The sequence below is a fragment of the Clostridium sp. LXY-7 genome, assembly GCF_056172015.1.
Window position 1 is genome coordinate 1,384,114 of the sequence record NZ_JBLLJL010000001.1, and the last position, 57,671, is coordinate 1,441,784.

Below are 57,671 nucleotides of genomic sequence, written 5' to 3' on the forward strand. Positions count from 1 at the left end.
TAGATTTAATTAAAATAGGAATAAATATATTGAAAAATAGGAGGATTTAGTATGTTAAATTCAATGTACTCAGGAATATCAGGATTAGGTGCTAATCAAAAAAAGTTAGATGTAATAGGTAATAATATAGCAAACTCAGGAACTACAGCTTTTAAGAGCTCAAGTGTAACATTCCAAGATAGCATGTACCAGGCATATAAATCATCATCTAGTCCAAGTTCTAATTTAGGAGGAATAAATCCATCTAAGGTTGGTATGGGAGTTGCTGTTCAAAGTATTATTGCAAACATGGCACAGGGAAGTTTACAACCTACAGGAAGACCTTATGATGTAGCAATGGACGGAAATGGATATTTTGTAGTAGCAAAAGGACCATTTAATGGACAAGTAGATGTAGCTGGAGATTATACTACAAGTTCAGATTCTATGGAAGTTTATTATACTAGAGATGGTAGCTTTAAGGTTGATAGCACTGGAAAGTTAGTAAATTCTAATGGATATAGAATCATGGGATATCCAGTGACAGGAACTGGTGGTGGAGTTGGTACAAATGTTAAAGAGACAATTTCAGGAAGTGGAGGAACAACACCTGGAACAATTTCAATTGAAGGTAGATATAACGGAGCTGATGATATAACCTTAACATCAATACAGAGAACTGATAAAGGTGATTACACAATAGAATATACTACTAAAGGGACACCAACCACTACGTGTAGAGAATTAATATCTAAAGAAAGTATAAAGAGTAATAAATTTGAATTTAAAGGATTAAAAATAGATATTTCTAAGGTTACACCACAAACGGATACAACAAAGATATCATTTACTCCAACAACTAAAGATTTAATTGGTATTGGTGCTGAAATAAAAGATCCAGTTGGGATGCATCCAAATCCATTGCCAACTGCTCCAGATGTATATGATAAAGGAACACCAACTATAAAAGGAAAGTATACAGGAGATAAGTCAGAGCAGATAAAATTAACATATTCAACATCAACAGCGCCAGGACAATGGCAAATTAATGGTAAATCATTAGATACTGTTGGTGCTAAAATAGATGGTGGTAAAATATCTTATAAAGGTATGATTATTGATACGAAAGATGTAGACAAAACTAAAGTAAGTAGTGATTCTTTTACTTTTGACCTGAAACCACTTACTTCAAAAGAGTCACCTTTAAATGGAATTGATTCAACAACTTGTGAATTTATAGATGCCAATTCAATAGATATTAAATCTGATGAAAGTAAGCTTGTACCATTGGTAATTCCAGAAACGGTAATGAAAAATGGTGAGGAGATAAAAGTACAAGGATTCTCTATTGAGAAGGATGGTCTAGTAAAAGCAGTTCTAGCTGATGGTAGTACTACAGTGCTTGGTCAAGTTGCAGTGGCTGGATTTGCCAACACTTCAGGTCTTGATCAAATAGGGCAAAATATGTATTCACCATCTACTAACTCAGGAGCAGCTATTTTAAGATCTGGAAAAGGAACAGATAGAATTGACAACAGTGGAGCTTATGGAAGCATGATGCAGGGATTCCTTGAAATGTCTAACGTAGATCTATCACTTCAATTTACTGATATGATAGTAGCTAGTCGTTCTTTCCAAGCATGTAGTAAGGTTATAACTACAGGAGATGAAATACTACAAGAACTTGTTAATTTGAAGAGATAATATTTAGAAAGTAATTACTTTTAGTAGCAGAGAATGGTCACTAAGGTTATAGCTTGCTTGATTTTAATAAGTAAAAGAACTAAGTTTTATTTGCTAAAATCAAGACTTGCTGTAACACTATCACAATTCGCTGCGAACACATTAAACAATTCTTAGCACATATGGTGCGGTTAACTGTGGCATTGCTACAAGTTTTAGGAGGAATTATGATTAGAGTTACAGCATTAAATGGGACTTCCTTTATATTAAATTGCGATCATATAGAGAAGGTAGAGGAAATTCCAGAAACAGTAATAACTTTAGGTAATGGTAAAAAATACCTTGTAAAAGAAGATAGTGATAAACTAGTTGAAGAAGTTATTAACTTTAAATTAAAGTGTGTAGCTGATGTTATTAGGGGGAAGAACTGTGAAGAAGAATGATATGCTAACCGTAATTGGTTTTATTACGGCAATGGTATTAATAATTTATGGTATGGCAACAGGGAGTAGTTTGAAGCTATTTTGGGATGTGCCATCACTGGCTATTACTTGTGGAGGATCCTTCGGTGCATTACTGATGGCCTATCCTGTAAATGAAATAAAGAGATTTATGAAGGTTTTCTTGCAGGCTTTAAAATTAGAGGAAGCATCTAAAACTGATACTATTAAAATGTTTGTGAATCTTTCTAAAAAAGCGAGAAGAGAAGGTCTACTGTCTTTAGAGGAAGAGATTTCTCAGATTGACAATGAATTTGTAAAAAAGGCTTTAAACATGGTAGTAGATGGAATAGAACCTGATTCTATTAAAGAAATCATGACTCTAGAAATCCAGGAATTAGAAAATAGACATGAGGATGCAGCATCTATGTTTACTACATGGGGTACTTATGCACCTGCTATGGGAATGATAGGTACACTAATAGGATTAATACAAATGCTTGGTGATTTATCTGATGCAGACAATTTAGCTGCTGGTATGGGAAAAGCCTTAATTACAACTTTCTATGGTAGTATGCTTGCTAATGTATTTTTAATTCCTATAGCTAACAAGCTGAATTATAAAACAGCTCAAGAGGTTGGTAATATGGAGATGATGATTGAAGGTGTTCTAGCTATTCAATCTGGAGTTAATCCAAGAATAATAGAGGATAAAATGATAGCTTATTTATCACCAGTAGAGAAAAAGGCATATCTAGCATCAAACTCAGAACAAGAGGTGTAGTATAAAATGGCGAGAAAAAAGCAACAATCATCTGAAGGCGGATGGATAGTTACATATTCGGATACGGTTACGTTACTTCTTACCTTTTTCGTACTTCTATATTCTATGTCTAACGTGGATTCAACAAAGTTTAAACAAATTTCTCAATCCTTTCAGAGTATGTTTAATGGAAAAAATGGACAATCAATTTTAGAGTTTAATACATCCACAGGAGAGGTTCCATTAGTGGGAAAACCTCAGTTGACGACAGACTCAAATAATAACGAAGGACAAGCATTACTTGAAGATATAATAAGCTATGTAGAAGAAAATAATCTTCAAAGTGATGTTCAAATATTTCAGAATGAGAAGGGGTTTAACATTCAGATGAAGGATTCAGTGCTTTTTGACACTGGAAAATCTCAACTTAAGCCTGAAAGTCTAAATGTATTAGAGAAAGTTTATAACTTACTATCAAAACTTAATAATAAAATAATAATTCAAGGGCATACAGATAATATGCCAATTAGTACACCACAATTTCCAAGTAACTGGTATTTATCTTCCTCAAGGGCACTTAGTGTTCTTGATTACTTTTTAGTTACTAAGAAGCATCCAAATCCAGATATATTTTTGATGGAGGCTTGTGGTGAGTTTTATCCTATAGCCCCAAATGATACACCAGAGAATAGGGCTAAAAATAGAAGAGTTAATATTTTAATAGTAACAGATAAGAAGGAGTAATGAAATGGCGAAGGAGAAGAAGAATGGTAAAGGTTCCAAGGTAATATTAATTATTGTTGGAACAGTATTAGTATTTAGTTTGATTAGTGGAGCAGTATTTTTAGGATACTATTTTGCTACAAAAAATAAACAGGCACCAGCTAGTGGGGATAATATACAAATAGTGAAAGAAGTTAGGACTGAGGCTACATTAGCATTAGAAGAATTTTTAGTTAATTTGGCAGATGAAGATAAACCTAGATATATGCAAGTTGTAATTCATTTAGCCTATGATGGAGAAAATAAAACTATGCCTACTGAATTGGAAGGAAAAGTTCCAGCTATTAAAGACACAGTAAATAATATTTTAAGAACTAAAAAGGCAGCAGATATAACTCCCCAGGGAGAAGCAGCTATTAAAGAAGAAATAATTGATAGAGTTAATGACCTTTTAAATGGCGGAAAAATATCTAATGTTTACTTCTCAAAACTCATTGTACAATAGGTTATAACATGGATAGTGAATTTTTAATTACACTTATGAAAATATTAGTATTTTTTCCTCTAGTGATCGGACTTATTTTCTTAGTAGGTAAGATATATGGGGGAGTAGGGTATGGCAATAGAGGAAAAAATATGCGTGCAATTGAGAGAGTGCATCTTTCAAAGGATAATTTACTAACTATCATGGAGATATGTGGTAAATTCTATTTAATTAGTTCCTCAACAAAGGATATTAAAATATTGAAAGAGCTAGATGGGGAAGAGGTTAATAAGGGAGTGAATCCACAGACAGGAGTTTATAAAAATGAATTACTCACTTTAAATGGTGATGTAAATTCATTTTTAAAACTCAAATTTTGCAGAAAAAATAAATCTCACGATAAAAAGGACGATAATTATGAAAAATAAAAAGATAAAGCCAATAATTTTTATAGTTACTCTTATGGCTATGTTTGTCTTTTATAATAAGGTGGTTTTGGCAGCTAATACCATACAAATACCAGATATAAATATATCCGTTGACAAGAGTTCTACGCCATCAGAATATGTTAATAACATACAATTATTGATAGTGCTAACAATTCTTACTATACTACCTTCCATTTTAATAATGTGCACAGGATTTGTAAGAATTGCAACAGTATTGTCATTTTTCAAAAGTGCAGTAGGTGCTCAACAATCAATTCCTAGGCAGGTAATAGTTGGACTAGCACTATTCTTAACTTTTTTTGTTATGGCTCCTACGTTCAACAAAATAAATCAAGAGGCAGTGACTCCTTATGTAAAAGAAGAGATTACTTTGGAAGTCGCCATGGATAAGGGAGTAAAGCCCCTTAGAGATTTTATGTTGAAACAGACTAGGGTAAAGGATTTAGGACTGTTCATAGAGGTTGGTAAATTTGAGGATAAAGTCACCTTAGAAAAAGATGATAATGGGGCGGAATATTATAATTATGATAAGGTACCCTTAACAGCTATACTTCCAGCCTTTGTTATTAGTGAATTAAGAACGGCTTTCGAAATAGGTTTCTTAATTTTTATACCATTTATAGTTATAGATATAGTAGCTTCCAGTGTACTTATGTCAATGGGAATGTTTATGCTCCCACCAGCCATGATTTCACTGCCCTTTAAGCTATTATTATTTGTACTTGTGGATGGATGGAATTTATTAAGCAAATCTTTAATATTAGGCTTTTAAAGAGGTGATTTAAATGACTGACTCCATGGTTATTGCAATTCTTGAAGACATGGTAAAAACTTCATTGCTAATGGCAGCACCAATTTTATTAACTGCTACGGTTGTAGGACTTTTAATAAGTATATTTCAAGCAACTACTCAAATTCAAGAGCAAACTTTGACCTTTGTTCCTAAGGTATTAGCTGTAGCTGTAGTTGGAATACTTACTGCTAGTTTTATGGGAAATACTATAGTGGGTTTTACTGAAAAAATTTTTTCTATAATTGCTAATATAGGCGCTTAGGTGGGATAACATTGATAAATACTTTAACTTTTATAGGGTTTCTATTAATATTTCTAAGATTAACTTCAATGATGTTAGCAGCACCAGTATTTTTCCCATCTGGAACACCTAATACAATGAAGGTGGGAGTTTCAGCAGTTATAGCTATGATATTATCTCCAATAATATCTGTTGAGAATTTACCAGAAATAACATCATTCATAGGATTGATACCATTAATTTCCAAGGAAATAATTTTAGGATTATGCCTCGGATATATAGTAAGTTTAATTTTTGGTGTGGTACAAATGGCAGGTCAAATGCTAGATTTCTCTATGGGATTTTCAATGATGACTATGTTTGATCCTATGGCGGGAGAAACCCTATCTATCATGGGAAGATTATTTTATTGGATATGTGCAATAGTGTTTTTATTAGTAGATGGACATCTTCTATTGATTAAAGCTATTATTGAAAGCTTTACAGTAGTTCCAATTGGAACCTTTATATTATCTCAGAATCATATTAGTTACATAATCCATATTATATTTAAATTTTTTACTATAGGACTTAAAATTGCTATTCCTATAATGTTAGTAATTTTAATAATAGAAATAGTAATTGGGTTAGTGGCCAGAGTTATGCCGCAACTTAATGCTATGATACTTTCTATGCCAATAAAAATATTTGTTGGATTATTAACTTTTATAATAACTATACCTATAATAATAGAAGCAATAGTAGCAAATTTTGATAATTTGGCAGATATATTTGATGGATTTTTGAATATGGCTCCTATGATTATTATCTTCGCTTCCAGTGATAGTGGAGATAAGACTGAGGAAGCTACACCTAAAAAGAAGCAAGATGCGAAGAAAAAAGGACAAGTAGCTAAGAGTAAAGAATTAAATTCTGCATTAACCTTAGGTGTGTCTGCATTAGCATTAATAGTATTAAGTGAATATATAACAGATAACCTTAGAGAGGTTATGGCAACTTATTTGTCATCTTATCCTAATTTCGTAATAAATGGTGAAAGCTTTATAGGAATTATAATAAATGTACTAATTAAAATTGCAATGATATTTTTACCAATAGCACTACCAATTATGCTGATGGGAATCATAGGAAATTTTGCTCAAACAGGCAGAGTTAATACTATGGAACCCCTCAAACCTAAATTGAGCAAACTTAATCCAATAAATGGATTTAAAAGAATGTTTTCTATTAGGGCGGTAGTAGATTTAATTAAAAATCTATTAATTGTAAGTGTAGTAGGTTATATAGGTTATGTGTTTATAAGAGATAATTATTTCTCTATACTAGAGCTAGGCAACTATAGAACTGAGATGATTTTAGTACAATTATCAAGTTTCATTAATAAGATTTTAAAAAAGGTTGCACTAGTGCTTTTAATTGTTGGTATAGGAGATTTTGCATATCAAAAATATCAACATAAAAAAGATTTAAAGATGACTAAACAGGAAATTAAAGAAGAGTTTAAACAACAAGAGGGAGATCCTCAGATAAAGGGAAAGATTAGACAGAAACAAAGAGAGATGTCAATGAAGAGAATGATGCAAGCAGTTCCGGATGCTACAGTGGTTATTACTAACCCAACCCATCTTGCCATAGCAATAAAATATGAAAAAGATAGTGGGAAAGCTCCCATGGTTGTAGCAAAGGGAAGTGACCATATGGCACTTAAAATAAAAGAAATAGCTATAGATAATAAGGTTCCAGTCATAGAGAATAAACCGCTGGCGAGACTTATGTATAGTCAGGTGGAACTAGATGAAGAAATTCCTTATGATATGTATCAAGCTGTAGCTGAGATTTTAGTGCTAGTATTAAAATTAAAGAAATAACATATAAAGGATGGTAAATGTGTGGAAAAATAAAAAATTCAACATGAAAAATAACTTAGATATAATAGTAGCCTTTGGAGTAATTCTTATTGTACTTATGATAATTATTCCACTACCAACATGGCTATTAGATTTTTGTTTTGCTATAAATATATCCATATCTGTGGTTATTATGCTAATAACTATGTTTACCACCAGTGTATTACAGTTATCTGTATTTCCAACATTACTATTGGTTACAACGCTGTTTAGATTAGCATTAAATGCATCCTCAACTAGGCTGATTTTAGGTCAAGCTGATGCAGGAAAAATCATAGAAGCTTTCGGAGAGTTCGTAATAGGTGGAGACTACTTTGTAGGAATTATAATGTTTTTAATAATTGTAATTATTCAATTTATGGTTATTACCAACGGAGCTGGCAGAGTTTCTGAGGTTTCTGCAAGATTTACTCTTGATGCTATGCCAGGAAAGCAAATGAGTATAGATGCAGACTTAAATGCTGGTATGATAACGGAAGAAGATGCAAGAGAAAGAAGAAAAAATCTTCAAAGGGAAGCAGATTTTTATGGATCCATGGATGGAGCATCTAAGTTTGTTAAGGGAGATGCTATAGCAGGTATTATAATTACTATAATAAATATACTAGGTGGAATTATAATCGGAGTCTTAGTGAAAAAGATGGAGATAGGTGACGCTGCTGCTATATATACTAAACTGACCATAGGAGATGGTTTGGTTAGCCAAATACCAGCATTACTTATATCTACATCATCAGGTATACTGGTAACTCGTTCGGGCAGTGATGAAAACTTCGGTACTCAGGTAACTTCGCAGCTTAGCGCATTTCCAGTGGTTATTGCTATTGCTTCATTAGTGTTATTTATTTTAGGGATTATTCCTGGAATGCCAACAGGTATATTCCTGATGTTATCAGCGGCTACTGGATATAGTTCGTATTTACTATTTAAGGATGAGAAAACTAAGGCTGAAAATGAGATAGCTATACAGGAGAAAGAAATTGTAGAAATTGAAAGTAAAGAACCAGAGAATGTAATGAATCTAATTGCTGTGGAACCTCTAGAAATAGAAATAGGTTATGGATTAATACCAATGGCAGATGAAGCTTCAGGAGGAGACTTACTTCAGAGAATATCTTCAGTAAGACGGCAATGTGCCATTGAAATGGGGATAGTTGTACAACCTATAAGAATTAGAGATAATTTGCAGCTGAAGACTAATGAATATGCTATTAAAATCAGAGGTACTGTAATAGCAAGGGCAGAGGTTATGCCAAATATGTTCTTATGTATGGATGGTTCAGGTGAGGAGGTTACACTACCAGGTATAAAAACCATAGAACCAACCTTTGGAATAGAGGCTCTTTGGATTAATAAAGACCAAAGAGAGGAAGCAGAAATAAAAGGTTTTACAGTGGTAGATCCTACTACAGTTATGGTAACTCATCTTACAGAGACTATAAAATCAAGCTGTCATAAATTATTAGGTAGACAGGAAACAAAGTTAATTATAGATTCAGTGAAGGAAAAATATAGCGCAGTAGTTGAAGAGTTAATTCCTGACCTAATGACTATAGGAGAGATTCAAAAGGTTTTACAAAATTTATTAAAGGAAAAAGTATCTATAAAAGACATGGTAACTATCTTGGAGTGTTTAGCAGATAACTCAAGAAATACTAAGGATTTAGAAATATTAACTGAATATGTTAGACATGCACTCAGTAGGAATATTTGTAATAATTTAATAGATGAAGATGGAAGAATTGTAGTTATGACCTTATCTCAAGATATAGAAAACCTAATTGCATCTAATATTCAAAAATCCATGCAGGGATCATTCCCAGCGCTTAATCCAGATATTACTACGGAAATATTTAATAATATAAAGGCTCAAATGGATGCTACCTATTTCTCTAATAATATTCCTGTAGTATTAGTTTCACCGAGGATTAGACCAGCTTTTAGAAAACTTATAGAAATGGTGTTTCCTAATATTAACGTATTATCTTTAAATGAGATACCTAATGATATAGAGATAAGAACTGAAGGAGTTGTATCTATATAATGATTATTAAAAGATATGTGGCTTCTACTATGAAGGAGGCACTAAATAAAATAGGGGAAGATTTAGGTAGAGATGCTGTAATAATAAGCCAAAGAACGATTAAAAAACCAGGATTTAAAGGCTGGTTTGCTAGTAAAGTGGTGGAGGTTACAGCAGCAGTTGAATCAACAAATATTAGTACTAGAGAAGAAGTAGATAATATAGTAGAGCCAAAATATTCTGTAGATAGAGAATTAAAAAAAGAAGTAGAGGATATGAAAGAACTTTTAAGTAATATCATTAATGAAAATAAAAATTCACATAAAGCAAGCAACTCTTCAGATAAAATAAAGGACACTAGAAATGATCAGAAGGATAAAGGGGATATATTGAAGTTTTTATTAGACTTAGACATTGAGCAAGAAATTGCTGAGAAAATTCTTAATAATATTCCAGATAATTTAACTTCTATAAATAATAAAGAAGAAATTATAGAATATCTTAAAGAAGTTCTAGGTGAAATAGTTAAGGTGAAGTATGAGGAAATGAAAGGAACTGTAGCCCTAATTGGACCCACAGGGGTAGGGAAAACTACTACCATAGCAAAAATTGCAGGAAACCTTGCCCTTGTACATAAGAAAAAAGTAGGACTTATAACTGTTGATACCTACAGAATTGGAGCAGTTGAGCAGTTACGAACTTATGCAGATATAATGAATATACCTTTTAAAGTAGTATTTTCCTTAAATGAGATGGAAGATGCTATAAAATCCATGGATGGCTGTGATGTAATACTTGTAGATACTACAGGAAGAAGTAGTAAAAACACTATGCAACTATCAGAATTGCGAGCTTTTTTAAATAAAGCTAAGGCCGACTCTACATATTTAGTAGTCAGTGCCACTACAAAAAATAAAGATATAGACATTATAGTACAAGGATTCTCATTTATAGAGTATAATAACATTATAATAACTAAATTGGATGAAACGTGTACATATGGTTCAATAGTAAATATATGTTATAAAGCAAAGGCACCAATAGGATTTTTTACCACAGGACAAAATGTACCTGATGATATAAAAGTGTATGAACTAGAGGAAATCACATCATTAATAATAGGAGAGAAAAATCTATGTTAGATCAAGCGAGTAAGTTAAGGCAAATGGCTATTGATAGTGATTTTAATAGAAACTTAAATCTTAATAATACTAGAGTATTTACTATTACTTCAGGAAAAGGTGGAGTTGGTAAAAGTAATATAGTAGTTAATTTAGCAATATCCTTAAGAAAACTTGGGAAAAAGGTATTGATTTTAGATGCTGATTTAGGAATGGGAAATGATGATGTGCTTCTTGGAACAATACCTAAACATAATATTTTTGATGCTATATTTTCTGGTAAGGATATAGAAGAGATTATGATAGAAGGTCCTATGGGAATCAAGTTAGTTTCAGGTGGTTCTGCTCTTTCTAAAATCGATGACCTAACAGAGGTTCAAAGACAGATATTTTTAAAGAAGTTGGAAAATATTAAAGGTTTCGATTATATTTTAATTGATACTGGTGCTGGAGTTAATAGAACGGTAATGGCTTTTATAGCATGTAGCGATGAATTAATTATTGTGACAACTCCAGAACCCACAGCACTGACCGATGGATATAGTTTATTAAAAACTGTTAACCATTATAATATTAAAAAATCCGCCAAGATTATTATTAATAAGGTTCTTGATAAACATGAGGGGACTAATACCTTTAATAAATTTGATAATGCTGCACAGAAATTTTTAGGAATTAGACTAAATTTTTTAGGGGAAGTTTCGGAAGATAGAAAGCTTGTTCAAGCGGTTAGAATGCAAAAGCCAGTTTCTATAGCTTTTCCAAGTAGTGAAAGTTCAAAGGATATAGATAGAATTGCTAAAAACTTAGATGGAGTAAGCTATAGAACTTCAGGAGAAGGAATGCAATCACTATTTAAAAAAATATTTAACATTTTTTCATAGGGGGATAATATGGGAAGTATTACTTTAGAAGTGAATAAAAAAGTAGAAATAGTTTTTGAAGATAATAATATGGGAAGATCTATTGTACAAGAGGTTAGGGAAAAGTATTTTTCTATTGCTATTCCAGTGAGTCGTGGTGTTTACTATCCCTTAAATAAGGGAGATGTCATTAGGGTAAATTATAATGACGGAAAGGGCAATATATACGGATTTACTTCTGAGGTTATAGGAAGAAAGTTTGACATGGTTCCTTTAATTATGGTTAATAATCCTGGCGAAGTTAAGAAAATTCAGAGGAGAAACTTTGTAAGGGTCGATCACTTAGTTGAGATTAATTATATACCACTAGATGAATATCCAAAAAATGACATTAAAGAAATTAGTGACATAAATTTTAAAAATGGATATTCTTTAGACATAAGTGGTGGTGGAATGAGGATTAAGATTTTAGAAGAGCTGCAATTAAACCAATTTCTTTTAATATGTGCACCCATAGGAGATGAAGATATTTTATCACTATGTAGGATAATTAGAAAAGAAAAGAGTGAAGATAAAAGTTTTATTTATGGCGTTAGCTTTGATGAAATAGATATAAGAGTTAGAGAAAAATTAATTCAGTTTATTTTTAGGAGCATGAGAAAAAACATTAAAGTAAAATAGGAGGGTTAACTATGTCTATAGCTTATAATGTAGATGTGCGAGAAGAAATTGTGAAAAAGTATATACCATTAGTTAAGTATATTGCATCTAAAATTATTATTGGTAAGACGAAGTATGTAGAGTATGAAGATTTAATAAGCTATGGAATGATAGGGCTTATGGATGCCATAAATAAGTTTGATGAAAGTAAGGGAATGAAATTTTCTAGTTATGCATCTATAAGAATAAGAGGGGCTATAATTGATGAAATCCGTAAAAATAGTCCCATATCTAAAAGGTCTATGGACAAGCTTAATAGATACAACGAGGCTGTTGAAACTTTACAGGGTAAGCTATTAAGGAGTCCAGATAGCTTAGAGATAGCTAGTGAACTAAATATATCTTTAAAGGAATTAGGAGAAGTTGAAAACTATGTCAACTATATTTCCATAGTATCATTAGAGACCTTATTATTTAATGATGAAGATGAAGTATTGTTGCTGAATTCTATTGAGGATGTTAATAGTCCAAGTCCGCAAAATACATTAGAAGAAAAAGAAATGTATGATTATTTATATAAGGGATTAGAGTCTTTGAGAGAAAAGGATAAGATAATCTTAAATCTTTACTATTATGAAGGTCTTACTCTTAAGCAAATAGGAGAGGTGCTTCAGGTATCAGAATCGAGAGTTTGTCAATTACATAGTAAGGCAATTTTAAATTTAAAAAATGAAATTAAAAAGCTGAAATATGATATATAAATAGAAGAATAGGTGAAATGATGTATAGTTTATTAATAATCATAGGACTTACCTTGATTTTACTAAATATTAGAGCCATTATGAAGGAAAAAAATAAAAAAATAGATTTTAGTCATAGTATGAACATGGCTGAAGAAAGTACTGGAGAAGTAGACTTAAAAATACTAGAAGCGAGAAGTGAGTTTGCAAAAACCATTACGGAGTTACAAAGAGAAATAGAAGAATTGAAAGAGAGTATTCATTATAAGGACTTAGATGAAAAAAGAGAATTAACTATGACTTCGAATAAGGAACATGAAGTCGTATTGCCTATAAATAAAGATGAGAAAGAGGAAGAGAGTTTAGTACAAAGAAACCCAATTTTAGCAGTAGAAAGTAATAGCGGTAAGGTGGAAAGTAATAGTGGTAAGGTGGAAAAAATTAAAACCCTATTAAATAATGGTCATACTGAAGAAGAGGTTGCAAGAGAATTAAATATTGGGAAGGGTGAGGTGCTATTAATAAGAGAATTATACAAAATATAAATAGATACATAGATATATTTAGTGATAGAAAACTTTTATTTGGAATAGGAATAGGAATTTTAATAGCTGTAGTATTCACCTTTGCTGGTAAGTTAAATTATGAACTCAGTGATGGACAAATAGAAATAAAGGCTAGACAATTAGGAATGGAGTACCCAAAGGATATAAAAATAAATATAAAGGATGGGGATAAAAAGTGATAAGAGGAATGTATAGTGCAGCATCAGGACTTATTACTAGCGAAGCAAAGCAAAATGTAATAATGAACAATATGGCAAATGTAAATACAATTGGTTATAAATCTGAAATCATATCTTTAAAAAGCTTTGATGAAGTATATATATCTAATAGAGATAAAATTTCTGGAGGAAAAAATGTTAAAAATACCATTGGTTCAATAAGTAATGGGGTAGAACTCAATAAAAGAGTTACTAATTTCTCTCAAGGTTTATTAAATCAGACAGGACTATCTACAGATTTTGGTATACAGGGAGATGGATTCTTTACAGTACAAAGAGTAGAAGGTAATACAACGAAAAACTATTACACTAGAGATGGTCATTTTGCTGTAGACAATGGTGGGTACTTAGTAACCGCTAGTGGAGATAGAGTAATTGGCAATAATGGACAGCCTATTTCTATCGGTAATGGAGAAATATCTTGCAATAGTAATGGAGAGATTTTTGTTAATGGAGAATATAAAGGTACTCTAAGAGTAGTAGATTTTCCTCGAAATGATAATGGTGAGTATGTAAATTTAACTAAAGCTGGATTTAATCTTTATGAGGGAAATAACCCCACACAAGCTACAGGAACTTTTATCCAACATAAATATTTAGAGGGTTCCAATGTAAAAACTATTGAAGAAATGGCTGATATGATGACGGTAATGAGAAATTTCGAAAGTAATACTAAGGTTTTAAAAATATTAGATGAAACCTTAGGTAAGGCAGTAAACGAAATAGGAAATGTAAAATAGGAGGATAAGTTATGTACACTCTTTTATATACAAATAGAAGTGCTATGGTAGCACAACAGGACAAGTTAGACGTGATCTCAAATAATCTAGCTAATATAACTACGGTGGGGTATAAAAAAATGGATACCTCGTTCACAGATTTATATTCTCGTTCACTAGATAGATTAGGATATCCAGTGTCTGATGAAGCAAAAAACTTATTTACTGGAACAGGGGTAAAAAGTACTGAAGATAAGAGACAATTTACGCAAGGGAGCTTAAATAACACAGAAGTCACTACGGATTTAGCTATTGATGGAGAAGGATTATTTAAAGTATATAGAGCTGATAATACAGCTGCATATACTAGAAATGGAAGCTTTAAGGTTGATGCTTCAGGAATGTTAGTAGATAATAATGGATATAAAGTATCTGTTGTGGATAATAATGGAAACGAGGTAGATTACTCGAGGGGAGAATTTAATCTTAGAGATGGATTTACTATGGATAAAGATGGTGGCATATATGTAGAGGCAGATGGTAAAGATCAAAAAATAGGAAATATTAAAACCTATACAGCAGTTGGCAATGCAAGTTTTATATCTGTAGGAGAAAGTTTATTTATACCTAAAGATGGAGTAAATGTATTTGAAACTACAGGAAGAAATATACTTCAAGGGCATTTAGAAAACTCTAATGTAGATTCAGGTGTAGAGATGACGAATATGATTATAACTCAAAGAGCCTTTCAGCTAAATTCATCAGCATTAAAGACAGCTGATGATATGTGGGGAATGATAAATAATTTAAGGTAAAATATGTAATGACCCCTGGGGTGATTCCATTTTATGGAACTACCCCAGGGGTTTTATTCTAAAGATAATATAGCTCTCATATAATATATAGAGAATAAAATCATGGAGGTTTTTTATGGGAGTTGGATATTTATTTGGATGTTTAATGAGTATATTGTTATGGAAGATAGATAAACATCAAATATTTTTTACAATAAACATTTTTTTGAAAAATAAAATAAAGAATATATATATGATACAATTATTATATTTAGTAATTATAGTTATAGTGGGTTTAATAATAGATATATATTCACATTTAGAGATAATTAAAGCCATAGTAGGGTTTATAGTAATAGAGATAAGTAGTAGTGAAAGGAAAAATCTAAGCAGGAAGGGTGTAGAAAAAAAGTATTTTTATGATACATTATCTATAATCGCTAAGGCATTAGTTTGTGGGTTTATAGCTCCTGTTATATATATATTAATTTTCGGTAGTATAGGAGGAATAGTTTATACCATTATTTACTATGTAAGCGATGATAATAGCTATACAATATTTAGCAATATATTGAGTATATTAAATATATTACCATGTATGATTACCAGTCTATTGCTATATTTAATATATATTCCTCGAAATAAAACCTTTATAATAGATTTTAAAGGAGATTTTTTTAATAATATGATATTTGATCCCTTATTAAATATTTATATAATGTCTGCTTATATAGAGTCGGTTAATTTTTATTATCATATAGGAAAGAAAAATGTATATTACCTTAAAAGCTATGGGGTATATAATAGTAAAATTGATGATATCTGCGTAAAAGATTTCTTAAGTGTTATTTATGCTATGTGCTTTGTAATATATATGTGCTTTTGGATGTATATAGAGACATATGGAAGCATATTGAGGTGATATAGGGTTCTTTATAGGTATTTATATAGTAAAAAGTAGTAAGCTACAAAGTGATAAATTAATGTAAAGCTTGTGAGTAAAGTTCACAAACTAGGGATTTAAATTTATTACACCTGTAGCATACTATATAAATTTTATTTTATTTGGTTTATCATTTCTGTAAGAGGTGGTATAACTTGTTTCTTTCTAGATACAACGCCTTCTACATATGCACTATCGTCCTTTGGTTTAACATCAAAGGCTCTATAGAATACTTCTTTATGTTCACCAGCAACGATAAATAGGGTTGCCTTTTTAAATATATCTGTAGCCATAAGGGTAATTATATCAAAATTATCCTGTTTAGCTTTTTCGTTCATAAGAGCTTTTAGATCATCTATTAATGGCTTAAAACCTTCCATATCAGTGGTCATTATTTGAGATACTCCAACCTTAAAGTTACCTATATTAAAGGCTTTAAAATCTTGATATAGTAGTTGTTTAGCAGTTTTACCTTCTATTGAAGTACCAGCTTTAAACATATCTTCTGCAAATTTATCAATGTCTAAGTTAGCAATCTCAGACAACCTTTTTAGAATTATTTCGTCTATAAAGGTGGCAGTTGGAGATTTTAATAGTAGGGTATCAGAAATTATTGCGGCACATAAGATTCCAGCAATTTTTTTAGAAGGTCTGATACCATTTTCAAAGAATATTGATGCTACTATAGTTGAACTACTTCCCACTGGTTCATTTCTAAAATATATAGGAAGTCCAGTCTGAATATCTCCTATTCTATGGTGGTCGATGATTTCTAATACATTGGCGTCTTCTAATCCATCTACTGATTGAGCTTTTTCATTATGATCTACTAGAATTATTTTCTTTTTTTCTTGAGAAATTAAGTGATATCTTGAAATACTTCCTACAACTTTTCCACTTTCATCTAATACAGGATAACTTCTGTATCTAGTTTCCAGCATAATATCTTTAATATCCTCTATAAAGTCTGCAGTAGAAAAAGTTACAACATTATTATTAGTCATTACATACTCTATAGGAACACTTTGATTTATCAATCTAGCTGTGGTAAAGGAATCAAAAGGAGTATTGATAATTGTACATTCCTTTTCTTTAGCTAATTCAATGATTTTTTCAGAAGGGGTAGCGTTGTTTGTAATAATCATTAATCTAGCATTATTTTTTAATACAAATTCCTGAACGATCTCCCTATCTCCACATATGGCTATATCTTCCTCATCTATAATAGAATCCTCTGTAGGCTCCATCATAGCTACTACTACTTTTCCTTTTAGATTTAATTCATCTTGAGCTTTATAAATAATTTTACCTGATAGGGTTTCAAGAATATTAGTTAAACTTGTATTACTTTTAGAAAGCACGTAGTTATCCCATATATCTAAATAGCTAGCAGCTAGGTTAGATACAGATACAATACCCGCAAGTCTTTCATTGGCATGAATTACAGGAAGGGTTTTTATATTTTTTCTCTTCATAATAGACCAAGCCATTTTTAATGATATATCAGGAGAAACGGGAGCTACATTATCAATTTCTAAATCTGCAATTTGGGGTTTTACTGTTTGAATAAGTTGTGGAGGTTCAACACCAAAGTAGTTTAGTACAAATTGAGTTTCTCTGTTAAGTTCTCCCAGTCTAATTGGTACAGCTTTAAGCTTTTGAGTTTTATTTTTGAATTCAGCATAGGCTAGCGCTGCACATATAGAATCTGAATCTGGGTTACGATGCCCTGTTATGTATACTGTATTTTTCACAACATAACCTCCTTATTATAATTTAAACTTTTGTTACATTTAGTATTGTATAGGTTTATTTAAAGTATGTAAAGCTAATTTTTTCATATAGAGAATAAATGTGACATATATTTAGAGTAAAAGTAATTTAAATATTTTATAAATAAAGGGGGAGACAGTGTGAATGCCAAAGAATATAGAGGACTAACAGATGAAGAAGTTAAAAGAAGGCTCAAAGATCATGGACTTAACGAGTTAGCTAATAAGAATCCTATATCACCAATAAAAATATTCTTATCACAATTCAATGATGTAATTATATGGATATTAATTGCAGCTACCATAATCTCAGGGATAATGGGAGATAGGGCAGATGCTATAACCATAGTAATTATTGTAATCATGAATGCAGTTCTTGGTTTTATACAGGAATATAAAACAGAAAAATCATTAGAGCAATTGAAAAAACTAGCTGCACCTACAGCAAAAGTTATTAGAAATAATAAGATAGAGGTTATTAACTCGATATATTTAGTTCCTGGTGATATAACAATACTAGATACTGGTGATAGAATTCCAGCAGATAGTATTTTAGTGGAAGGAAGCAATTTAATGGTAGATGAATCCTTATTAACAGGAGAATCTGCAGGAGTTTATAAAAATCATAATGATGATAGTACTTTATATATGGGAACAGTAATCTTGACAGGAAAGGGAAAGGCAAAAATTTACGCCACAGGAATGGAAACAGAAATGGGAAAGATTGCACATATGTTACATTCCATAGAAGAGGAAACATCTCCACTTAAGGAGAGATTAAATTCTTTAGGAAAGGTATTAGTAGGACTTTGTCTTTTGATTTGTGCATTAGTAACGATATTAGGAGTATATAGGGGAGAAAATATATATGATATGTTTTTGTCAGGGGTCACATTAGCAGTAGCGGCTATTCCTGAAGGACTATCAGCTATAGTTACAGTGGCACTAGCATTAGGAGTTTCTAGAATGCTTAAGAGAAATGCACTAGTGAGAAAGCTACCTGCTGTTGAGACACTAGGATGTACTTCTGTTATATGTAGTGACAAGACAGGGACTCTTACAGAAAATAGAATGACATTAACGGCACTTTTATATGATGGAAATATACATGAATTATCAGAAGAAAAAGATTTTAATCACAATATGCTAAAAGAGATATTTGTATATTGTAATGATTGCAATTATGATTATAGAGCACAGTATTTAGATAAGGGTGTACTAGGAGATCCAACAGAGGCAGCATTAATCAAAGGATTCTTTAAGGATATAAGTAATGTTGAAAAGTTTAACAGCAAAATAGAGAGAGTTTTTGATATACCTTTTGATTCCACAAGAAAGATGATGACGGTAATTGTAAAGGATAATTCCACTAAAGAAGAAACTTGTTATGTTAAAGGTGCACCAGAGAGAATATTAGATAAATGCTCATATATTTTAGTCAATGGAAGAGTTGAGCCTATGTCTATTCCATATAAAAAAAGCATAGAGAAGCTTATTGATGATATGTCTTTTAGGGCCCTAAGGTGTATAGCAGGAGCATATAAAAAGGAAGGATTAATAAAAGGTGATAAAGTAGAGAATAATCTAATATTTGTTGGTGTTGGAGGAATAATAGATCCACCAAGAAAAGAAGTAAAGGATGCAGTATTAAAGTGTAAGGTAGCTGGAATTAAGCCAGTAATGATTACTGGAGATCATAAAAATACGGCCTTTGCCATAGGTAAAGAACTTGGTATATGTAAAGAAGGAAAAGAAGTAATAACAGGAGCAGAGTTAGATAATTTAGATGATAAACAATTAGTAAACAATATTGATACTTATAGGATATTTGCTAGAGTTAGTCCAAAGCATAAACTAAGGATTGTAAAAGCATTTAAGGGGAAAAACAAAATAGTTGCAATGACAGGAGATGGAGTTAATGATGCTCCTGCCATAAAAGAAGCTGATATAGGGATTGCTATGGGAATATCAGGCACAGATGTAACTAAGGAAGCTGCATCTATGATACTTCTTGATGATAATTTTGCTACCATTGTTACTGCTGTGGAGGAAGGTAGAGTTATCTATGACAACATTAGAAAATTTATAAGGTATTTACTATCCTGTAATTTAGGTGAAGTGTTAACTATGTTTTTAGCATCTCTATTTTATTTAGAAGTACCGCTATTACCAATACAAATACTATTTGTAAATTTAGTTACTGATGGTCTTCCAGCAATAGCATTAGGTGTGGATCCACCAAATAAAAATATTATGTATGAAAAACCAAGAGGAAAGAATGAAAGTATATTTGCAAGAGGTTTAAAGGAAAAGATTTTAATTCGTGGATCCCTTATAGGAGTTTGTACTGTGCTAGCATTTTTAGTTGGAAAATACTATGGATATAGTTTAGAGATTTGTAGAACTATGGCACTAGGAACACTAATAACATCTCAACTAATACATGTATTTGAATGTAGAAGTGAAAAGTTTTCATTATTTGAGATGAATCCATTTACAAATATGTATTTATTAGGAGCTGTAGGTTTATCAATAACTGCACTAATTGGCATAATATATCTACCAGTATTTCAAATGATATTTCATACTACATCACTAGATTTTGGACAATGGCTAGTGATTGTATTCTTCTCAGGTATAATATCCTTCATTAATAGCATTGCTATATTTGTGGGAAACAAATTTCAATAATTTATTGTATTATTTTAAAGTGACATATAAAAGACTATGGCATGCCATAGTCTTATTTATATTTTCTATTTTGTTTAGTCCTTTGCATCTTAACGCCACCTTCTACAGGGACTAAGTCCTTTTTAGTAGTAAGGTTTAGAACATTCATAATAGAGATAACGTCCTTAAATTTTTTCTTTTTCTTCTTTTTGCTGTAATCAGGTTTAAGTCCTTGAATTATTAGTGAATGACCTTGTGATATAGTTATAAATGTAGGTTTCTTAAACCATCTTTTTTTCTTATATACACAAGTGGCTACAGTTCTAAGACTATCTTGTTTAAGCACAAGGGTTACAGTAATCCAATTTAAAATTCCTAAAAATGATTTCTCCTCAGTTTTTACAGATAATGCTCTACCTTGTAATTGAGTTAATCTGTCTCCGTATCTGTTTAAAAATGCGTTAGTATAGCCCTGTGATAATTTGTCTTTAAATCCCATATGAATAACTCCTTTTCATGAAGAATTGATAATCTACATAATAATATGAATATTTAATATGTAATCAATAGTATAATATGTTTATTATATAGTAACTAGGTTATTATAACAAGTTTATGTTAGTTTTTCAAATAATATATTTATTCTGCCCAAATTATAATTTTTCATTTATATTAAGGCAAAAGGATACAGTTATATTTCTATATGTTTATATGTTAAAATTTCATATTTATGTTCCAAAACATTGTCCAAAAGAATATTAATATATTAGATTATTTTTTAGGAGGACAGTATGGAGAGAGCATTATCACCAGAAGAGGTTATATATAAATTTAAAACTAATAATATAGTAAGAAATTATGGAGAATTTACATTGCCACAGTATATAGATGTATATAGTAAGATTAAGACATCTATAGAAGTAGACAGGGATGGGTATAACATGTATTTAATAGGAGAATTTCCTAAGGAGAGAGTAAAACATATTATAAGTTATGTTAAAAACATATTGAAAAATGAAGAAGCTCCAAAGGACATTTGTTATGTTATAAAAGACAATTCTAAGGAGCCTATTCCTATAATATTGAATAGTGGTATGGGAATAAAATTAAAGGAAGAGCTATTATCTCTTCAGAAATTGTATGACGATTTGAGTTTTGAGTTTTATAATAATTTAGATAATGAAGAGAAGGATAGTCTTATTAATAATATACAACAAAATAGAAATAAGTTAGTTAGTGATTTAATTGAAGTATCAAAAAAATATGGGTTTGATATTAAGAACAGTGATAATGGATTTGCCTTTATTCCATTAAATAATGAAATGGAAATGACAGAAGAAGAGTATGAAAATCTAGAGGAAGAGGAGAGAAATAGATTAAATATTAAGGTAAGTGAATTAAAGCACAAAGCTAAGAATATTTTTGCTCAATTAAAGTCTATAGAAAGTGAAGAAGTAAAAAAAATTAAGAATATATTAGAGCTTTATTTTGGTGAAAAGATTGTAGAGAAAAGTGAAGAATTAAAAGAAATATTTGAGAAGGATAAACTAGCTCTAGATTATCTTTTATATGTTTTAAATACTATTAAGAATAATTTGATTGATAATTATTCTATAAATTATGAAGATGATGAAGAAAAAATTAATGACATAATATATAAATATAATATTAATGTGTTGGTGGATAATAGCAAAAATAATACGCCTCCTGTGATATTTGAAGAAGATCCAAATATGACTGCTCTATTTGGAAGTATTGAATATGAAAATCATAACAATATGTATGTTTCAAAGTTATCATCTTTAAAGGCAGGGAGCTTTATAAAAGCAAATGGAGGATGTCTTATATTAAGAGCTAATAGTTTATTAAGTAATGGTCAATCTTATAATAATTTGAAAAAAGCACTATTAACAAAAAAGGTTGATTTGGATTATAATAAGGGATATTTTGAGCTTCTTTCACTAGGCGGATTAAGACCTGAACCAATAAGCGTAAATACTAAAGTAATTTTAATAGGAGATTATGAAACATATGATATATTATATAATCTTGATAAGGATTTCAAAAATTTATTCAAGATAAGAGGAGAGTATAGAAATACATTATCAATAGATGAAAGCACTACTTCTATTTTACAGATGCAAATTGAAGAATTTATAATTCATAATAATATAAAACCGGTTACTGAAAGTGGTATTAAAGAGATTGCAAAGGTATTATCTAGAAAAGCTGAAAACAGAAATAAACTTTATTTTGATGATGATGAGTTATTTGATCTGTTGATATTAGCTAATTGCAAGGCGGTAGAGGAGAATAAAGAGTTTATTGATGGAAAGGACATAGATGATGTATTCTTTAAACAGGAAATAATTGAAGATGAATTTTTAAAACTATATAGTGAGAAAAAGGTTTTTATAGATATAGATGGAGTAAAGGTTGGTAAAATCAATGGTCTTTCAGTGATAAACACTGGATACACTAGTTTTGGAAAGCCTATTAGGATAACCTGTACTTGTTCAAAAGGAGAGGGCAGAATTTTAGATGTTCAAAGAGAGGCCAATCTAAGTGGTAAAATCCATACTAAGGCAATAAGCATCCTAAAGGGGTATATAAGTACATTAAACGGTGGATATACTAAGCTTCCAGTTGATTTTTACTTAAGCTTTGAGCAGTTATATTCTAAGGTGGATGGAGATAGTGCATCTGTGGCAGAAGTTATATGCATAATATCATCTATTACCAAAATACCTATAAGACAAAATATAGCTGTAACAGGTTCAATAAATCAATTTGGAGAAGTGCAGCCTATAGGTGGAGTTAATGAAAAGATAGAAGGGTTTTATAAAATATGTAAGGAATTTCAAAGTGTTAAAGGGAAGGGTGTGATTATTCCATCTTCTAATAAAGACGATTTAGTTCTTTGTAGTGAAATAGAAGATGCAGTGTTACAGGGTGATTTCACTATATATATTATAGATAGCATTGAGGATGCTATGAAATTATTATTAGATTATGAAGATCTATCTTTAGAAAAAATAATAGATATAATAAAGAATGAATGTGAGAAATACAGTAAAGAGTAAAAAAATGTAAGCACCCCTGGGGTGCTTACATTTTTTGTATTAGACATTAAATCTAAAGTTTACTACATCTCCATCATCCATTACATACTCTTTTCCTTCTAATCTGTAGTAGCCGTTTTCCTTTGCAGCAGCTTCGGAGCCACATTCTACTAGTTTATTAAAAGATATGATTTCAGCTCTTATAAAACCACGTTCAATATCACTATGAATTTTTCCTGCAGCTTGAGGAGCTTTGGTGCCTCTTCTAATAGTCCAAGCTCTAACTTCTTGAACTCCAGCGGTTAAAAAGCTCATTAATCCAAGTAGCTTATAACTAGCTTTTATAAGCTTATCAAGACCAGATTCAGATAGTCCATATTCATTAAGTAATTCAGACTTTTCATCATCCTCAAGGGTTGATAATTCTTCCTCAATCTTTGCACATACAATGATTACTTCAGAATTTTCATTAGAAGCATATTCTCTAACCTTTGCCACTAATTCATTTTCGCCGCCACATTCCATTAAATCATCTTCACTGACATTACAAGCATATAATACAGGTTTAGAAGTAATTAAGAATAGCCCTTTAACAAAATTATCCTCATCTTCATTGAATTCTAAAGTTCTAGCAGGGTTGTTATCCTCTAAATGTTTTTTTACTCTTTCCATTATATCATATTCCCATTTAGCAGTTTTGTCTCCTGAACGAACAAGCTTTATAGATTTTTCCATTCTTCTATCTAATACCTCTAAGTCAGAAAAAATTAATTCAAGGTTTATAGTTTCTATATCTCTTATAGGGTCTATGGAACCTTCCACATGAACTATATTATCATCCTTAAAGCATCTTACCGTATGAACAATAGATGCAACTTCTCGAATGTGAGATAAGAATTTATTTCCAAGCCCTTCACCTTTACTTGCCCCTTTTACTAGACCTGCAATATCATAGAATTCTATAGCTGTATGTACTTGTTTTTTAGAGTTGTAAATTTTTTGTAATACATCTAAACGTTGGTCTGGAACACTAACAACTCCAACATTTGGTTCTATAGTACAAAAAGGATAGTTAGCAGATTCTGCCCCAGCCTTTGTAATAGCATTGAATAAAGTACTTTTTCCTACGTTAGGTAGTCCTACAATTCCTAATTTCATAAAATATTCGTCCTTTCTATATAAACATTGTTTAATAATCAATTAAATGTAATTCTTTTAAATTATACTCTAGGGAGAAATTAATTTCAACATGATTAATAGTTACAAAGATTTGGAAGATATTCGTATATAGATATATAGATAATTATATTTATATTAATATTAAATTCAATAGTTAAAAAACATTGAATTTAAAAGGAATTTTCATATATATATAGAATAATTATGGTATAATATACAATATGTCAAAAAGTATGTATTATAATTTACAGATTAAGTTGTAAAATATGTAGCATGTAACGCAAAAGGAGATTAACTATGGAATTTAAACATATATCAGTAATGTTAGATGAATGTATTGATGGCCTTAATATTAAAGAGGATGGCATATATGTTGATTGTACATTAGGTGGAGCAGGACATTCTTTAGAAATATTAAAAAAGCTTTCAAATAAAGGTAAACTTATAGGGATAGATCAAGATTTAGATGCCCTTAATGAAGCAAAAAATAGATTAAAGGATTATGATAATGTAATCTTTGTTCACAATAACTTCTATAATTTAAAAGAAATTTTAGAAGAGCTAAATATTCCTAAGGTGGATGGTATACTAATGGATTTAGGAGTTTCTTCCTATCAATTAGATGAAGGAGCTAGAGGCTTTAGCTATATGAAAGACGCACCTCTAGATATGAGAATGAATAGAGAAAATCCATTTTCGGCTTATAATGTAGTTAATGAATATAGTGAAGATGAACTGTTTAGTATATTAAAGGAATTTGGTGAAGAGAAATTTTCAAGATCTATAGCTAGAAAAATAGTAGCTAGAAGAGATAAGAAATCTATAGAAACAACTTTTGAATTAGTCGAAATTATAGATGCGTCCATACCAGGAAAGTTTAAAAGAGAGGGAGGACATCCAGCTAAAAGAACTTTTCAAGCTATAAGAATAGAAGTTAATAAAGAACTTCATATACTAAACAAAGCAGTAGAGGATGGGGTAGAAGCTTTAAATCCCGATGGAAGATTAGCTATTATTACATTTCATTCTCTAGAAGATAGGATAATAAAAAGTAAATTTAGAAATTTAAATAATCCATGTACATGTCCAAAATCCTTACCTGTTTGTCTATGTGGTAAAAAACCCATTATTAACCTTGTTAATAGAAAGCCTATAGAGGCCAGTGAGGAAGAATTAGAAGTAAATTCAAGAAGTAGAAGTGCTAAACTAAGAATTTGTGAAAAAATTTAGTTCTAAAAACGTGATGGGGGTCGTAAAATGGTAGTGGAAGAAAGAAAGCTTAAAGTAAGTGGTAGCACTGCATTGGCACCGCAGAAAAAGGCAGTACCTAAGAAGAGGGTAAAACCACCTAAGAGAAAAAGAAAGACCGATAATAAAAGGGAAATATTAAAGGTAATAAGAGCTGGGGGAGCTATATTTATTACTGGTTCCATTGCTTTTAGCATAGTTTTTAGATACAGTACCATATACTCTAATCAAAAGGAAATAATTTCTATTAAAGATGAAATTGGAAGAACAAAAGAAAAAAATGAGGAGTTAAAGGTAAATCTTCTAAAACTAAATAATATTTCTTACGTGGAAGAGATAGCAACAAAAGATTTAAATATGGTACAACCAAATGGCGATAGTGTTGCTTATTATGAATTAGAGAAAAATGAGAACAAAGAAAATGCTACAGAAGAAAAAGGGAAGATTTCTGTTCTATTAGATAAGATAAAAAATATATTATTTAATTAGCAGATTGAGAGGAAGAAAGATTGTCTAGGAATAATATAAAACGAAAGTCCTTGCCTCAAAATAGAATGATTATTGCCATGGTATTTGTCTTACTAATTTTTTCAGGACTAATAGCGAGGTTATCCTATATAATGGTTTTTAGAGAAGATAAATATCAAGCATTAGCCACCCAGCAATGGACAAGTGATGTAAAAGTAGATGCAAAAAGAGGAAGAATACTGGATCGTAATGAGAAAGAATTGGCAGTTAGTGCTGATGTTTATAGGGCAGATTTAGATTTAAAAACTTTAAGAAAAGAGCTGGAGAAAAATGGACTTTCTATGCAGCAACTGGCTAAGAGTTTAAGTGAAATAGTTCAAATGGAAGAAGCTATTGTTTATGATATTCTCACAAAAACTCTTGATAATGGGGAATTAAGATCATCTGCTATATTAAAGAGGAGAATAGAAAAGAGTCAGGTAGATGCTTTAAAAAATTATTGTAAAGAGAATGAAATTACAGGCGTCGTTATAGCTTCTGATACCAGGAGATATTATCCAAATGGTAATTTTGCAGCTCATTTATTAGGACACACTAACTCAGATGGACAAGGTCTTACAGGAGTAGAATTATACTACAATAAGTACTTAGCGGGAGTGCCAGGGTTTAAAGTGTCAGAAAGTGATCAAAAGAGTGAAAATCTTCCATATGAAGATGCAAAAGTTACTAATCCAGTAGAAGGTAGAGATGTGGTTCTTACAATAGATGAGACTATACAGTACTTCACTGAGAAATTAGCGGAAGAAGCTTTAAAAAACAATGGTGCAAAGGCTGTTTCCATTATGGTTATGGATCCTAACAATGGAGAGATAATAGCAATGGTTAACAAACCAGATTATGATAATAATACCCCTTGGCCTGAAGATATAAGTGATGACGATATTCAAAAGATGTGGAGAAATAGATTAGTCAGTGATGCTTATGAGCCAGGGTCTATCTTTAAAATAGTAACTGCTACAGCTGCCATTGAAGAAGGAGTTATAAAACCTGATGAAACTTTTTATTGTGGTGGTTCCCTAAAGATAGGGGGAAGAGTTATTCATTGTGCAGATAGAAATGGGCATGGATATTTAACTTTTGAGGAGGTTCTAAAAAAATCTTGCAATGTAGGTACTATGATATTAGGAGATAGAATAGGAAAAGAAAAATTCAATGAGTATATATATAAATTTGGCTTTGGAGAAAAAACAGGAATAGATTTACCAGGGGAAGCAATTGGCATTATAAAGCCAGCAGATGAAATATCAATTACAGACCTAGCAACTATTTCTTTTGGACAGAGCAATACTACAACGGCAATTCAGTATATGAGAGCCTTTAATGCAGTAGCTAACGGAGGCACATTAATTACCCCTCATGTAATGAAAGAAGTAATACACTACGATGATAACAATAATAGAATAGTAGATAGTAGTTATTCTAACTATAATAAAGAAGAAGCTTTAAACAGCAATACTATGGCAGAATTAAAAAAATATCTTGAACTTAAACAAGAAAAAGGGAAGGAAAATTCAAACATATATAATTATAAAATTTCTGGAAAAACAGGAACAGCAGAAAAAATTGATCCTGTTAATGGAGGATATGCTGAAGGTAAGTATATTTCATCTTTTGCAGGAATGGCACCGGCAGATAACCCTAAGTTTACAGTTTTTGTTACTGTTGATGAACCTAATGCGTCAAATTACTATGCATCACAAACAGCTGAACCAGTAGCTAAAAAATTATTTGACGATATTTTTAGGTATATTAATTAATATAATTTTATTTATGAAGTAAACTTATATGATAAACGTATGTAGAATTAGATAGTTAATTAATAGTTGTAGGTAGAGAGGTAATATAGGTGACAAAAAAAGATTTTAGAGATAAAGTAATGGTGAAAAATAGAATGCTGTTGACTATGATAGTTGTAGTTATAGTATTTATAGCATTAACCATAAGATTATCATATATAATGTTTTTTAAACAGGATAAATATAAAGCCTTGGCAACACAACAATGGACAAGTGATGTTAGAATCAACGCGAAACGGGGAAGATTATTAGATAGAAATGAAAAAGAACTAGCTATAAGTGCCAATGTATATAGGGTGGATTTAGATTTAAACACCCTAAGAAAAGATTTAGAAAAAAACGGACTTAATATGGAACAAGTAGCTAAATCTTTAAGTGAAATTGTAAAAATAGAAGAAAAAAAAGTTTATGATATATTAACAAGGCCCCTTCCAAATGGAAAACCAAGGGGTGCTGCGATACTAAAGAGAAGAATAGAAAAAGATGAGGCAGATGCAATTAAAGCATATACCCAACAAAATAATATGATGGGTATTGTAATATCTCCTGATACTAAACGATATTATCCTAATGGTAATTTTGCAGCTCATTTATTGGGACATACGAATTCAGATGGAGATGGACTCACTGGAGTTGAACTCTATTATAATAAGTACTTAGCTGGGATACCAGGAATCAAAATATCAGAAATAGATCAAAAGAGTGAAGGATTACCTTACAAAATTTCAGAGTTTACAGAGCCCATTAATGGAAGAGATGTAATTTTAACCTTGGATGAAGATATTCAGCATTTTGCAGATAAATTAGCTGAAGAAGCCTTAAAAGATAATGAAGCTAAGGCTGTTTCTATAATGGTAATGGATCCTAATACAGGAGAAATTTTAGCTATGGCTAATAAGCCAGATTATGATCCTAATAATCCTTGGCCAACGGGGGTTAGTGATAATGAAACACAAAAAATGTGGAGAAATAGAGTAGTTAGTGATGCCTATGAGCCAGGTTCTATATTTAAGGTTGTAACGGCTACAGCTGCCATAGATAAAGGAGTTTTAAAATCAGGAGAAACTTTTAACTGTGGTGGAGGATTAACTTTAGGTGGGAGAACTATCCATTGTTGGAAGAGAACTGGACATGGGCCATTGGATTTTCAAGGAATTATAAAGAATTCATGTAACGTTGGATTTATGACATTAGGTGAAAGACTAGGAAGAGAAGGTCTTAATGAATATATTTATAAATTTGGTTTTGGAGAGAAAACTGGTATTGATTTACCAGGGGAAGCTAAGGGTATTGTTAAAGCAACAGAGAAGATATCAGTAACAGATCTTGCTACAATTTCCTTTGGACAGAGTAATACCACTTCTGCGATTCAATATATGAGGGCTTTTAATGCAATAGCTAATGGAGGAAAATTAATAACTCCTCATGTAATGAAAGAAGTAGTTCATTATGATGCTGAAAATAATAGAGTTGTGGATGCAACCTATTCAAATTATAATGAAAAGAAAAACTTTAATGAGAAAACTATGGAAGAGATGAGAAATCACTTAGAAGCTACCGTAGTCAGTGGTGGTTCTTCAAAAGCTCGTATAGATGGTTATAAAATAGCAGGAAAAACAGGAACAGCTCAGAAAATTGACACAGTTAATGGAGGATATGCTCAAAGCAAATATATTTCATCTTTTGCAGGAATGGCTCCAGCAGATAATCCAAAGTATACTGTATTTATAAGCATAGATGAACCAAATCCGTCAATGTATTATGCAGGTCAAATAGCAGCTCCTGTAGGCAAGAAATTATTTAATGATATATTTAATTATTATGGAATAAAACCGCAAGGGTCTGAAGCACAGGTTGCTGAAAGTTTAAAAAATGATATAATTGTACCTGAAGTAAGAGGAGCAACCGTTAAGGATGCTCAAAAACTTTTAAAAGGAGCAAGTCTTGTATATACTGTGGAAGGTGACGGAGAGTATATTACAGAAATGACTCCAAAACCTGGATATACAGTTAAAGAAGGAAGTAGCATTATATTGCATACTTCAGCCATAAATGGTAATAATAGTAATGGTGTAGTGGTTATTCCTGATTTAAAAGGTTCAACTAAGGAGGCTACTGAAAAATTACTAAAAGAACTAGGACTTAAGGTAGAATTTATTGGAGAAGGTATTGTTACCGACCAAAGTGTATCTCCAGGAGTAGAAATTAAAAAAGGTACAACTATTACTTGTGATTTGGGAATTTTAACGGATTAGACAAAACTTAATAATATTATTAAAAAGCATAGTGAGCCGGTAGTTTACAGTTTTTTCTGTGCTACCGGATTTTATGTGTGTAGATAAATTATGTAAAGGAAGTGACAATATGGATATTAACGGTATTTTTTCAGGTATAGAATATACTATAGTTTTTGGTGATAATAAAGAGATTAATGGAATACAGTATGATAGTAGGAAAATAGAAGAAAATGATATTTTTTTCGCCATATCGGGATTTAAGGTGGATGGTCACGATTTTATTGAAAAAGCTATAGAAAAGGGAGCAAGAACTATAGTTATTGAAAACACTGTCCTATATAAGGAAGGTATTACATATGTAGTTGTAAAGGATACAAGAGTTGCCCTAGCAAAGGCTGCTAGCAATTATTATGGTAACCCTAGTAGTAAGATGAAAATTATTGGAATAACAGGAACCAACGGAAAGACTACTTCTGCCTTTATGATGAGATCTATTTTAAAGGAAGCTGGGTATAATGTAGGGGTAATAGGAACTATTGCAAATTATATTAATGATAAGCAGGTTAAAACAGATAAGACTACTCCAGAATCTTTAGAATTACACCAATTGTTTAACGAAATGATAAAAGAAAAAGTAGATTATTGTGTTATGGAGGTATCTTCACATTCATTAGAGCTTTGCAGGGTGTATGGCATAGAGTTTGAGGAAGGCATTTTTACAAACTTAACCCAAGATCATTTAGATTTCCATAAAACCTTTGAGAATTACTTTAATGCAAAAGCCAAATTATTTCAGCAGAGTAAGCATTCTATAATAAATATAGATGATTGTTATGGAAAAAAATTATTAGATATGATTCATAGTGAAACATGCACTTATTCTATAGATGAAGATAGTGATTTAAAGGGCAAAAATGTAAATTTAAAATCTAGTGGATTGGATTTTAAATTAGATTATGATAATGAAGATTATATAGTTTCATTATCCATACCAGGTAAATATAATGTATACAATGCGTTAGGATGTATTGGAGCATCATTAAATCAAAACATACCTATAAATACTATAATAAGAGGACTTGAAAAAGTATTAGTTCCTGGTAGATGCGAAAATGTCACTCCTAATTTAGGATTCCATGTTATATTAGACTATTCACACACACCAGATAGTTTAGAAAATATATTAAAAAATATGAGATTATTAACTAAGAGCAAATTAATTTGTGTCTTTGGATGCGGTGGAGATAGAGATAAAACAAAAAGACCTATTATGGGTAAAATAGGTACAGAATTAAGTGATATTGCCATAGTTACATCAGATAATCCAAGGACAGAGGATCCATATGCTATACTTAAAGACATAGAGTCAGGAATAGAAAAGCAGAATTATGAACTCATAGAAAATAGAAGAGAAGCTATTAAAAAAGCTATGAGTATAGCTAAGGCAGGAGATATTATAGTAGTCGCAGGCAAAGGACATGAAACCTATCAAGTATTGAAAGAAGGAACTATTCATTTTGATGAAAGAGAAGTTGTGGAAGAGCTAATAAAGGAGTTGGGACTTTAGATGAAGAATATGAATTTGAAAAAAATATTAGATGGTGTTCATGGGACATTATTAATAGAAGGAGAATGTAAAGTTTTCTCAGATATATGTATAGATAGCAGAAGGGTTAAAGATGGAGATGTTTTCTTTGCTATAAAGGGTGAAAATTTTGATGGACATCATTTTATATCGGCTGCTATAGAAGGTGGTGCTAAGGTTTGTGTAATACACCAGGAGATAGAGTTAGATAATAATTATAATAATGTGTCCATCATAAAGGTAAAAGATACTAGAGAGGCTCTTTTAGATTTAGCATCTTATTATAGGGATACTTTAAGTATTAAGGTTGTTGGTGTTACAGGCTCTACAGGGAAAACTTCTACTAAGGATTTAATTGCAGCAACTTTAAGCGAAAAATTTAAGGTTTTTAAAACACAAGGTAACTTTAACAATGATATAGGATTGCCACTTATGATTCTTAGCTTAGATAATAGCTATGATATAGCGGTACTAGAAATGGGAATGAATAATTTGGGAGAAATAGAGAGACTAGCTAAAGTTTCTAAACCTGATATAGCAGTTATAACTAATGTTGGAATATCCCATATTGAGAATTTAAAGACTAGGGAAAATATATTAAGTGCAAAGCTAGAAATTACTACTTTGTTTGATAATCATAATTTACTGATTGTAAATGGAGATAATGACATGCTTAAAAATATATCTTCCGAAAAGTATGAAATAGTTAAAATTGGTATTGAAAACAACTGTGAATTTAATGCCAATAATATTGAAACTAAGGAAGATGAAGTAAACTTTAACATTGTAGAAAATGGTATTAAAGTAGAAGAAAATATATTAGTTCCAGTACCAGGTAGGCACAATGTTTTAAATTCACTTTTGGCTATAGCTGTAGCTAGAAGTTTAGGATTGCAGTATAGTGAAATATCGAGAGGAATAAAAAAGCTTGAGGCTACATCTATGAGGTTAGATTTAGTGGAATGCCAGGGCTTCACAATTATTAATGATACTTATAATGCCAGTCCAGATTCAATGTTTGCAGCTCTAGATGTGTTAAAAAATCATAATAGAGGAAGAAAAATTGCAGTTTTAGGAACTATGAAGGAACTTGGAGATGAATCATGTAATGCTCATAAAGAGGTGGGTGAATATGCTAAACGCACTGGAGTTGATCTACTAATTACTATGGGAGAATATAATAATTCCTTTAGAGAAGGGTATGGATGTGAAAACCTAGTGACCTTTGATAATATGGATGAGTTAATAGAGAGGTTATCTTCTATGATAAAAAAAGATGATGTAATATTAGTTAAAGCTTCGAGAAGCATAAAATTTGAAAACATAGTAAAAGCAATACAAAAGAAAAGTATTTAAGGAGGGGAAAATATGGGTAAAGTGGTATATGCTGTTCTAATTGCATTTGTAGTAGCTTTTGCAATTGCACCTTTTATAATACCGGCACTTCATAAATTTAAATTTGGTCAGAATATTAGAGAGGATGGACCTCAAAGTCATAAGAAAAAACAAGGAACTCCAACTATGGGGGGAATAATATTTATAGTAGCAACCTGTATAACAATGCTACTTATGGTTAAAAATCCTAATGATGAGGCAATGATTGCACTTTATTCATTAATAGCCTTTGGAGCTATTGGATTTATAGATGATGTATTAAAAATAGTTAAGAGGAAGAATGAAGGACTAAAGAGTTATCAAAAGATGATTTTGCTATTATTAGCAGCAGGTTTTTTAGGATATTATGCATATAACAAGATAGGAACTACTATAATGATACCTTTCTTAGGTTCAAAGACCTTTGATTTAGGAATATTTTTTATACCATTTATAATTGTATATTTCACAGCTACCACTAATGCTGTAAATTTAACTGATGGACTAGATGGATTAGCTAGCTCTGTAACACTTTTAGTGATGACTTTCTTTGCTCTTGTAAGCTTTGGTATGGGATACTATACTCTATCAATCTTTTGTGGTATTTTAGCAGGGTCACTATTAGGGTTTTTAAAGTATAATTCATATCCAGCACAAGTATTTATGGGTGATACAGGATCTTTAGCATTGGGTGGTGCTATAGGGGCCATAGCTATGATACTAAAACTAGAATTAGTTATCCTTATTGTAGGCGGAATATACGTAATGGAAACTCTCTCTGTAATCATACAGGTTACTTACTTTAAATTGACAGGAAAAAGAATATTTAAGATGAGCCCTATTCATCATCATTTTGAGTTATGTGGATGGCATGAAAGTAAAATAGTGGCAGTTTTTTCAATCATCACAGTGGTATTATGTTTAATTGGATTCCTATCTATCATTAATATATAATAGGAGGATTTAAGATGAAAAAACCCAGAATAAAAGTGGGAAATGTTGACCTTATATTATTTGGTACCATTTTAATGCTTCTTACTGTTGGAGTGGTCATGGTATATAGTGCTAGTTCTTATTTTTCAGCTTTTAACTACGATGACCCAGAGTTCTACCTTTGGAAGCAATTACAATGGGCTGGATTAGGATTTGTAGTTATGCTTATTACCTTAAATATTGATTATCATAAATATAAAAGATACACACGAATTATAATTATATTTACATTTATTTCGCTATTAGCTGTATTTTTATTTCCTCCAGTAAAGGGAGCACAGAGGTGGATAAGGTTAGGAGGAGCTTCCTTTCAACCCTCGGAGTTAGCAAAGTATGTGGTAGTTCTATTTGTAGCCAAAAATATTGAGAAAAATATACACCATATTGGATCCTTTTTTAAAGGTATAGTTCCACAGTTGGCTTTTGCTGGATTTTTTGCAGGGCTTATACTGGCTGAAAAAAATTTAAGTATAGCAACTGTAACTATAACAGTTAGTTTAGTAATGCTTTTTGTAGCAGGCGTAAAAAAATCTCATATGGCATTTCTTTTGGGTGGAGTTGGAGTTTTAGGAATAATATTTATACTTATAGAGCCCTATAGAGTAGCTAGACTTATGAATTTCACAAATCCATGGCTTGATTCGCAAGGAGATGGATATCAACTAGTACAGTCTCTTTTGGCACTAGGTTCAGGAGGGTTAACAGGGGTAGGCATAGGTCAATCAAGACAAAAGTGTTTTTATATACCTGAGCCTCACAATGATTTTATATTTTCTGTTATAGGAGAGGAATTAGGATTTATAGGGTGTCTATTTATTATTATTCTATTTGTAATTTTCCTTTGGAGAGGAGTAATAACAGCTACTAAAGCTAAGGATATGTATGGAGCTTTATTAGCTACAGGCATTACTTCAGTGGTAATTATACAATGTTTAATAAATATTGCAGTAGTTACGGGGTCTATGCCAGTTACAGGAGTACCATTGCCTTTTATAAGTTCCGGAGGTAGTTCTTTAGTTATCAATATGGCTTTTATGGGTATACTGATGAATATAAGTAGGCAAAATAATAGTAAATATATTAATTAACAATGCACCCAAGATTTATGCAAATAAATCTTGGGTGCATTGCAATTATAAACAAGATGGCAAAAAATTATTTAATATTTAAATAAATTGTAATGAAATTAAAATACTTTAGTGGTATTATTGAATTGAGAATTTATCATTTATGGTGGTGGAATCATGGTAAAAACAAGCAAAAAAAAGAATTATGGGGAATATCTCATTAAAAATAAAGAGTCTATACTAAAGAAAAAAAGAAAAATAAAGAATATAAAAAGAGGAATAGTAATATTTGTAATATTTTCAGCTATACTTATTACGTTATGTTTTAATCTGGAAATGTTCAATATAAAAATTTTTGACGTAGTAGGTGCTGTGACCTTAGATGCCAATAGTATTAAAGAGAGTTCAAAGATACATTTAAATACTAATATATTTAAGGTTAAATTAAGTGAGGTAGAAAAGGAAATTAGAAAAAATCCATATATATTAGAGGTTGAAGCTAAGCGTAATTTGCCAGATAAGATAGTAATGAATATAAAAGAAAGAAAAGCTGCCTTTTATATTGAATATGGAGGAGCTTTTTATATTGTTGATAATAATGGAATAATACTTGAAAAGAGAGACAATGTAGATAATATAAACATAATAAAATTAGAAGGATTTAAGAATATTTCTATAGAACTTGGTAAAAAAATAGAAAATATTAATATGGATAAATTTTCGATATTATGTAATGTTTATAGCTATCTATACGATAATGAACTTATAAATAATTATAAATTTACTAAAATAGAGGTTAATGATTTTATAGATATTAAATTATTTACTGATAAATTTTATATTAAACTAGGAACTACAGATGATGTGCTAACAAAATTATCCAAAGCTTTTAGTATTTTAAAAGAGGAGAAATTCTCCAACTTAGAAGGATATATAGATGTTAGTTTTGACGGGAATCCAGTTGTTCATATGAATAAGTAGGAGGGATACATAGTTGAAAAAGATAATTGCTCAAATTTTTATGGGACTTATATTTTTATTATTTGGATTAATGATTACTACTCAATTGAATACTTTAAGCAAACAAAATACAAAACCAGAGAATGAATCAAGTCCGGAGATTCTATTAGAAAATGAACAGCTGAAAAAAGAAAGGGAAGAACTGCGAAAAAAAGTAAATGAATTAACAAAAAAGGCAGAGGAATATGAAAGTGCAGCAGCAGGAAAAACAGAAGAGAGTACAATAATTCTTCAAGAGTTGCAGGATACTAGATTGAGAGCAGGTCTTACCAATGTTAAAGGAGAAGGCATTGTTGTGTATATAGATCCAAAAGCAAATATTTTTGGTACTTCTATGGATGCATATCCAATAATAGATTTTGATTTACTAACGATAGTTAATGAATTATATGCAGGTGGAGCAGAAGCTATTTCTATAAATGGCATAAGGATTACCAGTAATTCAGGAATAAGAACTGCTGGAAATAGCATAATTATAGATAATCAAAGAATATCTCCAAAACAAAGAGTTACTATTGAAGCTATTGGAAAAAAGGAGATATTAGAAAATATAATTGATTTTCCAGGAACTGTTTCTGATAGTTTACGTAGGAATTGCGACGTAACTCGTGAAACAAAAGATAAAATTACTATAAAAAAATCTTCTAATCCAATTAAATATGAATTTGTAGAAGAAGTAAAAGAATAGGGGTGTTTAAATGGTTCCTTTAATTGGACTTATACTGGGAATAATATTAGGTATTGCTTGGAATATTAGTTTTCCGTTAAAGTTGTCCCCATATATATCGGTAGCTATATTTGCTTGTATAGATTCCGTATTTGGTGCTATTAGGGCAAGATTAAACAAAGATTTTAGGGTCGATATATTTGTTTCAGGCTTTTTTGGTAATGCAGTTTTAGCAGCAGGTATGGTATATCTCGGTGATAAACTAGGTATACCTGTATATATTGCAGCATTAGTAGTATTTGGACAGAGAATATTCACTAACTTTGCCGTAGTTAGGAGACTATTAACTGAAAGAATAAAAATTCATCATTAAAGAGGAGTTTATAAATGCGATTTAATGAAGTTAATTTTTTCATATTCATAGCATGTATTATCATAGGGCTTTTAATTACGATGAATGTAAATTTCGGAAAAGAAAGTACGTTTTTGGATATAGATCAATATCAAAAAGCCTATGATGAACGAACAAAACTTCAACTTGAGATTAGTGATCTAGAAGAAGAGTATAATAATTTAAATAAAAAAATAAATAAGTATGATAAAAAATCTAAAAATGAATATGAAGTTATGGGAGAAATCTTAAGTGAACTTGAAGAAAATAGAATGATGCTTGGTCTTAAACCAGTAATTGGAAATGGCATAAGAATTACATTAAATGATGCTTCAGAAGTGAGATTTGGTGGCGAATATACAAGTAAGATGTTAATTCACAATCAAGATATTGTAAAAGTCATCAATGATCTTAGAAATGCTGGAGCAGAGGCCATAGCTATTAATGGATATAGGGTTGTATATACATCAAATATAAGATGTGGAGGAGTTACCATGGATATTGATGGAATTAAATTGGTTGCACCTTTTTATATTACTGCATTAGGAAATGAGAATGTGATAAAAAATTATATAGATAAGCCGGAAAGTCAGATTAAGAAACTTCAGATTAGAAAATGTTATGTAAATATTGAAACTGTGATTAATGAAAAACTTCCTAGTTACAATGGAAATATTTTAACAAAATATCTTGAACCTGAAAATGAGGATTAAAAAATTAATAAAATTCAATTTTAAATAATAAAAAATCACAAAAAATGAAGGATTTCTGTGACTTAATGGAGAATAGAGTTAAAGTACAATGAAATGTAAAAAATAAATGACTTAAAAGTAAGGAGGAATTATTTTGTCTATTGGAGAGAATTTCTTAAGCTTACAAAATCAAATTCCACAGGGAGTAACATTAATAGCAGTATCAAAAACTAGAAATGAAGACGAAATAATGGATGTATATAATTGTGGAGGACGGGATTTTGGCGAAAATAAGGTTCAGGAATTCGCCCAAAAGCAAGAGCAATTGCCTAAGGATATTAGATGGCACTTTATAGGTCATCTTCAAAGAAATAAGGTTAAATATCTAGTTGGTAAAATTCATCTTATACACTCTTTAGATAGTTGTAAGCTTCTTGATGAAATTGAAAAACAATTTGGAAAAAGTGGAGATATAGCTAATGTTTTAGTTCAAATTAACATTGGACAAGAGGAAAGTAAAACTGGAGTAGACATTAAGGATTTAGATGAAATTTTAGAACGTTGTGAAAAATGTAACAATGTTAAAGTAAAAGGATTAATGGCTACAATTCCCATAGGGAATGAAGACAGTTGCAGATATTATTTCTCACAAATGAAAAAAATATTTAATGATTTGAAATGCCGAAATTATGCAAATATCTCTATGGATACATTATCTATAGGTATGAGTGGAGATTATAAAGTGGCAATTGAAGTTGGTGCCAATATGGTTAGAATTGGTGAGGGCGTTTTTGGAAAAAGAAATTATAATAAATAATGCAGGAGGAGTATTATGGAAAAAGGTTTTTTAAAAGGTATAGGAAGAATAATAGGAATAGAAGACGATGAATATGAAGATGAGGATGAACTAATTGAAGAAAAAGATAAAAGTGATGAAGAAGAATATGATGATGATATAGAAATTGAACCATTTGTTCCGAAGAAGCAAAATAAGATAGTTAATATTCATACTGCTTCTGCTGCTAAGGTAGTTATAAGTAAACCTTCAAACTATGATGAAGGTACCATAATTGTAGATAATCTTAAAAATAAAAGAATTGTCATTGTGAATATAAATGGAGTGGAACAAAAAGTAGGACAAAAAATATTAGATTTTTTAATAGGGGCTATATATGCTTTAGAAGGCGGTCTTCAACAAGTTGAAAAAGGTGTGTTTATAATAACTCCATCTACTGTCGAAGTTACAAATGAACTTAAAAATGAATTAACTAATAAGGGAATATTCAATTGGTCTAAATAAATATTGAACTTTGTTAAAGGACTTATAAATAAAAATATTATAAGATAGGTAGAATATGGACAAGAAAGCTTTTCTAAATCATTTTAAGGAGTATGATAATAATTATGTGGCAGGTCTTTATGAGGATATAAAGCTTTGTAAGGCAATCCATACTCCTATAACTACAAAGGAATTTATAACTCCAGATATTTACTCAAAGCTTCTTTTATTAAAAAAAGAGTTAGGGGTCAATATTGATTCTAATGGGATTTTTGAAGAGTGTGAAAGAAGGATACTTGCTTTCACTACTGATAAATATGAATTTATAGCATATGATGTAAAAATTATTAGAATCAAGAATAAGTCAAAATTCAAAAAGTTAGCACATAAGGATTATTTAGGGGCTTTAATGTCTTTAGGAATCAGACGAAATGTCCTTGGCGATTTAATTGTTGAGGAAGATATGTGTTATGTTCCTGTAGTTGGAGATATTTCAGAGTACATATTAAATAATTTAACAACTATAGGAAAATGTCCTTGTGAAATAGAAATTTTAAGTGAAGATTATGGACATATACCTAGTCCTAAGTTTAAAGAGAGTACTATCATATGCACATCATTGAGGATTGATAGTATTGTTTCAGCAGTATGTAATATATCGCGGATTAAAGCTAGCAATATGATTAGCGGAGGACTAGTATTAGTAAATTATAATGTGTATACCCAAAAGGATAAGGTTGTAGATATTATGGATACTATGACGATAAAGGGATATGGGAAATATAAAATACATTGTATTTTGGGTGAGACTGTAAAAGGACGTATTAGACTATTAGTTAGGAAATATATTTAATTAGGGGTGAATGTTATGAAAGTAACTTCAATGGATATAATAAACAAAGAATTTAAAAAAAGTATGCGTGGTTATAGTGTTGATGAAGTTGATGAGTTTTTAGAAAAAATTGCAGAGGATTATGAAGTAGTTTATAAAGAAAACACTATATTAAAAGAAAAATTAGATGTATTTCAAGATAAATTAGATCATTACTCAAAAATAGAGAGCACTATACAAAGCACTCTTCTATTAGCTCAAAATGCTGCAGATCAAGCTAAGCAAAGTGCGCAAACTGAAGCAGAACTTATAGTTAAAAATGCTAATGAAAGTGCTAAAAAAATCTTAGACAAGGCTCATAGTGACGTTTTAAATATAAGTGATGAGTTTGATAAGACGAAACAAGAATTTGCCAAATTTAGAAGTAAATTTAGAAATTTTATTGTTAGTCAAATGGAAATGTTTGAAGCTTTAGAGAAGGATTTTGATAAAAACTATAATATATCTTCAGTAGTAGAGGAGAAGTCTAATTCCAATATAGCAAGGAAGGTTACTAGTGCAAAAGAGATTGAATCTTTTGATTATAATACAGCAGAACTTGAAGAAATAAAAAGTTTCTTCGTTGAAAATTAAAGCTTTTTAAAAATAATTAGTAAAATCAATAAGAAATCTCACTCTAAGGGTGAGATTTTTTATTGAAATATATGATGAATAGAATATATTATACTATATTTTTTTTAGTATAATCAGTATAATATTAAAGTGAAAGAATTTAGCTAGATGCAAAAGTTGACAATAGGAAGTGGTTTATGTATTCTATTAACAATAATGAGATAAATTTTATGTTTTATTATTATTATTATGGGAAAAATATATGAGCCGAAAATTGAAAGGAGATAGAATCATGAAATTTGGTATTATAGGAGCTATGGAAGAGGAAGTAAATTCTCTTATAATTGAAATGAATATAAAAAATAAACTGCGTAAGGCAAGGATGCTATTTAATGAAGGTGATATATACGGCAAGGAAGTAGTAATTGTTACCAGTGGTATTGGTAAGGTTAATGCTGCTGTTTGTACACAAATATTAGTAGATGATTTTGGCGTAGATTGTGTAATTAATGTAGGAATAGCTGGAGGAATAGGAGAAAATATTTATCCAGGAGATATTGTTATTGCTACAGATTTAGTTGAACATGATATGGACACCACTGCTTTTGGCGATAAAGTAGGACAAATTCCGAGAATGGATGTATTTGATTTTAAATGTGATGAAGGTCTTGTTTCTAAAGCAAAGGAAGCTTGTAAAGATATAATTGATTTGAACACATTCTCAGGTAGAATTGTATCTGGAGATCAGTTTATAGCCAATGTGGATAAAATAAGATGGCTACAAAATGAATTTGATGCATTAGCTTGTGAGATGGAGGGCGCAAGTATAGCTCATGTGGCTTACTTGAACAATATACCATTTGTGATAATAAGATCAATTTCTGACAATGCAAACAATGGAGCACATATGGACTATGAAAAATTTACAGATATTGCAGTTAAGAACTCTAATGAAATTTTAAGAAACATGTTACAATTGATGTAGGTGATTTAATTATGGAAAAATTACTAGTAGATAGTAGTAGTGGTGAAAGATTAAGTGTTAAAGTTAAGAATGTAACTATTAGTGATGATAATCTGGTATTTATTTCTGGACCTTGTGCAGTAGAAGATTATGATAGAATGATGGAAATAGGTAAATACCTAAAAGCTGTAGGGGTTCATATGATAAGAGCTGGAGCATTTAAACCTAGAACATCACCCTACGATTTTCAAGGCTTAGGAATTGATGGACTACGAATTTTAAGAGAAGTTGGAGATAGGTTTGACTTACCTGTAGTTAGTGAAATAATGGACCCTAGACATATCGAAACCTCCTTACCTTATGTAGATATGATTCAAGTAGGGTCTAGAAACATGTATAACTATACTTTTTTAAAGGAATTAGGAAAGCTTAAAACTCCTATTTTACTTAAAAGAGGTATAAGTGCTACAGTTTCAGAATGGTTATATGCTGCAGAGTATATCTTAAAAGAGGGAAATATGAATGTGGTATTATGTGAACGGGGTATAAGAACTTTTGAAACATATACTCGTAATACTTTAGATTTAAATGCAGTGAGTGTTATAAAAAATAACTATAGATTACCAGTGATTGTAGATCCAAGTCATGGTACTGGGAGAAGAGAACTTGTGGAGTCTATGAGTTATGCTGGTATAGCAGCAGGATCTAATGGGCTTATAATAGAAAGTCATATATGCCCTGATAATTCTGTATCTGATGCTAGGCAAACAATCAATATAGATAATTTAAAGAAAATAATAAAAAAATGTACACAGATAAATGAAATAGTAAGTACTTTATAAGGGGAAAATATAGATACATTGTGAAATTAAAGCAATAGATGTGCATGTGTATAAAAGAAATATTATGAGTTTTATCATAAAGTAGTTATAAAATTTCATTAAGAGTAGAAAATAACTAAGTAAAACTAAAAACTTTTTAAGGAGTGAAAGTTAATGGACAAAAATAAACTTAGTTATTATAAAAATAAATTGCTTAAGGAAAAGCAAGAGATAAATGAAGTAATGAAAAACATGGAAAACAATTTTACCAATGCTCCTTTAAACATGAGAAGTTCTGAACTATCTTATTATGATAATGATATGGGCGATATAGCTGGGGATTTAGTAGACCTTGAAATAGGTATGGCCCTTGAAAAAAATGAAGAAGACATAAGAGGAAAAATAGACTTAGCATTGCAAAGCATTGACAAGGGAACCTATGGTATATGTAAATGTTGTGGAAAAGAAATACCAATGGAAAGACTCCAAGTTATCCCATATGCACAGTGTTGCGTTAAGTGCCAAAATAATATGCATAAAGACCTGCATGATGGTGTGGTTAAAAGACCTATAGAAGAGGAAGTTATAGGAACACCATTTTATAAAGATAGTAAATTTTCTATAGAGGATACTTATGAAAAATTAAGTGATTTTAATGATATAGAAAATACCTATGAATACTATGAAGATGAACCAGAATATGTAGATCAGATGGATTTAATTAGTAATGAACAATATAAAAATAGCTTAAGTTAATAGAGTGTTTTATATATGTGATAGATTAATCTATCACATATATTGTTAATAATAGGGGGAGAGGCTTTGATTTTAGAGGTAATTATAATATTTTTTGGTCTTTTAATTGATAGACTTAGTAAACATTGGGCAATTGGTGCGTTGAAAGGTAATGAAGGGATAACTATTATTAAAGATTTTTTTGCCTTTGAATACTTAGAAAATAGAGGAGCAGCCTTTGGCATACTTCAAAATAAACTTTGGTTATTTGTGATAATTACATCAATTGTTGTAATGGGAATGATTTACTATATGTTAGTACACAAACCTAGGTTTATATTGACAAAAGTGTCCATGGCAATGATAGTTGCAGGTGCATTAGGAAATCTTATAGATAGGGTTTACTATAAGTATGTGGTGGATTTCATTTTAGTTCACTATAGTGATGTGTACTATTTTCCAACTTTTAATGTGGCAGATATGCTAGTATGTGTTGGAGTGTTTTTATTATTAATATGTATTTTAAAGGACGAGGTTTAATGAAGGTAGAGCAATATATAGTAGATGAAACAAATGTAAACAAAAGATTAGATTTATTTTTAAGTGAAAGTATTAAGGATGTATCTAGATCTTATGTACAAGGACTTATAGAAAAAGAAAATATTAGAGTTAATGACAGAATTAAAAAGAGTAATTATAAATTAAAAAATGGTGATAGAATACAAGTTGAATTCCATGAACCTGTAGAATTACAGGTAGAAGCTGAGAATATTCCATTAGATATTATCTATGAAGATAGAGATATAATAGTTATAAATAAACCACAGGATATGGTAGTTCACCCTGCCCCAGGAAATTACACTGGAACCTTGGTTAATGGCCTTTTATATCACTGTAATGACTTGTCAGGAATCAATGGAGTTATTCGTCCTGGAATTGTTCATAGAATTGATAAGGACACCTCAGGGGTACTAGTGATTGCAAAGAATGATGTTGCTCATAATTCACTAGCAGAGCAACTAAAAGAACATACTATGAGAAGAACCTATTATGCTTTGGTAGAGGGAATTATAAAGGCAGATGAGGGAACTATACAGACCAATATAGGTAGACACCCTATAGAGAGAGTAAAAATGGCTGTGGTAAAGGATGGGAAAGAGGCTATAACGCACTATAAGGTATTAGAAAGATTTAAAAATAATACCTTAGTACAATGTAATTTAGAGACTGGAAGAACCCATCAAATTAGAGTTCATATGGCATATATTAATCATCCATTAGTAGGTGATAGTGTGTATGGATATAAAAAACAAAGATTTAAACTACAAGGTCAAGCATTACATGCTAAAAATTTAGGCTTTATTCACCCAACCAAGGGAGAATATGTGGAATTTGATTCTAAGTTACCAAAATATTTTAATGAAATTTTAGAGAAATTAAGAAATGAGATTTAGGAGGGTATTATGGAGTTAAAATCTGTACTTTTAGATGATAAGGCAATAAAGAGGACTTTAACAAGGATTTCACATGAAATTATAGAAAAAAATAAGGGTGTAGAAAATTTGGTTCTTATAGGTATTAAGAGCAGAGGAATTCCTATAGCTAATAGAATTACTGAGCTTATATATATGTTTGAAGGTAAAAAAGTTGAAGTTGGAAGTGTTGATATTACTTTATATAGAGACGATTTAACCACACTATCTAATCAACCTACTATTAATAGTAAAGAGTTAGGGGTAGATGTAAAAGATAAAAAAATAATTTTAGTAGATGATGTATTATATACAGGCAGAACAGCAAGAGCGGCAATAGAGGCTGTAATGGATAATGGAAGACCACAAATGATACAATTAGCTGTACTAGTTGATAGAGGGCATAGAGAATTACCAATTAGGGCTGATTATGTAGGGAAAAATATTCCAACCTCTAAAAAAGAAATAGTAAGCGTAAAAGTACAAGAGATTGATGGAACGGATAGTGTAAAATTATTCTGTAATGAGTAGGAGAGAAAATATGTATAATATAATTGCAACTACTACCTTTGGTATAGAAGCTATAACTGCTAAAGAACTTAAAGAGCTTGGTTATGATGATCTAAAGGTAGAAAATGGGAAGGTGACTTTTCAAGGAGATGAGATGGATATTGCTATTTGTAATATTCATTTAAGAACTGCAGAGAGAGTATTTATTCAGATGGCTGAATTTAAGGCTACATCTTTTGAAGAGCTATTTCAAGGCGCAAAGGCTGTGGATTGGGGAGAATTAATACCAGTAGATGGAAAGATGCATATTACAGGTAAGTCAGTGAAATCTCAACTTCATAGTGTGCCTGACTGTCAATCTATAGTTAAAAAAGCTGTAGTGGAGAAAATGAAGGAAAAATATAATACAAATTGGTTTAGTGAAGAGGGACCTGTATATAAAATTGAAGTGGGAATTTTAAAAGATGTAGTTACATTAGCTATAGACACTTCAGGAGTAGGATTACATAAAAGAGGATATAGAGAAAATGCAGGTGGTGCTCCGTTAAAGGAAACTTTAGCAGCAGCTTTAATATTAATTTCAAAGTATGATGGAGATAGAGTTTTATTAGATCCTTTCTGTGGATCAGGTACAATTCCTATAGAAGCTGCTATGATAGCTAAAAATATAGCTCCTGGAGTTAATAGACATTTTGTCAGTGAAACATGGCCAAGTTTTAGCAGTGATATTTGGCAGCAGGTAAGAGAAGGTGCCAAGAGAGCTGTCAATGAAAAGGATATAATAATACAAGGTTCGGATATAGACGGAAGAGTATTAAGAACAGCAATGGATAATGCTAAAAAAGCTGGTGTGGATAAACATATAACCTTTCAAAAGCTGCCTATGCAGTCAGTGAGTTCTAAAAAGAAGAGGGGAATAATTATTACTAATCCTCCTTATGGAGAAAGGCTTTTAGAAGAAGAAGAAATTAGAATTCTATATAAAGAATTCTATAAAATGTATTCTAACTTAAATGACTGGTCCTGCTATATACTTACATCCTTTAGCGATTTTGAAAAGACTTTTGGATTAAAAGCAAATAAAAATAGAAAATTATATAATGGTAGAATTCAATGCTATTATTATCAGTATAATATTTAAATAAAGTGCCAATTAAAAAACCTCTCTTAGACTACAGATATATAATATCTAGATCTAAGAGAGGTTTTAAAGATTTTATATCTCTTTTAATTCTAATTTTTCAGGATCTACATACATAGTTTTGTTAGTGTAATAGATTACCATGCCAGGTTTACCTTTATTAATTTTTTTAACATTTCTAATTTCTGTATAGTCCACTGGTATCTTGGTGGAATTTTTCCCTTTACTGTAATAGGCAGCTAGAATAGCGCCCTCTAAAAGTGTACTATCTGGTACATCTCCAGTGTTTTTTATAATTACATGGGAACCAGGTATGTTTTTAGTATGAAGCCATATATCATTATTGTGAGCAAATTTTAAGGTTAAATAATCATTTTGAATATTATTTTTACCCACATAGATGTCTATTCCATCACTGGAGATAAAGTGTAATGGCTTAGATGGCTTATCTTTTTTGTTTTTCATAGACTTTTTAAAGGCTATATATCCTGTTTCTATCAATTCATTTTTTATATCTTCTAATTCTCTATAATTATCGGCATTTTCTATATTTGATAGTACGGATTGTAAATATTCTTCTTCTTCTTTTGCTAATTGAATCTGAACTACTGCATTTTCTTCAGATTTTTTTAATTTATTATACTTTTTAAAATATTTTTGGGCATTTTCTGAAGGAGTTTTATTTTTATCTAGAGGTATGGTTATATATTCACCTTCCTCACTATAATAATTTAAGGCATCTATATTAGAGTCTCCCTTTTTTATATTATATATGTTTGCAGTAATTAGTTCACCGTAGAGATTGTATTTTTGCTTTTCATTACAGTCCTCTAAGGTATTATTTAATATATTAAGTTTTTTTTCAACTCTATCTAGATTAGTATTAACTAGCTTTTGCATATCAGAGCTTTTATTCTGAAGCCTGCTAGCTTTATCTTTTTCATGATAAAAATTTTCTATAAGTTCACTAGGAGATGAAAAATTAGCTGTATTAGCTCCTATATGGGTTAAATAGGTTAGAGGTACACAATGAAAATCCATTAGGTTATTATTTAAGCTGTAACTATTTAGTGCATAATTATACTTACTTAAATCCAAGAAAAAATTCTTAGTGTGGTTATATATATCTTCAAGGTTATTCATATTAAACTCTATAGGAGTGTTTTCTATTCTATAATATAGTTCCTTTGAAAGAGGAATACTAACTCCATCAAAAATTTTAGAAAAAAGTTTTTCATCTAGAGATTTTTCTCCATAGCACTCTATTACTTTTGTCATAAAATTTTCATAGGAACAAGTAAATCCGTTTAATTTATTGCTTTCAGGTGGATATATATAATTTACACCAGGATATAGAACACGATAACTATTAATATCCGAAGTTATATGCTTTATACAATCCATAATGGCATTATCTCGTTTTCTTACCAGTGTAATATTGCTATGCCTTCCCATTATTTCAACAATAAGTGTATATACACTATCGAAGCCTAAATCATCAGTGCTTTCAAAGTCTAACAATAATATTCTATCATTATTCAGTTGCTCTATATTAGTTAAAACAGCAGTATTTAAATACTTTCTAAGAACCATGCAGAACATAGGAGCTTTTAGCGGATTTTCCTTAGAAGAATCTATAAAATTCACTCTGGGATAAGAGGCATTAGCACTTAGTAATAGTTTTTTAGATTTTCTATTTACTTTAAAACTTAATATAATTTCATCTTTTTCAGGTTGGTTTATTTTATCTATTCTACAATTAATAACTTCATTTTTTATCTCATGGGCCAAGGAACCCAAGAATATTCCATCTAATGGCATATAAATCACCCTTTCTGTTTTTATAAATCCTGTCCATTGAAGGGTCATCAATAGGATTTATTTATAGTATATCATTAAACATAGATTTATAAAATAAATGAAAACATATATTACAAAGTGTAATCAAGTGATATATTAATAATATGAATAATTATATATGGAGGGGTATATTTGAAAAAATTATGTTTTACTAAAATGCATGGAGCAGGGAATGACTTTATTGTCATTGAGGATTTAAACAACATGTATGAGGACTTATCTAATTTGGCTAAAAAACTTTGTCATAGAAATTTTGGAATAGGGGCAGACGGCATATTAGTAGTTAAAAATAGTGACAAGGCTCAGGTTCAAATGGTAATAATCAATGCAGATGGATCTATTGCATCTATGTGTGGGAATGGATTAAGATGCTTTGTTAAATATGTGTTTGATAATGGAATAGTTAAGGGTAATGAAATTACAGTTGAAACTGGAGATGGGATAAAAACCTGTTACATAGAAAATGATGATGAGAAAGCTATAAGTATTACAGTAAATATGGGTGAATATACTTTTGAACCAACATTAATACCGGCCAATACTAATGAACCTATAATTCAAAAGAATATAGTGGCAAATAATGAGGAATATATAATAAACACTCTGCTTTTAGGGGTGCCACATACTATAATTTTAGGGAAGTTAGATAGTTTTAGTGTAATAGAGGGAGAAGCTATTGAACATCATGAATTATTTCCAAAGGGAACTAATGTTAACTTTTGTGAAGTCAAATCTAAAGATGAGATTTGTGTCAAGACCTGGGAAAGGGGCGTAGGAGCAACTATGGCTTGTGGTACAGGATCTTGCGCATCAGTAGTAGTATGTAATAAATTAAATTTAGTAAATTCTAAGGTGAAGGTAAGTGTGCCAGGTGGTTGTTTAGAGGTAGAGATTGATTCCAATGTAGTTTATATGACTGGAGATGCACAAATTACCTTTAGAGGAGAAATAGAATTATAGACTAGATTAAAAGATTCACTTTAGTAGAGTGAGTCTTTTTTATTGGAAATAATTAAATATATGTTTAAAAATATAAAATATGTAAATAAATAATATAAATAGGACAAATAGAATAAATAGGATATTTTATGGTGGTGGCACATGGATAATTTTGTAGATTTAGATATGATTAAGATAAATAAGGAATCCTTAGAGTTAGTACCCAAGGAATTATGTGAAAAGTATACTATATTTCCCTATAACGTGTTAGATAATACACTATATATTATTGCTTATAAAAAGCCATTATCAGACGTTTTGATTAAGGTTAGATTTATATCAAAAAAATCTGTAGATATAGTGTATGGAGATAAAGATCAAATAGATAGATATATAGAAGTACATTATGAGGATTTATATAGAAGTGAAGCCTTAAGGGATATGATAGAAGGGGATATATTATTTGCAGAAAGTCAAGTTCTTGATAATATAACAGGACCTATAATATCTTTAGTGGATTCTATTATTGGAGATGCTATCTTAAAGGAAGCTAGTGATATACACATAGAACCCTTTAAGATAAATGGTATTGTTAGATATAGAATAGATGGAGTTTTAAATACCGTTGATACTATACCTAAAAATACCTATGATTTGTTATGTGCTAGGATAAAAATTATGAGTCATATGGATATAGCCTGTAAATTTACTCCTCAAAGTGGAAATTTTTCTAAAGATTTTTCAGGTGTCAATTTAGACTTTAGAGTATCAACCTTGCCAACTATCCATGGAGAAAAAATTGTTATTAGAATTTTAAGAAAGGATTTAAGTATTCTAAATGTAGATAATCTGGGTTTTTCAAAAGTTCATAGTGAAGTTTTGAAAAATATTCTTGGATATAATCAAGGATTAATTCTAATAACTGGGCCCACAGGTAGTGGAAAGAGCACAACAATATACTCTCTAATCAAAGAAATCAATAAAGGTGAAAAAAATATAGTTACTATGGAAGAACCAGTGGAGTATGAAATTCCAGGGGTCAATCAAGTAAATTTATCAAGGCAGGGAAAATTAACTTTTTCAAACATATTAAAAAGTGTGCTCAGACAAGATCCAGATGTGATAATGGTAGGAGAAATCATAGATAAAGATACTGCAGAAATTGCTATTAAAGCTGCATTTACAGGTCATTTAGTACTTACTACCCTACATACTTCAGATGCCAGTGGAGCAATAAATAGGTTAGTGGATATGGGCATACCTAATCATTTAATCAAGGATGCGCTGACAGTAGTTATAGCACAAAGGTTATGCAGGAAAATATGTGACGCATGTAGAGTAGAGTATATTTCTAGTGAAGAAGAAGTCAAGCTCCTAGACTTGAGAGAAAATGTAACTTTATATAAGGGGTTAGGGTGTCGTAAATGCAACAATACAGGATATAAAGGAAGAACTATTAGTTATGAGATTATATTAATTAATGATTTAATAAAAGAAAAAGTCATACATGGATTTAGTTCAGAACTTAAAAAAGTAGCTATAGAAAATGGAATGGTCACATTAAGTGATAATTTTAAAAATCTAGTACTAGATGGAATTACAACTGTGAATGAATATAAAAGTAATATTCAAATATTCAATATGGAGGGAGCTCAACTTAACTATGAACTATAAATATTTAGGTATAGATTATAATGGTAAAAAGTTAAATGGAGTTTTAGAGGCTAATAATGAAAGTGAATTAGTATATAAGTTGAGTCTTATAAATATATATTGCATTAAGTTTAAGCAACTTAAAAGTCGTGGAGAGAAGAGTTTTATAATCTTTAATAATATTAGTTGTAAACTATTAAGCATATTTTGTAAAAGCTTAAAGATTTCCTTAAAGTCTGGAATTTCAATAGATTATGCAATAAATATATTTCTAAATCAATGTAGTAACAAAACACTAAAAATAGCATTAAAACAAGTATTCATATCCATAGAACAGGGGAAAACTCTAAGAGATAGCTTGGAAGAATTTCCTAATATATTTCCTCGTTTTTTTAGAACTATGATATATGTTGGAGAAGAGAGTGGTAGATTAGAAGAAGTCTTTACTTTTATGGAACAGCATTACATGAAGAAACATATGAGAAAAAAGAAAATTATTAATTCCTTAATTTATCCAATTTTTATTTTGATTTTTTCAACAATATTAGGATTATTGATTATTACCTTAGTAATTCCCAAATTTTTAATTAATCCAATGATAAGGAATAGTAATTTACCATTTATAACTAAATTATATGTTGGCATTGGTAATTTCATAAATAATAATACTGTATATTTTATTGGAGGAAATATTATCTTTATAATGTTTTTTGTTTATATGATTAAAATTATTAATAAAAATGAAATTTTTCAAAAGGTAATATTAATAATACCATTTCTAAAGAGGATTATTATTAAAGAATTCTTATGTGATTTTACCTATTCAATGACGCTTATGATAAAGAGCGGATTAACAATAAAAAACTCCTTGTGTATAATGAGGGATATGCAAAATAGAGAGATTTTTTATAAGGCATTAACTGTGAGTATAGAATGTATTGAGAAAGGTTTATCTATACATAAATCTTTTTCCCACACTAAATTATTTCCAGAATTCTTCTTAGCTATGGTTTATATAGGAGAAGAAAATGGGGCATTAGAAGAAAGTTTGTATACTACTAATGAGTTCTTTGAAGAGGAGTTTAGTAGTATGTTGAATAGTATGACTGTAATTATAGAGCCATTATTAATAATATTTGTAGGAATTTTTATAGGTTCCATCATCATGAGCGTAATGTTACCACTATTTAGTTTGTATTAGTAGGTATATGCTATGAGAAAGGGTTTTACTATTATAGAAACTATATTGTATTTAGGACTTATTGCAGTAATACTATTAATATCGCTGCCTATGACAAATAGATATAAGGAAATAATGGATAAAAGAGAGCTGGAATATACCACTAAAGTAGTGGTTGGATTTATAAATGGAGGAAGTAGTTATGCTAGGAACAATGTGGAGTTAGCTACTGTATTGTGGATATATAAAGACAAAATTCAAATAAGAGGAAATATGAAAAAAATAGAGGAATTTAAACTGCCATCTTCTGTAAGGTTACAACTACCCTATGAACGAGAAGTAGATAAGGTTATGATATCCAGTACTGGACACATTGATAGAGCAATGACTATAACATTAAAACATGATAGCGGTGAAAGTAAATATATCACTGTAAAGGTAGGAACAGCATATGTTAGTGAGAAAAAATAAAGGAATTGCGGTCATTGAAATAATAATAGCTATGTTTCTCTTTTGTTTATTTCTTATGTGTATCTTTACTTTTCAAGCAACTAATATGAATTGTATAAGTGTAGAGAAAGAAGAGATGGAGGGGGTATTTGTAGTAGAAAGCATGAAAAATATTATGGTTTCCAATTATGATTATAAAATATTATATGAAAACTTAACTGAGGGTATAAAATATATAAATAGTGATTATATAAAGAATCAAGATTTTAAAAAAGGTGATATGTTTGCAAGGTTATCTCATAGTTATAATGAAGAATATCCATTTGTAGAAATTCAAGCTAAACAGGATGAACATATAGAGGTTTTAAAAATAATAATAAATTATCACATAAGAGAGGATAAAAATATTAAGCATGTATTTTATAAAGGTAACTATTAAAAGAAAGATTGGAATAGCTTTTATAGAGGCTCTCATATACATAGGACTATTGTCTATCCTACTATTATTATTTTTAATGTCTAATGGAGTTTACTTGCAGAATTATAACAAAGTCAAGGAATATTCATATAATTTTACTGGGATACATGAAGCATTAATGTATATAGAAACACAAGTTAATAAAGGTGAGAACATATATATAGAAAATGCTTCATTAGTTATTGAAAATAATGGAGAAAACAATAAGGATATGGTATTGAAAGAAGGGAATGTGCTTTACTATAAATATAAAGATAAAGGACAAGGATATACTAAGCAACCTCTTTTATATAATGTAAAATCCTTTATAGTTGAAGAAAATAAAAATGTAATGCTCTTAAAAATTATTACGGAAGAAGGTGTCATAGGTGAGAAAGCGATGGGTAAGTAAGAGAAAAAAAGGTAATGTTTTACCTATAACTCTAATATTAATATTAGGTATGCTAGCCATGGCAACTTTTATAGGGGATTATTTTGACAATAGAAATTTTTATATAGTAAATTATTTAGAGAATATGGATAAAATGAGCAATGAAAATAAACATAGGGAATATTTAATGACACAATTTAACAATTATATACTTGAAAATTTACCTATTATAAAACAAGAGGGGGTTAATAAATATTTCTCCACAAGATATAAGGATAATATTGTATTTGAGGGCAGTAAGATAATCTATGATGGAGGAAGTGATAGATTCATGATGAACATGAAGGATACCATATACACTTTTAAAATCAATATAATAAATGATGAAGTTAGCTATAGCTTTGTAAAATAGAGGTGATAATATTATAGATAAATATATTATTATAGTAAATGACAATAGTACCCAACATATAAAAGTGAGGAAATTATTTTTAGAAAAGTACATATATGAGAGTGTCAGGGAAGTTTTATATAAAACAGATAGCAATTTTAATAACAAGAATGGATATTTTATAATCGAAGGTGAAGAGTTATTTATTGAAGAATTAATTATTCCTGGAGTAGGAAAAAAAAGCTTGGAGAATATTATGGAAAATGAAGTATTAAATAGATTTCAATCTATAGAAAATATAACCTTCGACTATATAATAAAAGAAAAAACACATAATAGGATTAGGTTATTCTTATATTGTGTTAACATTGAAAATCTAAGTCTTAACAGTGAGAAATCTTATGAAAGAATAAATATAATTTCTGTAGATTTAGTTCAAAATTATTTTATAAGGTTTTATGAAGAATTCATTAAACATAATAAATATGTAATAGTTATGAGTTTTAGAGAGTATACCTATGTATGCTATGTGGTAGACAAGATATTACAATTAAATAAGGTATTTCATAATTCCAATATTAATTTTCATGAAGACTTGTTGGAATTTTATAATAGGTTATATAAGAAAGATAACAAAACACTACCCATATATATTGTGGGAAAGGATTATCCCTTAGCAAATTTTATATTGAAACATAGGACTCTAGATGATGGATTATTTTATAGATATCTAAAAAATTTTCATGTTATAAACTTTAATACACCTAGTGAATCTCAGTTTTATGAGTTTATAATAAATAAAAATAACATTAAGAAGGTATGGAAATGCAGGGCAAATTTTATCCAAAATGGTATAAAAAAAGAAAAGAAAGTGACTATGTAAGAAAAAGTAAAATAATTTTAATTATATCCACCTTAATTGGAGGATTTATGATAATGAACATAATTAAAGGAATAGGAGAATTAGATGCATTAAAGGATCTGGAAAAAACACAGAGTAATATTAATGCCTTTGATATTACATATCCCTATGAATATTTAGCTAGCCATATAGAGAGTTTAGAAGGGTATATTAAAAATCTTTATTTTCAAGAACAAGATATAATTATTGAAATTTATGTAACTGATTTTAATGATTATTTATATAAAATTAGCACATTGGAAGCTAGCTTTAATTTATTAGAAGTAGGTGAAGTAACAAAGAATGAAGGAAAGGAATTCTTTAAGGTAAGAATGAATATAAAAAATGAGAATCTCTAAGTATAAATGGATTAGTATAGTTATGTGCATTCTTTTAATATTGTTATGTGCTTTTTATGCAATTCTATTATTAAATATGGAAAAGCTAAAAAACAATAGAGCTTATTGTAATAATAACTATATCAGTGAAGAGTCTAGAGCACCCTTCAATGTAACTGAATGTGTTAAAAATCTATATGAGACTGAAGGAATAAGGGTCGGAAATCTTCAGCTATATGATGATAGTGTAGATATTGAAATATATTATGAAGGCTTTATAAGTGAAATTAAGAATATTTTTCATTCTATAAATTTAGAAAGTAAAATTACTAATATTTATGCCTTTTCTATAGATGAAAAAGGCATAAGATTTAATATTATAGTAAGTACTTAATTTTGAATGTTGTTATGTTAATGTTATAAGGAAATTTTAAAAAAATATTAGAAATATATTGACAAGATGTAGGGATGTATATATAATAAGTAACAAGATAAAAATTAAATAAAACTTATCATGAGCGGTGGAGGGACTGGCCCTATGAAACCCAGCAACCTGTATGTTAAACTTAGCGTTTGCATATAATGGTGCTAAATCCTGCAGTATTATGCTGAGAGATAAGAGGATAAATAGCCATGCATGGAATTGTGCACTAGGGAATTTGTTCTCTAGTGCTTTTATTTATTTTATTGATAAAATTTAGTTTGTTAGTGGCCAATAATATAACTAGATTTTAAAGGTTTTACATTAGTAATAATTATTTGAATTTAGATAGGAAGAAATATATTTAGGAGGGGATGTAGTAATGATAGAAGTTGCAGATTTAAGAAAGAATTTTAATAAACTGGAAGTTTTAAAGGATGTGTCTTTTTCTATAAAGCAAGGAGAAATCTATGGAATTATAGGACATAGTGGCGCAGGAAAATCAACCTTATTGAGATGTATAAATGGATTAGAAACTTATGACTCTGGAGTATTACAAGTAATGGACCAAGAAATAAAAAATCTAACTCATGATGAGTTAAGAAAATTTAGAAAAAACATAACTATGATTTTTCAAAATTTTAGCCTATTAAACAGGGCAAGTGTATACAAGAATATAGCTCTGCCATTAGAAATATGGGGTTATGAAAAGAAATATATTGAAGATAAGGTAGGGGAATTATTAAAACTAGTTGGTTTGGAGGATAAACGTGATTATAAGCCTAAGCAATTAAGTGGTGGACAAAAACAAAGGGTTGCTATTGCTAGGGCATTGACCTTAAATCCTAAAATATTACTTTGTGATGAGGCTACTTCTGCTCTAGATCCTAAAACTACTAAAGATATTTTACAGCTATTATTAAAAATAAATAAAACTCTTGGAATAACTATAGTTGTGGTTACTCATGAGATGGAAGTTATTAAAGAAATCTGTGAGAAGGTACTATTATTAGAGGATGGAAGGGTGAAAGCAGAAGGTTATGTAGAAAAGTTATTCTTAAATCCTGGATTAAGTCTTAGAAAATTTCTTGGAGAAGAAGATGAAGATGTAATTCCTGAAGAAGGGGTTAACATAAAAATATTTTTTCCAACAGAAGTAAGCCATAAATGTCTAATAACTAAAATGAGTAGAGAACTAGATGTGGACTTTTCTATAGTTTGGGGAAAGTTAGAAAAATTTAGAAACAGTATTTTAGGTAGTTTAGTAATAAATTTATCAAAAGATAATAAAGAGAAGATTATAAAGTATCTAGAGACAAATAAATTTCAATGGGAGGTGTTGTAGTTATGGCATTGGATATATTGATACCCGCTATTAGAGATACCTTTATCATGGTATTGTTGTCTACAGTGTTTTCATTGATTTTAGGATTTTTTCCTGCAATATTATTAATATTAACAGAACCTTCGGGATTAAAACCTAATAAACTTATATATAAAAATTTAGATATGGTTGTAAATATTTTAAGAAGTTTTCCTTTTGTGATTCTTATGGTAGTAGTTGCTCCAATATCTAGATTAATTGTAGGGAAATCTATAGGTACAATGGCTGCAATAGTACCATTAACCATTGCAGCGGCACCTTTTGTAACTAGAGTAATAGAGGGAGCACTGAAAGAGGTAGATGCTTCCATAGTAGAGGCAGCAAAATCCTTTGGAGCTACTAATAGCCAAATTATATTTAAAATAATGCTTAAAGAAGCACTTCCATCTATAATTTCAGGACTAACGCTAACAGTTATAAGTATAATAGGATATTCCGCCATGGCAGGAGCAATTGGTGGTGGTGGACTTGGAGATGCTGCAATTAAGTATGGATATAATGGATTCAAAATGGATATTATGATTTATACAGTAGTAGTATTAGTAATTAT

Annotated in this window: 59 protein-coding genes and 1 riboswitch (1 of these 60 running past the window's edge); of the genes, 55 read left to right on the forward strand and 4 right to left on the reverse strand. The window is 30.2% G+C overall.

The features are described from left to right. Positions 1-51: 51 nt before the first annotated feature. The 18 genes from ACI48Q_RS06555 to ACI48Q_RS06640 all read left to right on the forward strand — a co-directional run bounded on the left by ACI48Q_RS06555 (position 52) and on the right by ACI48Q_RS06640 (position 16,088). Positions 52-1,683, forward strand: coding sequence for a flagellar hook protein FlgE (locus ACI48Q_RS06555; protein ID WP_474918242.1), 1,632 nt, complete (start codon positions 52-54; stop codon positions 1,681-1,683). 206 nt (positions 1,684-1,889) lie between these two features. Beyond that, complete coding sequence (locus ACI48Q_RS06560) at positions 1,890-2,105, forward strand: flagellar FlbD family protein (RefSeq protein WP_474918243.1); 216 nt, start codon at positions 1,890-1,892, stop codon at positions 2,103-2,105. After that, on the forward strand, positions 2,092-2,886 hold the full coding sequence (locus ACI48Q_RS06565; protein WP_474918244.1) for a motility protein A: 795 nt from the start codon (positions 2,092-2,094) through the stop codon (positions 2,884-2,886). Before ACI48Q_RS06560 ends, ACI48Q_RS06565 begins: the two co-directional genes overlap by 14 nt. A 6-nt stretch (positions 2,887-2,892) precedes the next feature. Then, positions 2,893-3,609 carry a flagellar motor protein MotB gene (locus ACI48Q_RS06570; protein ID WP_474918245.1) on the forward strand — a complete coding sequence of 239 codons (717 nt, stop codon included), beginning with the start codon at positions 2,893-2,895 and terminating at the stop codon, positions 3,607-3,609. 4 nt (positions 3,610-3,613) lie between these two features. After that, complete coding sequence (locus tag ACI48Q_RS06575; RefSeq protein ID WP_474918246.1) at positions 3,614-4,093, forward strand: flagellar basal body-associated FliL family protein; 480 nt, start codon at positions 3,614-3,616, stop codon at positions 4,091-4,093. 8 nt (positions 4,094-4,101) lie between these two features. Continuing rightward, a complete protein-coding gene (locus ACI48Q_RS06580; protein ID WP_474918247.1) occupies positions 4,102-4,500 on the forward strand; it encodes a flagellar biosynthetic protein FliO in 399 nt (132 codons plus the stop codon). Further along, entirely contained in the window at positions 4,490-5,293 is an 804-nt protein-coding gene (gene fliP / locus ACI48Q_RS06585) for a flagellar type III secretion system pore protein FliP (protein ID WP_474918248.1), read from the forward strand. Before ACI48Q_RS06580 ends, fliP begins: the two co-directional genes overlap by 11 nt. 13 nt (positions 5,294-5,306) lie before the next feature. After that, positions 5,307-5,576, forward strand: a complete 270-nt coding sequence (gene fliQ / locus ACI48Q_RS06590) for a flagellar biosynthesis protein FliQ (RefSeq protein WP_474918249.1) — start codon at positions 5,307-5,309, stop codon at positions 5,574-5,576. Positions 5,577-5,587: 11 nt separating this feature from the next. Continuing rightward, positions 5,588-7,423, forward strand: coding sequence for a fused FliR family export protein/FlhB family type III secretion system protein (locus ACI48Q_RS06595; protein ID WP_474918250.1), 1,836 nt, complete (start codon positions 5,588-5,590; stop codon positions 7,421-7,423). 10 nt (positions 7,424-7,433) lie between these two features. Beyond that, positions 7,434-9,506 carry a flagellar biosynthesis protein FlhA gene (flhA, locus tag ACI48Q_RS06600; protein WP_474918251.1) on the forward strand — a complete coding sequence of 691 codons (2,073 nt, stop codon included), beginning with the start codon at positions 7,434-7,436 and terminating at the stop codon, positions 9,504-9,506. Then, on the forward strand, positions 9,506-10,627 hold the full coding sequence (gene flhF / locus ACI48Q_RS06605; RefSeq protein ID WP_474918252.1) for a flagellar biosynthesis protein FlhF: 1,122 nt from the start codon (positions 9,506-9,508) through the stop codon (positions 10,625-10,627). The genes flhA and flhF overlap by 1 nt, the downstream gene beginning before the upstream one ends. Beyond that, positions 10,621-11,490 carry a MinD/ParA family protein gene (locus ACI48Q_RS06610; RefSeq protein WP_474918253.1) on the forward strand — a complete coding sequence of 290 codons (870 nt, stop codon included), beginning with the start codon at positions 10,621-10,623 and terminating at the stop codon, positions 11,488-11,490. Before flhF ends, ACI48Q_RS06610 begins: the two co-directional genes overlap by 7 nt. Before the next feature lie 9 nt (positions 11,491-11,499). Beyond that, the gene (locus ACI48Q_RS06615) at positions 11,500-12,150 is read left to right on the forward strand and encodes a flagellar brake protein (protein WP_474918254.1); all 651 of its coding nucleotides are present in this window, start codon (positions 11,500-11,502) and stop codon (positions 12,148-12,150) included. An 11-nt stretch (positions 12,151-12,161) separates the two neighbouring features. Then, positions 12,162-12,890: a FliA/WhiG family RNA polymerase sigma factor gene (locus tag ACI48Q_RS06620; protein WP_474918255.1), complete on the forward strand. Its 729-nt coding sequence runs from the start codon at positions 12,162-12,164 to the stop codon at positions 12,888-12,890. 20 nt (positions 12,891-12,910) lie between these two features. Next, on the forward strand, positions 12,911-13,414 hold the full coding sequence (locus ACI48Q_RS06625) for a DUF6115 domain-containing protein (RefSeq protein WP_474918256.1): 504 nt from the start codon (positions 12,911-12,913) through the stop codon (positions 13,412-13,414). Between the two features lie 196 nt (positions 13,415-13,610). Further along, positions 13,611-14,393: a flagellar hook-basal body complex protein gene (locus tag ACI48Q_RS06630; protein WP_474918257.1), complete on the forward strand. Its 783-nt coding sequence runs from the start codon at positions 13,611-13,613 to the stop codon at positions 14,391-14,393. A gap of 11 nt (positions 14,394-14,404) precedes the next feature. Beyond that, positions 14,405-15,187, forward strand: a complete 783-nt coding sequence (locus ACI48Q_RS06635; protein WP_474918258.1) for a flagellar hook-basal body complex protein — start codon at positions 14,405-14,407, stop codon at positions 15,185-15,187. A 115-nt stretch (positions 15,188-15,302) separates the two neighbouring features. After that, the gene (locus ACI48Q_RS06640) at positions 15,303-16,088 is read left to right on the forward strand and encodes a hypothetical protein (protein ID WP_474918259.1); all 786 of its coding nucleotides are present in this window, start codon (positions 15,303-15,305) and stop codon (positions 16,086-16,088) included. Positions 16,089-16,222: 134 nt separating this feature from the next. On the opposite strand, the gene ACI48Q_RS06645 is transcribed toward ACI48Q_RS06640, so the two are convergent. After that, positions 16,223-17,863 carry a putative manganese-dependent inorganic diphosphatase gene (locus ACI48Q_RS06645; protein WP_474918260.1) on the reverse strand — a complete coding sequence of 547 codons (1,641 nt, stop codon included), beginning with the start codon at positions 17,861-17,863 and terminating at the stop codon, positions 16,223-16,225. A 159-nt stretch (positions 17,864-18,022) separates the two neighbouring features. On the opposite strand from ACI48Q_RS06645, the gene ACI48Q_RS06650 reads away from it, so the two are divergent. Continuing rightward, positions 18,023-20,572 carry a calcium-translocating P-type ATPase, PMCA-type gene (locus ACI48Q_RS06650; RefSeq protein ID WP_474918261.1) on the forward strand — a complete coding sequence of 850 codons (2,550 nt, stop codon included), beginning with the start codon at positions 18,023-18,025 and terminating at the stop codon, positions 20,570-20,572. A 52-nt stretch (positions 20,573-20,624) separates the two neighbouring features. On the opposite strand, the gene ACI48Q_RS06655 is transcribed toward ACI48Q_RS06650, so the two are convergent. Then, entirely contained in the window at positions 20,625-21,050 is a 426-nt protein-coding gene (locus ACI48Q_RS06655; RefSeq protein WP_474918262.1) for a hypothetical protein, read from the reverse strand. Between the two features lie 292 nt (positions 21,051-21,342). Between ACI48Q_RS06655 and ACI48Q_RS06660 the strand changes: the two genes are divergently transcribed. After that, complete coding sequence (locus ACI48Q_RS06660; RefSeq protein WP_474918263.1) at positions 21,343-23,634, forward strand: AAA family ATPase; 2,292 nt, start codon at positions 21,343-21,345, stop codon at positions 23,632-23,634. Positions 23,635-23,673: 39 nt separating this feature from the next. Here ACI48Q_RS06660 and ychF read toward each other — a convergent pair whose 3' ends face one another. Next, a complete protein-coding gene (ychF, locus tag ACI48Q_RS06665) occupies positions 23,674-24,771 on the reverse strand; it encodes a redox-regulated ATPase YchF (RefSeq protein ID WP_474918264.1) in 1,098 nt (365 codons plus the stop codon). Positions 24,772-25,089: 318 nt separating this feature from the next. Between ychF and rsmH the strand changes: the two genes are divergently transcribed. The 23 genes from rsmH to ACI48Q_RS06780 all read left to right on the forward strand — a co-directional run bounded on the left by rsmH (position 25,090) and on the right by ACI48Q_RS06780 (position 46,756). After that, a complete protein-coding gene (gene rsmH / locus ACI48Q_RS06670; protein ID WP_474918265.1) occupies positions 25,090-26,022 on the forward strand; it encodes a 16S rRNA (cytosine(1402)-N(4))-methyltransferase RsmH in 933 nt (310 codons plus the stop codon). Positions 26,023-26,049: 27 nt separating this feature from the next. Continuing rightward, positions 26,050-26,529 (forward strand): FtsB family cell division protein, encoded by a 480-nt coding sequence (locus tag ACI48Q_RS06675; protein WP_474918266.1) that lies wholly within the window; start codon positions 26,050-26,052, stop codon positions 26,527-26,529. 20 nt (positions 26,530-26,549) lie between these two features. Beyond that, entirely contained in the window at positions 26,550-28,325 is a 1,776-nt protein-coding gene (locus tag ACI48Q_RS06680) for a stage V sporulation protein D (RefSeq protein WP_474918267.1), read from the forward strand. Between the two features lie 89 nt (positions 28,326-28,414). Beyond that, on the forward strand, positions 28,415-30,619 hold the full coding sequence (locus tag ACI48Q_RS06685; protein WP_474918268.1) for a stage V sporulation protein D: 2,205 nt from the start codon (positions 28,415-28,417) through the stop codon (positions 30,617-30,619). Between the two features lie 109 nt (positions 30,620-30,728). Continuing rightward, a complete protein-coding gene (locus ACI48Q_RS06690; RefSeq protein WP_474918269.1) occupies positions 30,729-32,168 on the forward strand; it encodes a UDP-N-acetylmuramoyl-L-alanyl-D-glutamate--2,6-diaminopimelate ligase in 1,440 nt (479 codons plus the stop codon). Then, the gene (locus ACI48Q_RS06695; RefSeq protein WP_474918270.1) at positions 32,169-33,542 is read left to right on the forward strand and encodes a UDP-N-acetylmuramoyl-tripeptide--D-alanyl-D-alanine ligase; all 1,374 of its coding nucleotides are present in this window, start codon (positions 32,169-32,171) and stop codon (positions 33,540-33,542) included. Between the two features lie 12 nt (positions 33,543-33,554). Beyond that, entirely contained in the window at positions 33,555-34,514 is a 960-nt protein-coding gene (gene mraY / locus ACI48Q_RS06700; RefSeq protein ID WP_474918271.1) for a phospho-N-acetylmuramoyl-pentapeptide-transferase, read from the forward strand. 14 nt (positions 34,515-34,528) lie between these two features. Further along, positions 34,529-35,641 (forward strand): stage V sporulation protein E, encoded by a 1,113-nt coding sequence (gene spoVE / locus ACI48Q_RS06705; RefSeq protein WP_474918272.1) that lies wholly within the window; start codon positions 34,529-34,531, stop codon positions 35,639-35,641. 156 nt (positions 35,642-35,797) lie between these two features. Further along, the gene (locus tag ACI48Q_RS06710) at positions 35,798-36,601 is read left to right on the forward strand and encodes a cell division protein FtsQ/DivIB (RefSeq protein WP_474918273.1); all 804 of its coding nucleotides are present in this window, start codon (positions 35,798-35,800) and stop codon (positions 36,599-36,601) included. A gap of 13 nt (positions 36,602-36,614) precedes the next feature. Beyond that, complete coding sequence (locus ACI48Q_RS06715; protein WP_474918274.1) at positions 36,615-37,328, forward strand: DUF881 domain-containing protein; 714 nt, start codon at positions 36,615-36,617, stop codon at positions 37,326-37,328. 10 nt (positions 37,329-37,338) lie between these two features. Then, the gene (locus ACI48Q_RS06720; protein ID WP_474918275.1) at positions 37,339-37,680 is read left to right on the forward strand and encodes a small basic family protein; all 342 of its coding nucleotides are present in this window, start codon (positions 37,339-37,341) and stop codon (positions 37,678-37,680) included. A gap of 14 nt (positions 37,681-37,694) precedes the next feature. Next, positions 37,695-38,411 (forward strand): DUF881 domain-containing protein, encoded by a 717-nt coding sequence (locus ACI48Q_RS06725; RefSeq protein ID WP_474918276.1) that lies wholly within the window; start codon positions 37,695-37,697, stop codon positions 38,409-38,411. 133 nt (positions 38,412-38,544) lie between these two features. Continuing rightward, positions 38,545-39,207 (forward strand): YggS family pyridoxal phosphate-dependent enzyme, encoded by a 663-nt coding sequence (locus tag ACI48Q_RS06730; RefSeq protein ID WP_474918277.1) that lies wholly within the window; start codon positions 38,545-38,547, stop codon positions 39,205-39,207. A 15-nt stretch (positions 39,208-39,222) separates the two neighbouring features. Next, positions 39,223-39,690 (forward strand): cell division protein SepF, encoded by a 468-nt coding sequence (locus tag ACI48Q_RS06735; RefSeq protein ID WP_474918278.1) that lies wholly within the window; start codon positions 39,223-39,225, stop codon positions 39,688-39,690. A gap of 55 nt (positions 39,691-39,745) precedes the next feature. Next, complete coding sequence (locus tag ACI48Q_RS06740) at positions 39,746-40,522, forward strand: YlmH family RNA-binding protein (protein ID WP_474918279.1); 777 nt, start codon at positions 39,746-39,748, stop codon at positions 40,520-40,522. Between the two features lie 15 nt (positions 40,523-40,537). Next, on the forward strand, positions 40,538-41,134 hold the full coding sequence (locus ACI48Q_RS06745) for a DivIVA domain-containing protein (RefSeq protein ID WP_474918280.1): 597 nt from the start codon (positions 40,538-40,540) through the stop codon (positions 41,132-41,134). Positions 41,135-41,405: 271 nt separating this feature from the next. Next, a complete protein-coding gene (locus tag ACI48Q_RS06750) occupies positions 41,406-42,098 on the forward strand; it encodes a 5'-methylthioadenosine/adenosylhomocysteine nucleosidase (protein ID WP_474918281.1) in 693 nt (230 codons plus the stop codon). A gap of 11 nt (positions 42,099-42,109) precedes the next feature. Continuing rightward, positions 42,110-42,919: a 3-deoxy-7-phosphoheptulonate synthase gene (gene aroF / locus ACI48Q_RS06755; RefSeq protein WP_474918282.1), complete on the forward strand. Its 810-nt coding sequence runs from the start codon at positions 42,110-42,112 to the stop codon at positions 42,917-42,919. 153 nt (positions 42,920-43,072) lie between these two features. Further along, on the forward strand, positions 43,073-43,654 hold the full coding sequence (locus ACI48Q_RS06760) for a TraR/DksA C4-type zinc finger protein (RefSeq protein WP_474918283.1): 582 nt from the start codon (positions 43,073-43,075) through the stop codon (positions 43,652-43,654). 66 nt (positions 43,655-43,720) lie between these two features. Next, entirely contained in the window at positions 43,721-44,173 is a 453-nt protein-coding gene (gene lspA / locus ACI48Q_RS06765) for a signal peptidase II (RefSeq protein WP_474918284.1), read from the forward strand. Then, positions 44,173-45,087 carry an RluA family pseudouridine synthase gene (locus ACI48Q_RS06770; protein ID WP_474918285.1) on the forward strand — a complete coding sequence of 305 codons (915 nt, stop codon included), beginning with the start codon at positions 44,173-44,175 and terminating at the stop codon, positions 45,085-45,087. The genes lspA and ACI48Q_RS06770 overlap by 1 nt, the downstream gene beginning before the upstream one ends. A 9-nt stretch (positions 45,088-45,096) precedes the next feature. Next, positions 45,097-45,636: a bifunctional pyr operon transcriptional regulator/uracil phosphoribosyltransferase PyrR gene (gene pyrR / locus ACI48Q_RS06775; protein ID WP_474918286.1), complete on the forward strand. Its 540-nt coding sequence runs from the start codon at positions 45,097-45,099 to the stop codon at positions 45,634-45,636. 10 nt (positions 45,637-45,646) lie between these two features. Then, a complete protein-coding gene (locus ACI48Q_RS06780) occupies positions 45,647-46,756 on the forward strand; it encodes a THUMP domain-containing class I SAM-dependent RNA methyltransferase (RefSeq protein ID WP_474918287.1) in 1,110 nt (369 codons plus the stop codon). A 75-nt stretch (positions 46,757-46,831) separates the two neighbouring features. Here ACI48Q_RS06780 and ACI48Q_RS06785 read toward each other — a convergent pair whose 3' ends face one another. After that, positions 46,832-48,577 (reverse strand): Rqc2 family fibronectin-binding protein, encoded by a 1,746-nt coding sequence (locus tag ACI48Q_RS06785; protein WP_474918288.1) that lies wholly within the window; start codon positions 48,575-48,577, stop codon positions 46,832-46,834. Between the two features lie 171 nt (positions 48,578-48,748). Here ACI48Q_RS06785 and dapF point away from each other — a divergent pair, with 171 nt between their 5' ends. The 12 genes from dapF to ACI48Q_RS06845 all read left to right on the forward strand — a co-directional run. Then, entirely contained in the window at positions 48,749-49,576 is an 828-nt protein-coding gene (gene dapF / locus ACI48Q_RS06790) for a diaminopimelate epimerase (protein ID WP_474918289.1), read from the forward strand. 141 nt (positions 49,577-49,717) lie between these two features. Continuing rightward, positions 49,718-51,229: a GspE/PulE family protein gene (locus ACI48Q_RS06795; RefSeq protein WP_474918290.1), complete on the forward strand. Its 1,512-nt coding sequence runs from the start codon at positions 49,718-49,720 to the stop codon at positions 51,227-51,229. Then, positions 51,219-52,409 (forward strand): type II secretion system F family protein, encoded by a 1,191-nt coding sequence (locus tag ACI48Q_RS06800; RefSeq protein ID WP_474918291.1) that lies wholly within the window; start codon positions 51,219-51,221, stop codon positions 52,407-52,409. The genes ACI48Q_RS06795 and ACI48Q_RS06800 overlap by 11 nt, the downstream gene beginning before the upstream one ends. A 12-nt stretch (positions 52,410-52,421) precedes the next feature. After that, a complete protein-coding gene (locus tag ACI48Q_RS06805; protein ID WP_474918292.1) occupies positions 52,422-52,859 on the forward strand; it encodes a pilus assembly FimT family protein in 438 nt (145 codons plus the stop codon). Next, positions 52,840-53,277, forward strand: a complete 438-nt coding sequence (locus ACI48Q_RS06810; RefSeq protein ID WP_474918293.1) for a hypothetical protein — start codon at positions 52,840-52,842, stop codon at positions 53,275-53,277. The genes ACI48Q_RS06805 and ACI48Q_RS06810 overlap by 20 nt, the downstream gene beginning before the upstream one ends. Then, positions 53,252-53,707: a hypothetical protein gene (locus ACI48Q_RS06815; protein ID WP_474918294.1), complete on the forward strand. Its 456-nt coding sequence runs from the start codon at positions 53,252-53,254 to the stop codon at positions 53,705-53,707. The genes ACI48Q_RS06810 and ACI48Q_RS06815 overlap by 26 nt, the downstream gene beginning before the upstream one ends. After that, the gene (locus tag ACI48Q_RS06820) at positions 53,685-54,098 is read left to right on the forward strand and encodes a hypothetical protein (protein ID WP_474918295.1); all 414 of its coding nucleotides are present in this window, start codon (positions 53,685-53,687) and stop codon (positions 54,096-54,098) included. Before ACI48Q_RS06815 ends, ACI48Q_RS06820 begins: the two co-directional genes overlap by 23 nt. Positions 54,099-54,333: 235 nt before the next feature. Then, complete coding sequence (locus ACI48Q_RS06825; RefSeq protein WP_474918296.1) at positions 54,334-54,960, forward strand: hypothetical protein; 627 nt, start codon at positions 54,334-54,336, stop codon at positions 54,958-54,960. 53 nt (positions 54,961-55,013) lie between these two features. Continuing rightward, positions 55,014-55,337: a hypothetical protein gene (locus ACI48Q_RS06830; protein ID WP_474918297.1), complete on the forward strand. Its 324-nt coding sequence runs from the start codon at positions 55,014-55,016 to the stop codon at positions 55,335-55,337. Between the two features lie 22 nt (positions 55,338-55,359). Beyond that, a complete protein-coding gene (locus ACI48Q_RS06835; protein WP_474918298.1) occupies positions 55,360-55,710 on the forward strand; it encodes a hypothetical protein in 351 nt (116 codons plus the stop codon). Between the two features lie 112 nt (positions 55,711-55,822). Further along, a riboswitch (SAM riboswitch) is annotated at positions 55,823-55,938 on the forward strand. A 181-nt stretch (positions 55,939-56,119) separates the two neighbouring features. Beyond that, positions 56,120-57,082: a methionine ABC transporter ATP-binding protein gene (locus ACI48Q_RS06840; RefSeq protein ID WP_474918299.1), complete on the forward strand. Its 963-nt coding sequence runs from the start codon at positions 56,120-56,122 to the stop codon at positions 57,080-57,082. 2 nt (positions 57,083-57,084) lie between these two features. Next, positions 57,085-57,671: the 5' portion of a methionine ABC transporter permease gene (locus ACI48Q_RS06845; protein WP_474918300.1), read on the forward strand. 52 nt of this gene lie beyond the right edge of the window; 587 of the gene's 639 nt are visible here — the first part of the coding sequence; its start codon is at positions 57,085-57,087; its stop codon lies off the right edge, out of view.

Excerpts from the sequence above, each read along its gene's own strand:
- ACI48Q_RS06555 (WP_474918242.1), top strand. The coding sequence starts at position 52 with ATGTTAAATTCAATGTACTCAGGAATATCAGGATTAGGTGCTAATCAA.
- ACI48Q_RS06560 (WP_474918243.1), top strand. The coding sequence starts at position 1,890 with ATGATTAGAGTTACAGCATTAAATGGGACTTCCTTTATATTAAATTGC.
- ACI48Q_RS06570 (WP_474918245.1), top strand. The coding sequence starts at position 2,893 with ATGGCGAGAAAAAAGCAACAATCATCTGAAGGCGGATGGATAGTTACA.
- ACI48Q_RS06575 (WP_474918246.1), top strand. The coding sequence starts at position 3,614 with ATGGCGAAGGAGAAGAAGAATGGTAAAGGTTCCAAGGTAATATTAATT.
- ACI48Q_RS06580 (WP_474918247.1), top strand. The coding sequence starts at position 4,102 with ATGGATAGTGAATTTTTAATTACACTTATGAAAATATTAGTATTTTTT.
- fliP (WP_474918248.1), top strand. The coding sequence starts at position 4,490 with ATGAAAAATAAAAAGATAAAGCCAATAATTTTTATAGTTACTCTTATG.
- fliQ (WP_474918249.1), top strand. The coding sequence starts at position 5,307 with ATGACTGACTCCATGGTTATTGCAATTCTTGAAGACATGGTAAAAACT.
- flhA (WP_474918251.1), top strand. The coding sequence starts at position 7,434 with ATGGTAAATGTGTGGAAAAATAAAAAATTCAACATGAAAAATAACTTA.
- flhF (WP_474918252.1), top strand. The coding sequence starts at position 9,506 with ATGATTATTAAAAGATATGTGGCTTCTACTATGAAGGAGGCACTAAAT.
- ACI48Q_RS06610 (WP_474918253.1), top strand. The coding sequence starts at position 10,621 with ATGTTAGATCAAGCGAGTAAGTTAAGGCAAATGGCTATTGATAGTGAT.
- ACI48Q_RS06615 (WP_474918254.1), top strand. The coding sequence starts at position 11,500 with ATGGGAAGTATTACTTTAGAAGTGAATAAAAAAGTAGAAATAGTTTTT.
- ACI48Q_RS06620 (WP_474918255.1), top strand. The coding sequence starts at position 12,162 with ATGTCTATAGCTTATAATGTAGATGTGCGAGAAGAAATTGTGAAAAAG.
- ACI48Q_RS06625 (WP_474918256.1), top strand. The coding sequence starts at position 12,911 with ATGTATAGTTTATTAATAATCATAGGACTTACCTTGATTTTACTAAAT.
- ACI48Q_RS06635 (WP_474918258.1), top strand. The coding sequence starts at position 14,405 with ATGTACACTCTTTTATATACAAATAGAAGTGCTATGGTAGCACAACAG.
- ACI48Q_RS06640 (WP_474918259.1), top strand. The coding sequence starts at position 15,303 with ATGGGAGTTGGATATTTATTTGGATGTTTAATGAGTATATTGTTATGG.
- ACI48Q_RS06655 (WP_474918262.1), bottom strand. The coding sequence starts at position 21,050 with ATGGGATTTAAAGACAAATTATCACAGGGCTATACTAACGCATTTTTA.
- ACI48Q_RS06660 (WP_474918263.1), top strand. The coding sequence starts at position 21,343 with ATGGAGAGAGCATTATCACCAGAAGAGGTTATATATAAATTTAAAACT.
- ychF (WP_474918264.1), bottom strand. The coding sequence starts at position 24,771 with ATGAAATTAGGAATTGTAGGACTACCTAACGTAGGAAAAAGTACTTTA.
- rsmH (WP_474918265.1), top strand. The coding sequence starts at position 25,090 with ATGGAATTTAAACATATATCAGTAATGTTAGATGAATGTATTGATGGC.
- ACI48Q_RS06675 (WP_474918266.1), top strand. The coding sequence starts at position 26,050 with ATGGTAGTGGAAGAAAGAAAGCTTAAAGTAAGTGGTAGCACTGCATTG.
- ACI48Q_RS06690 (WP_474918269.1), top strand. The coding sequence starts at position 30,729 with ATGGATATTAACGGTATTTTTTCAGGTATAGAATATACTATAGTTTTT.
- ACI48Q_RS06695 (WP_474918270.1), top strand. The coding sequence starts at position 32,169 with ATGAAGAATATGAATTTGAAAAAAATATTAGATGGTGTTCATGGGACA.
- mraY (WP_474918271.1), top strand. The coding sequence starts at position 33,555 with ATGGGTAAAGTGGTATATGCTGTTCTAATTGCATTTGTAGTAGCTTTT.
- spoVE (WP_474918272.1), top strand. The coding sequence starts at position 34,529 with ATGAAAAAACCCAGAATAAAAGTGGGAAATGTTGACCTTATATTATTT.
- ACI48Q_RS06710 (WP_474918273.1), top strand. The coding sequence starts at position 35,798 with ATGGTAAAAACAAGCAAAAAAAAGAATTATGGGGAATATCTCATTAAA.
- ACI48Q_RS06720 (WP_474918275.1), top strand. The coding sequence starts at position 37,339 with ATGGTTCCTTTAATTGGACTTATACTGGGAATAATATTAGGTATTGCT.
- ACI48Q_RS06725 (WP_474918276.1), top strand. The coding sequence starts at position 37,695 with ATGCGATTTAATGAAGTTAATTTTTTCATATTCATAGCATGTATTATC.
- ACI48Q_RS06735 (WP_474918278.1), top strand. The coding sequence starts at position 39,223 with ATGGAAAAAGGTTTTTTAAAAGGTATAGGAAGAATAATAGGAATAGAA.
- ACI48Q_RS06740 (WP_474918279.1), top strand. The coding sequence starts at position 39,746 with ATGGACAAGAAAGCTTTTCTAAATCATTTTAAGGAGTATGATAATAAT.
- ACI48Q_RS06745 (WP_474918280.1), top strand. The coding sequence starts at position 40,538 with ATGAAAGTAACTTCAATGGATATAATAAACAAAGAATTTAAAAAAAGT.
- ACI48Q_RS06750 (WP_474918281.1), top strand. The coding sequence starts at position 41,406 with ATGAAATTTGGTATTATAGGAGCTATGGAAGAGGAAGTAAATTCTCTT.
- aroF (WP_474918282.1), top strand. The coding sequence starts at position 42,110 with ATGGAAAAATTACTAGTAGATAGTAGTAGTGGTGAAAGATTAAGTGTT.
- ACI48Q_RS06760 (WP_474918283.1), top strand. The coding sequence starts at position 43,073 with ATGGACAAAAATAAACTTAGTTATTATAAAAATAAATTGCTTAAGGAA.
- ACI48Q_RS06770 (WP_474918285.1), top strand. The coding sequence starts at position 44,173 with ATGAAGGTAGAGCAATATATAGTAGATGAAACAAATGTAAACAAAAGA.
- pyrR (WP_474918286.1), top strand. The coding sequence starts at position 45,097 with ATGGAGTTAAAATCTGTACTTTTAGATGATAAGGCAATAAAGAGGACT.
- ACI48Q_RS06780 (WP_474918287.1), top strand. The coding sequence starts at position 45,647 with ATGTATAATATAATTGCAACTACTACCTTTGGTATAGAAGCTATAACT.
- ACI48Q_RS06785 (WP_474918288.1), bottom strand. The coding sequence starts at position 48,577 with ATGCCATTAGATGGAATATTCTTGGGTTCCTTGGCCCATGAGATAAAA.
- ACI48Q_RS06795 (WP_474918290.1), top strand. The coding sequence starts at position 49,718 with ATGGATAATTTTGTAGATTTAGATATGATTAAGATAAATAAGGAATCC.
- ACI48Q_RS06800 (WP_474918291.1), top strand. The coding sequence starts at position 51,219 with ATGAACTATAAATATTTAGGTATAGATTATAATGGTAAAAAGTTAAAT.
- ACI48Q_RS06805 (WP_474918292.1), top strand. The coding sequence starts at position 52,422 with ATGAGAAAGGGTTTTACTATTATAGAAACTATATTGTATTTAGGACTT.
- ACI48Q_RS06810 (WP_474918293.1), top strand. The coding sequence starts at position 52,840 with ATGTTAGTGAGAAAAAATAAAGGAATTGCGGTCATTGAAATAATAATA.
- ACI48Q_RS06815 (WP_474918294.1), top strand. The coding sequence starts at position 53,252 with ATGTATTTTATAAAGGTAACTATTAAAAGAAAGATTGGAATAGCTTTT.
- ACI48Q_RS06825 (WP_474918296.1), top strand. The coding sequence starts at position 54,334 with ATGGAAAATGAAGTATTAAATAGATTTCAATCTATAGAAAATATAACC.
- ACI48Q_RS06830 (WP_474918297.1), top strand. The coding sequence starts at position 55,014 with ATGAACATAATTAAAGGAATAGGAGAATTAGATGCATTAAAGGATCTG.
- ACI48Q_RS06835 (WP_474918298.1), top strand. The coding sequence starts at position 55,360 with ATGTGCATTCTTTTAATATTGTTATGTGCTTTTTATGCAATTCTATTA.
- ACI48Q_RS06840 (WP_474918299.1), top strand. The coding sequence starts at position 56,120 with ATGATAGAAGTTGCAGATTTAAGAAAGAATTTTAATAAACTGGAAGTT.